62 protein-coding genes (1 of these 62 running past the window's edge) are annotated in these 57,671 nt (G+C 37.4%); 53 read left to right on the forward strand and 9 right to left on the reverse strand.

From position 1 onward, the window contains the following. The coding region (locus WQ54_RS30360; protein ID WP_046590522.1) for a group II intron maturase-specific domain-containing protein at window positions 1–397 on the forward strand (397 nt) is incomplete at its 5' end. Between the two features lie 55 nt (window positions 398–452). Here WQ54_RS30360 and WQ54_RS30365 read toward each other — a convergent pair. Both WQ54_RS30365 and WQ54_RS30370 read right to left on the reverse strand, forming a co-directional pair. Beyond that, a complete protein-coding gene (locus WQ54_RS30365; RefSeq protein WP_046590523.1) occupies window positions 453–1,070 on the reverse strand; it encodes a hypothetical protein in 618 nt (205 codons plus the stop codon). Between the two features lie 387 nt (window positions 1,071–1,457). Next, window positions 1,458–2,708: a replication-associated recombination protein A gene (locus WQ54_RS30370; protein WP_046590771.1), complete on the reverse strand. Its 1,251-nt coding sequence runs from the start codon at window positions 2,706–2,708 to the stop codon at window positions 1,458–1,460. Between the two features lie 350 nt (window positions 2,709–3,058). Here WQ54_RS30370 and WQ54_RS30375 point away from each other — a divergent pair, with 350 nt between their 5' ends. The 5 genes from WQ54_RS30375 to WQ54_RS30395 all read left to right on the forward strand — a co-directional run bounded on the left by WQ54_RS30375 (window position 3,059) and on the right by WQ54_RS30395 (window position 9,326). Then, window positions 3,059–3,481 carry a cysteine metabolism transcriptional regulator CymR gene (locus tag WQ54_RS30375; RefSeq protein WP_046590525.1) on the forward strand — a complete coding sequence of 141 codons (423 nt, stop codon included), beginning with the start codon at window positions 3,059–3,061 and terminating at the stop codon, window positions 3,479–3,481. Between the two features lie 418 nt (window positions 3,482–3,899). Further along, entirely contained in the window at window positions 3,900–5,039 is a 1,140-nt protein-coding gene (locus WQ54_RS30380) for a cysteine desulfurase family protein (RefSeq protein ID WP_046590527.1), read from the forward strand. 22 nt (window positions 5,040–5,061) lie between these two features. Then, the gene (mnmA, locus tag WQ54_RS30385; RefSeq protein WP_046590529.1) at window positions 5,062–6,174 is read left to right on the forward strand and encodes a tRNA 2-thiouridine(34) synthase MnmA; all 1,113 of its coding nucleotides are present in this window, start codon (window positions 5,062–5,064) and stop codon (window positions 6,172–6,174) included. 100 nt (window positions 6,175–6,274) lie between these two features. After that, on the forward strand, window positions 6,275–6,931 hold the full coding sequence (locus WQ54_RS30390; RefSeq protein WP_046590530.1) for a tetratricopeptide repeat protein: 657 nt from the start codon (window positions 6,275–6,277) through the stop codon (window positions 6,929–6,931). Between the two features lie 34 nt (window positions 6,932–6,965). Beyond that, complete coding sequence (locus WQ54_RS30395) at window positions 6,966–9,326, forward strand: ATP-dependent RecD-like DNA helicase (protein ID WP_046590532.1); 2,361 nt, start codon at window positions 6,966–6,968, stop codon at window positions 9,324–9,326. Window positions 9,327–9,512: 186 nt separating this feature from the next. On the opposite strand, the gene WQ54_RS30400 is transcribed toward WQ54_RS30395, so the two are convergent. Next, window positions 9,513–10,010: a hypothetical protein gene (locus WQ54_RS30400; RefSeq protein ID WP_052738050.1), complete on the reverse strand. Its 498-nt coding sequence runs from the start codon at window positions 10,008–10,010 to the stop codon at window positions 9,513–9,515. A gap of 321 nt (window positions 10,011–10,331) precedes the next feature. On the opposite strand from WQ54_RS30400, the gene WQ54_RS30405 reads away from it, so the two are divergent. The 19 genes from WQ54_RS30405 (at window position 10,332) to WQ54_RS30490 (ending at window position 27,352) form a co-directional block, all read left to right on the forward strand. After that, on the forward strand, window positions 10,332–10,805 hold the full coding sequence (locus tag WQ54_RS30405; RefSeq protein WP_046590533.1) for a PRC-barrel domain-containing protein: 474 nt from the start codon (window positions 10,332–10,334) through the stop codon (window positions 10,803–10,805). A gap of 21 nt (window positions 10,806–10,826) precedes the next feature. Then, the gene (locus WQ54_RS30410) at window positions 10,827–11,018 is read left to right on the forward strand and encodes a hypothetical protein (protein ID WP_046590535.1); all 192 of its coding nucleotides are present in this window, start codon (window positions 10,827–10,829) and stop codon (window positions 11,016–11,018) included. A 14-nt stretch (window positions 11,019–11,032) separates the two neighbouring features. Beyond that, window positions 11,033–11,164, forward strand: coding sequence for a YrzQ family protein (locus WQ54_RS33205; protein WP_084822391.1), 132 nt, complete (start codon window positions 11,033–11,035; stop codon window positions 11,162–11,164). Between the two features lie 109 nt (window positions 11,165–11,273). Further along, window positions 11,274–12,335 carry an AI-2E family transporter gene (locus tag WQ54_RS30415; RefSeq protein WP_046590538.1) on the forward strand — a complete coding sequence of 354 codons (1,062 nt, stop codon included), beginning with the start codon at window positions 11,274–11,276 and terminating at the stop codon, window positions 12,333–12,335. 567 nt (window positions 12,336–12,902) lie between these two features. Further along, complete coding sequence (gene alaS / locus WQ54_RS30420) at window positions 12,903–15,542, forward strand: alanine--tRNA ligase (protein WP_046590539.1); 2,640 nt, start codon at window positions 12,903–12,905, stop codon at window positions 15,540–15,542. Window positions 15,543–15,619: 77 nt separating this feature from the next. Continuing rightward, window positions 15,620–15,880, forward strand: a complete 261-nt coding sequence (locus tag WQ54_RS30425; RefSeq protein ID WP_046590541.1) for an IreB family regulatory phosphoprotein — start codon at window positions 15,620–15,622, stop codon at window positions 15,878–15,880. Window positions 15,881–15,981: 101 nt separating this feature from the next. Next, complete coding sequence (gene ruvX, locus WQ54_RS30430; protein ID WP_046590542.1) at window positions 15,982–16,398, forward strand: Holliday junction resolvase RuvX; 417 nt, start codon at window positions 15,982–15,984, stop codon at window positions 16,396–16,398. A 29-nt stretch (window positions 16,399–16,427) separates the two neighbouring features. Continuing rightward, entirely contained in the window at window positions 16,428–16,715 is a 288-nt protein-coding gene (locus WQ54_RS30435) for a DUF1292 domain-containing protein (protein WP_046590544.1), read from the forward strand. Between the two features lie 289 nt (window positions 16,716–17,004). Further along, complete coding sequence (mltG, locus tag WQ54_RS30440; RefSeq protein WP_046590547.1) at window positions 17,005–18,138, forward strand: endolytic transglycosylase MltG; 1,134 nt, start codon at window positions 17,005–17,007, stop codon at window positions 18,136–18,138. A 425-nt stretch (window positions 18,139–18,563) separates the two neighbouring features. Beyond that, the gene (locus WQ54_RS30445) at window positions 18,564–19,208 is read left to right on the forward strand and encodes an O-methyltransferase (protein ID WP_046590549.1); all 645 of its coding nucleotides are present in this window, start codon (window positions 18,564–18,566) and stop codon (window positions 19,206–19,208) included. A 10-nt stretch (window positions 19,209–19,218) separates the two neighbouring features. Continuing rightward, window positions 19,219–20,148: a peptidase U32 family protein gene (locus WQ54_RS30450; RefSeq protein WP_046590551.1), complete on the forward strand. Its 930-nt coding sequence runs from the start codon at window positions 19,219–19,221 to the stop codon at window positions 20,146–20,148. A gap of 48 nt (window positions 20,149–20,196) precedes the next feature. After that, window positions 20,197–21,465 carry a U32 family peptidase gene (locus WQ54_RS30455; RefSeq protein ID WP_046590552.1) on the forward strand — a complete coding sequence of 423 codons (1,269 nt, stop codon included), beginning with the start codon at window positions 20,197–20,199 and terminating at the stop codon, window positions 21,463–21,465. Window positions 21,466–21,469: 4 nt separating this feature from the next. Further along, the gene (gene udk / locus WQ54_RS30460) at window positions 21,470–22,105 is read left to right on the forward strand and encodes a uridine kinase (RefSeq protein ID WP_046590554.1); all 636 of its coding nucleotides are present in this window, start codon (window positions 21,470–21,472) and stop codon (window positions 22,103–22,105) included. A gap of 324 nt (window positions 22,106–22,429) precedes the next feature. Next, a complete protein-coding gene (greA, locus tag WQ54_RS30465; protein WP_046590556.1) occupies window positions 22,430–22,903 on the forward strand; it encodes a transcription elongation factor GreA in 474 nt (157 codons plus the stop codon). Window positions 22,904–23,264: 361 nt separating this feature from the next. Beyond that, window positions 23,265–25,013: a penicillin-binding protein 2 gene (locus WQ54_RS30470; protein WP_046590557.1), complete on the forward strand. Its 1,749-nt coding sequence runs from the start codon at window positions 23,265–23,267 to the stop codon at window positions 25,011–25,013. A 192-nt stretch (window positions 25,014–25,205) separates the two neighbouring features. Beyond that, window positions 25,206–25,895, forward strand: coding sequence for a YrrS family protein (locus WQ54_RS30475; protein WP_046590559.1), 690 nt, complete (start codon window positions 25,206–25,208; stop codon window positions 25,893–25,895). 65 nt (window positions 25,896–25,960) lie between these two features. Beyond that, window positions 25,961–26,527: a helix-turn-helix domain-containing protein gene (locus WQ54_RS30480; protein WP_046590561.1), complete on the forward strand. Its 567-nt coding sequence runs from the start codon at window positions 25,961–25,963 to the stop codon at window positions 26,525–26,527. A 59-nt stretch (window positions 26,528–26,586) separates the two neighbouring features. Further along, the gene (locus tag WQ54_RS30485; RefSeq protein WP_046590563.1) at window positions 26,587–26,949 is read left to right on the forward strand and encodes an IS3 family transposase; all 363 of its coding nucleotides are present in this window, start codon (window positions 26,587–26,589) and stop codon (window positions 26,947–26,949) included. Between the two features lie 22 nt (window positions 26,950–26,971). Further along, a complete protein-coding gene (locus WQ54_RS30490) occupies window positions 26,972–27,352 on the forward strand; it encodes an IS3 family transposase (RefSeq protein WP_197089622.1) in 381 nt (126 codons plus the stop codon). Window positions 27,353–27,612: 260 nt separating this feature from the next. Here the strand turns inward: WQ54_RS30490 and WQ54_RS30495 are convergent, their stop codons facing one another. Then, a complete protein-coding gene (locus tag WQ54_RS30495; RefSeq protein ID WP_046590566.1) occupies window positions 27,613–27,819 on the reverse strand; it encodes a YrzA family protein in 207 nt (68 codons plus the stop codon). Window positions 27,820–28,047: 228 nt separating this feature from the next. On the opposite strand from WQ54_RS30495, the gene mtnN reads away from it, so the two are divergent. The 3 genes from mtnN (at window position 28,048) to WQ54_RS33210 (ending at window position 30,031) form a co-directional block, all read left to right on the forward strand. Further along, a complete protein-coding gene (gene mtnN, locus WQ54_RS30500) occupies window positions 28,048–28,740 on the forward strand; it encodes a 5'-methylthioadenosine/S-adenosylhomocysteine nucleosidase (RefSeq protein ID WP_046590568.1) in 693 nt (230 codons plus the stop codon). Window positions 28,741–28,948: 208 nt separating this feature from the next. Then, on the forward strand, window positions 28,949–29,179 hold the full coding sequence (locus tag WQ54_RS30505) for a YrhC family protein (protein WP_046590571.1): 231 nt from the start codon (window positions 28,949–28,951) through the stop codon (window positions 29,177–29,179). A gap of 708 nt (window positions 29,180–29,887) precedes the next feature. Further along, window positions 29,888–30,031, forward strand: a complete 144-nt coding sequence (locus tag WQ54_RS33210) for a YrzI family small protein (RefSeq protein ID WP_084822392.1) — start codon at window positions 29,888–29,890, stop codon at window positions 30,029–30,031. 184 nt (window positions 30,032–30,215) lie between these two features. Here the strand turns inward: WQ54_RS33210 and sigK are convergent, their stop codons facing one another. Together sigK and WQ54_RS30515 are read right to left on the reverse strand one after the other, a co-directional pair. Continuing rightward, window positions 30,216–30,938: an RNA polymerase sporulation sigma factor SigK gene (sigK, locus tag WQ54_RS30510; RefSeq protein ID WP_046590572.1), complete on the reverse strand. Its 723-nt coding sequence runs from the start codon at window positions 30,936–30,938 to the stop codon at window positions 30,216–30,218. Window positions 30,939–31,516: 578 nt separating this feature from the next. Beyond that, the gene (locus WQ54_RS30515) at window positions 31,517–31,657 is read right to left on the reverse strand and encodes a sporulation histidine kinase inhibitor Sda (protein WP_046590574.1); all 141 of its coding nucleotides are present in this window, start codon (window positions 31,655–31,657) and stop codon (window positions 31,517–31,519) included. Between the two features lie 351 nt (window positions 31,658–32,008). Here WQ54_RS30515 and WQ54_RS30520 point away from each other — a divergent pair, with 351 nt between their 5' ends. The 8 genes from WQ54_RS30520 to WQ54_RS30555 are packed head-to-tail and all read left to right on the forward strand — an operon-like array spanning window position 32,009 to window position 37,063. Beyond that, entirely contained in the window at window positions 32,009–32,548 is a 540-nt protein-coding gene (locus WQ54_RS30520) for a YqeG family HAD IIIA-type phosphatase (protein WP_046590576.1), read from the forward strand. Between the two features lie 4 nt (window positions 32,549–32,552). Next, the gene (gene yqeH, locus WQ54_RS30525) at window positions 32,553–33,659 is read left to right on the forward strand and encodes a ribosome biogenesis GTPase YqeH (RefSeq protein ID WP_046590578.1); all 1,107 of its coding nucleotides are present in this window, start codon (window positions 32,553–32,555) and stop codon (window positions 33,657–33,659) included. A 17-nt stretch (window positions 33,660–33,676) separates the two neighbouring features. Continuing rightward, entirely contained in the window at window positions 33,677–34,519 is an 843-nt protein-coding gene (gene aroE / locus WQ54_RS30530) for a shikimate dehydrogenase (protein ID WP_046590580.1), read from the forward strand. Further along, window positions 34,513–34,806 (forward strand): ribosome assembly RNA-binding protein YhbY, encoded by a 294-nt coding sequence (gene yhbY, locus WQ54_RS30535; protein WP_046590583.1) that lies wholly within the window; start codon window positions 34,513–34,515, stop codon window positions 34,804–34,806. Before aroE ends, yhbY begins: the two co-directional genes overlap by 7 nt. Window positions 34,807–34,826: 20 nt before the next feature. After that, window positions 34,827–35,399, forward strand: coding sequence for a nicotinate-nucleotide adenylyltransferase (locus tag WQ54_RS30540; protein WP_046590585.1), 573 nt, complete (start codon window positions 34,827–34,829; stop codon window positions 35,397–35,399). Further along, window positions 35,389–35,961, forward strand: coding sequence for a bis(5'-nucleosyl)-tetraphosphatase (symmetrical) YqeK (gene yqeK / locus WQ54_RS30545; protein ID WP_046590586.1), 573 nt, complete (start codon window positions 35,389–35,391; stop codon window positions 35,959–35,961). The genes WQ54_RS30540 and yqeK overlap by 11 nt, the downstream gene beginning before the upstream one ends. Further along, complete coding sequence (gene rsfS, locus WQ54_RS30550; protein WP_046590588.1) at window positions 35,961–36,317, forward strand: ribosome silencing factor; 357 nt, start codon at window positions 35,961–35,963, stop codon at window positions 36,315–36,317. Before yqeK ends, rsfS begins: the two co-directional genes overlap by 1 nt. Then, a complete protein-coding gene (locus WQ54_RS30555; RefSeq protein WP_046590590.1) occupies window positions 36,314–37,063 on the forward strand; it encodes a class I SAM-dependent methyltransferase in 750 nt (249 codons plus the stop codon). Before rsfS ends, WQ54_RS30555 begins: the two co-directional genes overlap by 4 nt. Before the next feature lie 390 nt (window positions 37,064–37,453). Here the strand turns inward: WQ54_RS30555 and comER are convergent, their stop codons facing one another. Continuing rightward, a complete protein-coding gene (gene comER / locus WQ54_RS30560) occupies window positions 37,454–38,287 on the reverse strand; it encodes a late competence protein ComER (protein ID WP_046590592.1) in 834 nt (277 codons plus the stop codon). A gap of 87 nt (window positions 38,288–38,374) precedes the next feature. On the opposite strand from comER, the gene WQ54_RS30565 reads away from it, so the two are divergent. From WQ54_RS30565 to WQ54_RS30580, 4 genes are all read left to right on the forward strand, one after another. Then, on the forward strand, window positions 38,375–39,001 hold the full coding sequence (locus WQ54_RS30565) for a helix-hairpin-helix domain-containing protein (protein WP_046590594.1): 627 nt from the start codon (window positions 38,375–38,377) through the stop codon (window positions 38,999–39,001). 95 nt (window positions 39,002–39,096) lie between these two features. After that, entirely contained in the window at window positions 39,097–39,657 is a 561-nt protein-coding gene (locus WQ54_RS30570) for a ComE operon protein 2 (RefSeq protein ID WP_046590596.1), read from the forward strand. A gap of 60 nt (window positions 39,658–39,717) precedes the next feature. Then, window positions 39,718–40,152 (forward strand): hypothetical protein, encoded by a 435-nt coding sequence (locus WQ54_RS30575; RefSeq protein ID WP_156178274.1) that lies wholly within the window; start codon window positions 39,718–39,720, stop codon window positions 40,150–40,152. Between the two features lie 211 nt (window positions 40,153–40,363). Then, on the forward strand, window positions 40,364–40,981 hold the full coding sequence (locus WQ54_RS30580; RefSeq protein ID WP_052738051.1) for a ComEC/Rec2 family competence protein: 618 nt from the start codon (window positions 40,364–40,366) through the stop codon (window positions 40,979–40,981). 248 nt (window positions 40,982–41,229) lie between these two features. Here the strand turns inward: WQ54_RS30580 and WQ54_RS33215 are convergent, their stop codons facing one another. Then, window positions 41,230–41,364 (reverse strand): YqzM family protein, encoded by a 135-nt coding sequence (locus tag WQ54_RS33215; protein WP_046590599.1) that lies wholly within the window; start codon window positions 41,362–41,364, stop codon window positions 41,230–41,232. A 356-nt stretch (window positions 41,365–41,720) separates the two neighbouring features. Between WQ54_RS33215 and holA the strand changes: the two genes are divergently transcribed. Continuing rightward, window positions 41,721–42,743: a DNA polymerase III subunit delta gene (gene holA / locus WQ54_RS30590; protein WP_046590600.1), complete on the forward strand. Its 1,023-nt coding sequence runs from the start codon at window positions 41,721–41,723 to the stop codon at window positions 42,741–42,743. Window positions 42,744–42,790: 47 nt separating this feature from the next. Here the strand turns inward: holA and rpsT are convergent, their stop codons facing one another. Further along, entirely contained in the window at window positions 42,791–43,057 is a 267-nt protein-coding gene (gene rpsT / locus WQ54_RS30595; RefSeq protein WP_046590603.1) for a 30S ribosomal protein S20, read from the reverse strand. A 524-nt stretch (window positions 43,058–43,581) separates the two neighbouring features. On the opposite strand from rpsT, the gene gpr reads away from it, so the two are divergent. The 12 genes from gpr to mtaB form a co-directional block, all read left to right on the forward strand. After that, window positions 43,582–44,700, forward strand: a complete 1,119-nt coding sequence (gene gpr / locus WQ54_RS30600) for a GPR endopeptidase (protein WP_046590605.1) — start codon at window positions 43,582–43,584, stop codon at window positions 44,698–44,700. 99 nt (window positions 44,701–44,799) lie between these two features. Continuing rightward, window positions 44,800–46,002: a stage II sporulation protein P gene (spoIIP, locus tag WQ54_RS30605; RefSeq protein ID WP_046590607.1), complete on the forward strand. Its 1,203-nt coding sequence runs from the start codon at window positions 44,800–44,802 to the stop codon at window positions 46,000–46,002. A gap of 33 nt (window positions 46,003–46,035) precedes the next feature. After that, window positions 46,036–46,374 (forward strand): YqxA family protein, encoded by a 339-nt coding sequence (locus WQ54_RS30610; RefSeq protein ID WP_331435295.1) that lies wholly within the window; start codon window positions 46,036–46,038, stop codon window positions 46,372–46,374. A 508-nt stretch (window positions 46,375–46,882) separates the two neighbouring features. After that, complete coding sequence (gene lepA / locus WQ54_RS30615) at window positions 46,883–48,706, forward strand: translation elongation factor 4 (protein WP_046590611.1); 1,824 nt, start codon at window positions 46,883–46,885, stop codon at window positions 48,704–48,706. Window positions 48,707–48,817: 111 nt separating this feature from the next. After that, window positions 48,818–49,954, forward strand: coding sequence for a radical SAM family heme chaperone HemW (gene hemW / locus WQ54_RS30620; RefSeq protein ID WP_046590774.1), 1,137 nt, complete (start codon window positions 48,818–48,820; stop codon window positions 49,952–49,954). Window positions 49,955–50,086: 132 nt separating this feature from the next. After that, window positions 50,087–51,118: a heat-inducible transcriptional repressor HrcA gene (hrcA, locus tag WQ54_RS30625; protein WP_046590613.1), complete on the forward strand. Its 1,032-nt coding sequence runs from the start codon at window positions 50,087–50,089 to the stop codon at window positions 51,116–51,118. Window positions 51,119–51,240: 122 nt separating this feature from the next. After that, on the forward strand, window positions 51,241–51,828 hold the full coding sequence (gene grpE / locus WQ54_RS30630) for a nucleotide exchange factor GrpE (RefSeq protein ID WP_046590615.1): 588 nt from the start codon (window positions 51,241–51,243) through the stop codon (window positions 51,826–51,828). A gap of 33 nt (window positions 51,829–51,861) precedes the next feature. Further along, window positions 51,862–53,691 carry a molecular chaperone DnaK gene (dnaK, locus tag WQ54_RS30635; protein WP_046590617.1) on the forward strand — a complete coding sequence of 610 codons (1,830 nt, stop codon included), beginning with the start codon at window positions 51,862–51,864 and terminating at the stop codon, window positions 53,689–53,691. 216 nt (window positions 53,692–53,907) lie between these two features. Beyond that, on the forward strand, window positions 53,908–55,029 hold the full coding sequence (gene dnaJ, locus WQ54_RS30640; protein WP_046590619.1) for a molecular chaperone DnaJ: 1,122 nt from the start codon (window positions 53,908–53,910) through the stop codon (window positions 55,027–55,029). A 51-nt stretch (window positions 55,030–55,080) separates the two neighbouring features. Then, window positions 55,081–56,067 carry a 50S ribosomal protein L11 methyltransferase gene (gene prmA, locus WQ54_RS30645; RefSeq protein WP_046590776.1) on the forward strand — a complete coding sequence of 329 codons (987 nt, stop codon included), beginning with the start codon at window positions 55,081–55,083 and terminating at the stop codon, window positions 56,065–56,067. A gap of 11 nt (window positions 56,068–56,078) precedes the next feature. Further along, window positions 56,079–56,834, forward strand: coding sequence for a 16S rRNA (uracil(1498)-N(3))-methyltransferase (locus tag WQ54_RS30650; protein WP_046590620.1), 756 nt, complete (start codon window positions 56,079–56,081; stop codon window positions 56,832–56,834). Between the two features lie 6 nt (window positions 56,835–56,840). Next, a protein-coding gene (gene mtaB / locus WQ54_RS30655) for a tRNA (N(6)-L-threonylcarbamoyladenosine(37)-C(2))-methylthiotransferase MtaB (protein WP_046590622.1) crosses the window boundary here: on the forward strand, window positions 56,841–57,671 show its 5' portion. The gene runs 531 nt beyond the window's last position; only the first 831 of its 1,362 coding nucleotides appear in the window; the start codon lies at window positions 56,841–56,843; its stop codon lies beyond the right edge, outside the window.

Raw genomic sequence — 57,671 nt, forward strand, 5'->3', positions numbered from 1 at the left:
CAAAAGACTAAAGTCTAGGATACGACAGATCACATCTCGTTCAAAACCTAGTCCTATGGAAGTTAGAATTGGAAAACTAAACCAATATCTAACAGGGTGGTGCGGATACTTCGCTTTAGCTGATACTCCAAGTAAGTTCAAAGAATTTGAAGAGTGGATAAGAAGAAGACTTCGTATGGTTGAATGGAAACAATGGAAAACACCTAAAACAAGAGTTAGAAAACTAAAAGGTTTAGGTGTTCCTGATAACAAGGCATACGAATGGGGAAACTCAAGAAAGAAATATTGGAGAATCGCCTGTAGTCCAATTCTACACAAAACCCTTGATAACTCCTATTGGAGTTCCCGTGGGCTTAAAAGTTTATATCAAAGATATGAATTTCTACGTCAAACTTAATTGAACCGCCGTATACCGAACGGTACGTACGGTGGTGTGAGAGGTCGGGGGTTAGTCACCCCCTCCTACTCGATTGATAAACATGATTTTGAACAGACATTTCTTTGGCTGTCTTTTGAGCATTATGCAGTGCATGTAAGAGAAATTTATAATCATGCTCTATTTTTTCCTTATTCTTTATTAGTTGATCGAATTTTAATGAGAGTTCATGATAGGTCTTCTGGAGTTCTTGATTTTCTTTCAATAGCATTTTATTTTCTTCGCTTATTCCATGCGGGTTTTCTGGGAGAGTATTCCTTAAATAATCAATACAGTCATCTAATGTTAAAGAAGGAACCTCAGATTTAGTAGTGTTGGTTTCTTCATTTACTTCAAACGTTTTATTCTTGTATTCCATTGGTTCAGCCAGCTTATTTAATTGTAGATCCTTCTTTTTATCATGCATTTTCTTTACATTTTTTTTCTGATTTTTGGCCATTTCTACAGCTTCAACATTTTGGTTTCGTACGACAGCATTCCAACGGTATCCGCATGCCGCAGGCGTACGGTTCAATTTGCCTCCAACTTCATGAAAAGCTGCAACCTGTGTACTTCCTTCTCGTATATGCCTTAGAACAGATTCAGCAAGCAACGTATCGTCATTAAGGGTCCATGCGTCATGCCTAGCTTTCACAATGACCTCCTTTAATGTGTATAGCCACATTAAATAATTTTATTCCATCATTCTTAACAACAGTAAAACCTCCGCTAAATGATTTAAGAGAAGCTAAAAAGATAAGCGGAAGATCACTGTTACATAAAAGATCCGCCAAGTCTCGCTTTACCCGGTTATAGCGGGCAGTAACCTCATTCCAAGATCAAGCAAGCTAAAGGGAGAAATGAACGTAAAGATTAAATAAGTCTCGCTAACAATAAGGGAGGATGAAAAAAACCCCCTCTGATTGAAACTCGCTTTATCTCACTCTTAATGGGCTGCATTACTCTATATCATCCTTTATCCTTACCTAATTCAAGTTTATTATGCAACTTAGTAGTTTCATATCCGTTCTTAAAGCTCAAATTACTTCCTTTGTTGATTTAATAGCTTTTCATATACCTGGCTTAATGCTAATTCAAATTTTCCCGTTCTTTTCGGTTGATAATAAACTTTGTTTTTTAGCCGGTCTGGCAAATATTGCTGCTTTACCCAGCCGTTTTCATAATCGTGAGGGTATAAATAGTCAACCCCTCTTCCTAAAGCCTTTGCACCTTTATAGTGAGCATCCTTTAAATGGATAGGAACATCGCCGGATTTACCTGCTCTAATATCGGCTATGGCGCTGTCCAATGCTTGATAAGCACTATTTGATTTTGGGGATAAGCATAATTCAATAACTGCATTTGCAAGGGGAATCCTGGCTTCTGGAAACCCTAAACGTTCAGACGCTTCAATGGCCGACAATGTACGACCCCCTGCTTGTGGATTGGCTAGTCCAATATCCTCATAGGCGATTACTAGCAGTCTTCTATTAATACTGACGAGATCACCTGCTTCAATGAGTCTCCCTAAATAATGTAAGGCTGCATTTACATCAGATCCTCTAATGGATTTTTGAAAGGCTGAGAGAACGTCATAATGAGCATCTCCATCTTTATCATGAACAAAACTTTTCTTTTGAAGGCATTCTTCAGCTATATTTACCGTTATTTCAATGGTTCCCTCTTGATTTGGTTCAGTAGAAAGTACGGCTAAATCAAGTGCGTTTAGCGCCGAGCGAACATCTCCACCGCAGCTTCCTGCAAAATGATGTAAGGCATCTTCTTTTACGTCAATTAGTTGCCTGCCTAATCCGTTCTCTTTATCGTGAATCGCTCGAACTAAAGCTTGTTCAATCTCTTTTTCATTAAGAGAGTGTAGTTCGAAAATTTGGCAGCGGCTGCGAATTGCCGGATTAATTGCATGGTAAGGATTGCTTGTTGTCGCTCCAATTAAGATAATCTTCCCATTTTCAAGATATGGCAACAAAAAATCTTGCTTTGCTTTGTCTAAGCGATGGACTTCATCTAAAATTAAGATAACTTTCCCTGACATTTTAGCTTCTTCAGCAACAATCTCCATATCCTTTTTATTATTTACAACTGCGTTAAGCATACGAAAGGCTGTACCAGTACTGCCTGCAATTGCAGTAGCAATTGAGGTCTTTCCAATTCCAGGAGGGCCGTAAAGAATCATTGAGGACAAATGCTTCGCTTTTACCATGCGATAAATTATTTTTCCTTCTGCGACTAAATGTGTTTGTCCAATAATATCCTCTAGTCTTTTTGGGCGCATTCTATATGCAAGTGGCTGCTTCAAATTAAACACTCCAAACGTTTCGTTAAAAAATAGGTTATCCTATTAGAAAAACATATTATTTGAATAGCAGAATGTCCAACCTGTATAGTTGGAGATAGTGCCTAATAATATTATAATATGCTATAATGGCTAATGTTCAAAGTAAGAAGCTAAGATAATGTAACTGGGTTGCATCTGAATTTTTATTTTTGACATTTATTAATGCTTGTGATAAGAATTATTATTTCAGGCAATTGGATGAATGATAATACCTAGAATGATTCTTTATTAATGATCAGATTGTTGTCAAGGAATTGGCTTAAATAGAATTTAGTAGGGGTGGTAGGATGAAAATATCAACTAAAGGCCGTTATGGTTTAACAATTATGATTGAATTAGCAAGAAAGCATGGGGAAGGACCTACTTCTTTAAAAAGCATCGCACAAACACATGATTTATCTGAGCATTATTTAGAGCAGCTGATCGCACCGCTTAGAAATGCTCGACTTGTAAAAAGTATCCGCGGGGCTTACGGCGGTTATATTTTAGGTGATGAACCCTCAAAGATTACATCAGGCGATATTATTCGTGTTCTTGAAGGTCCCATCAGCCCTGTAGAAGTTCTAGAAGATGAAGAGCCGGCTAAGAGACAGTTATGGATAAAAATCCGTGATGCTGTAGCAGATGTGTTAGATAATACCACACTCGAAGATCTTGCGAGTTATACAGATAATGATGGCAATCAAGAGCCATATATGTTCTATATTTAATTGCCGAAGTGCCTTGCTTTAGCGACACGTAAAAAAAGCACTGTAATCTAGTTGCAGCTCCTAGCTCCGCTGGTTTAGCCAATCAGAATTAGAAGGGAAAACCCGCATTTTATTCCTGATCGTCTTATGCTTTATTACAGCTGTACACTGCAAGGTCATTTAAAACAATTTTACTAACCAACTAACTCTCTTTAATACCCGTTAAGGTACCGCAAAGGAAACACGAAGAGCGTAAACGATTCGATGTAGACTTTGCTATTAGGAGGGTGAGGTTTATTTGTCGGGAGAAGCTGGTAGTATAAAAGGCCCAACGTCAATCGTTATGACTGCATACCTTTGCTTCGCCGCTTGATCGAAGCAGATAATTTAAACAAGCCAGCCTATTAATTTATAGACATAAGAAACGGAGGGTTGCCATATGAAACGTATTTATTTAGATCATGCCGCTACATCTCCATTGCACCCAGAGGTTGCTGAAAAAATGTTGCCGATAATGACGGAAAACTTCGGTAACCCTTCAAGCATTCATTCATTTGGTAGAGAAGCGCGGCGTATTCTTGATGAATCGAGAAGAAATCTAGCTAATCATATAGGAGCGGCGCCGTCGGAAATCATTTTTACAAGCGGCGGTACCGAGGCTGATAATCTAGCTATTATAGGTACAGCGTTGGCAAATGCACATGCTGGAAAACATATTATTACAACGGAAATAGAGCACCATGCCGTGCTGCATGCATGTAAGCATCTTGAACGCGCGGGGTTTAACATTACTTATTTGCCAGTTAATCAACAAGGTGTGATATCTCTTGAAGAATTAAAGAAACATCTGACGGAAGAAACAATTCTTGTATCAATCATGTACGGTAATAATGAGGTGGGATCCATACAGCCGATTCCAGAGATATCAAGGCTGTTAAAAGAACATAAAGCTTTATTTCATACAGATGCTGTACAAGCTTTTGGGATCGAAGAAATAAATGTGAAAGATTTAGGTGTTGATCTTTTAACCGTTTCGGCCCATAAAATAAATGGACCTAAAGGTGTAGGATTTCTTTATGTAAAATCAGGTATCAAGCTTCAGCCTTCCTTATATGGGGGAGAACAGGAACTAAAGCGCAGGGCGGGAACAGAAAATGTTCCAGGGATATTTGGGTTAAGTTGTGCAGCTGATCTTGCCTTAACTGAACGCCTTGAAAAAAGAGAAAAGTATAAGTCATATAAACAGGAAATGATCGCGATCTTTAATGATCATCATGTTGAATTTGATATTAATGGTTCAGAAAGCGGACTTCCACATGTTTTTAATGTGTATTTTCCTAAAACGCAAATTGAATCACTATTAGTTAACTTAGATTTAGCTGAAATTGCTGCTTCAAGCGGATCAGCATGTACGGCAGGATCTGTTGATCCATCCCATGTTTTAGTGGCTATGTTTGGAAAAGATTCCGAAAGGATCGTATCATCCATTCGCTTTAGCTTCGGTTATGGAACTAATTTAGAAGATATACAACTTGCTGCAGAGAAAATCTCAAAAATCGTAAAAAGAGTAACAGCATAGAGCAATTATGGAGGTGAAACGGATGAAAAAAGATCCAAAAGATACAAGAGTAGTCGTTGGCATGTCAGGCGGGGTGGATTCATCTGTTGCAGCGCTTCGTCTAAAAGAACAGGGCTACGATGTTATCGGTATTTTTATGAAAAACTGGGATGACACGGATGAGAATGGTGTGTGTACAGCAACAGAGGATTATAATGATGTCATTGAGGTATGTAATCAAATAGGCATTCCATATTATGCAGTCAATTTTGAAAAGCAATATTGGGATAAGGTTTTTACGTATTTCTTAGACGAATACAAGGCGGGAAGAACCCCTAATCCTGATGTTATGTGTAATAAAGAGATTAAATTTAAGGCGTTTTTAGACCATGCCATGTCACTTGGAGCAGACTATTTAGCTACAGGACATTATGCTCGTGTTGAATTCCGTGATGGTGAATATAAAATGCTGCGGGGAATTGATGAAAACAAAGACCAAACCTATTTCCTTAACCAATTGGGTCAAGAGCAGCTTTCAAAAGTCATGTTTCCTCTTGGGGACCTGGAGAAACCAATGGTTCGTGAAATGGCGAAAAAAGCAAATCTTGCTACAGCAACTAAAAAGGATAGTACAGGTATTTGCTTCATCGGGGAACGGAATTTTAAAGAATTTTTGAGCGGCTATCTGCCAGCCCAACCTGGTATTATGCAAACGTTAGATGGTGAAGTAAAAGGTAAGCACGATGGGTTGATGTATTATACAATCGGTCAACGACATGGCCTTGGTATCGGGGGCAGCGGTGAACCATGGTTTGCGATTGGTAAGGATTTGAAAAAAAATGTATTATACGTTGATCAAGGATTCCACAACGAGCTTTTATATTCTGATTCAATTATCGCAACCAATGTAAATTGGGTGTCAGAAAAACCTTCTACTGAATTGAACTGTACTGCAAAATTCCGTTATCGTCAGGCAGACAATGAAGTAACAGTTAACATGCTTGATGAAACAACTGCCAAGGTAACGTTCAAACAACCGATACGTGCTGTTACACCAGGTCAAGCTGTCGTTTTTTATGATGGTGAAGTATGTCTTGGCGGCGGTACTATCGATGATGTGTTTAAAAATCGTGAAAAGCTATGGTACCTTGGGTAAGGATACGCTAATATTAAAAATGGGGGTTGACGGATTTTTTCTATGTCATCCCCTTTTCATTGTAAGTTATATTATGCTTTTGTAGAAAGAAGGTATGACAATGGATGCAAATCAACGTGGAATTAAAGCAATGCAGCAGGGAAAGTTTGAGGAAGCAGCAACTAGTTTCTCTGAAGCAATTGAAGCGAACCCAAAAGATCCAATTAGCTATATCAATTTTGGGAATTTGCTTTCAGCGGTAAATGAGCTTGAAAAGGCATTGAAATTTTATGAAAAGGCATTTGAAATAGATCATGAGGCAGCAACTGCTTATTATGGAGCAGGAAATGTATATTTTAATCAAGAAAATTATCATGAAGCCAAAAAAATGTATGAAAAGGCACTGAAAAAGGGATTGGATCAAGGTGACGTGCACTTCATGCTTGGAATGTGTTTGCTTAATATTGGTCAAAACCGCCTTGCACTTCCCTATTTTCAACGTGCTGTTGAATTAAATGAACATGATAGTGATGCAAGATTCCAATATGGATTATGTCTGGCACAGCAGGATTTAGTGGAAGAAGCAATGAAGCAATTTCAGCAAGTTGTTGAACTTGATAAGGAACATGCTGACGCTTTCTACAATCTAGGTGTTGCATATGCATTTAAAGAAGATACAGAAAAAGCTATTGAAATGCTGGAAAAAGCATTAAGTATCCAGCCAGATCACTTATTAGCAGGACATGCACTAAAAATTATGAATGCAAATAAAGAATAAAGCTGCATTTTAGGTAGAAGGGAGAACAGGATTCATGCAGGAAAGTGCTGATTTATTCGGTGAAAAAGAACGTTATGTAAAGGGGCTTGTGAAGGTCGTTATTTTTCACAATGAGCAAAACTTATATTCCGTGTTAAAGGTAAGAGTTCATGAAACAAGCGAAAAGATCGAAGATAAAGAGATAACCGTAACAGGTTACTTTCCTCTCCTGCATGAAGATGATACATATACTTTTTTTGGATCTTTTACAAATCACCCAAAGTTTGGCCTGCAGTTTCAGACAGAGCACTTTCGAAAAGAGATTCCGCAAACAAAAGAAGGAATTATCCAATATTTATCTAGTGATCTGTTCAAAGGGATCGGCAAAAAGACCGCAGAAACGATTGTAGAAAAATTAGGAGAGTCAGCGATATCTAAAATCCTGCAAAACCCTTCGATTTTAGATGATATTCCTAAAATTAATAAAGAAAAAGCGAAGCAGCTGGTTGAATCGCTGGTATCTCATCAAGGTCTAGAGCAAATTATGATTGCCTTGAATCAATTTGGTTTTGGCCCCCAGCTTGCCATGAAAATATATCAAGCCTATCAAGATGAAACATTGTCCATTATTCAGGAAAATCCGTATCAATTGGTACATGATGTAGAAGGAATCGGTTTTGTACGTGCAGATGAACTTGGAAAACAATTAGGTATGCCAGGAAAAAGCCCTGAGCGAATCAAAGCGGCATGCCTTTATCTTATTGAAAATTTATCCTTGCAGGATGGACATGTATATTTAACTGTAGACCAGCTTATTTCAAAGACTTTGGAGCTCCTAAATCACTCAAAACAAGAAACCATTCTGGAAATGGATATTGCCTCTGAGATTGATGCTTTAGCAGAAATGAAAAAACTGATTGTAGAAGATGAAAGAGTGTACCTGCCAAGCCTTTACTTCGCTGAACAAGGGTTGGTCAAAAATATTAAAGAGGTGTTGGGACAAACTGTATATGAAGAGCTATTTCCTGAGTCTGAATTTTTACTCTCACTCGGAAAGCTAGAGGAGAGAATGAATGTTCAATATGCCCCAACGCAAAAGGATGCTATTCAAAAGGCATTAATGTCGCCTATGCTGCTATTAACAGGTGGCCCAGGAACTGGGAAAACGACTGTCATTAAAGGAATAGTAGAGTTATATGCAGATTTACATGGCTGCTCACTTGATCCCGCAGATTATAAAAGAGACGAACCATTTCCAATCTTGCTAGTTGCTCCTACAGGGCGTGCTGCAAAGCGAATGAGTGAAGCAACCGGCATGCCCGCTGTAACGATTCATCGCTTATTAAAGTGGAATGGCGCTGATGGCTTTGAACATGATGAAGAAAATCCAATTGCCGGAAAACTCCTAATTGTAGACGAGGTGTCAATGGTCGATATATGGATTGCCAATCAATTGTTTAAAGCACTTCCAAAACATATACAAGTGATCATGGTAGGGGATGAGGATCAGTTACCATCTGTTGGACCTGGCCAGGTGCTTCGTGATTTATTGGCTTCAAAGCAGATTCCTACCGTTCGTCTAACTGATATTTACCGTCAAGCAGAAGGTTCTTCTATCATTGAGCTTGCACACGATATTAAACAGGGAAGATTGCCTCAAAATATAACTGCTCCAACTTCAGATCGGTCATTTATCCAATGCTCACAGTCACAAATGAAAGAGGTTGTTGAAAAGGTAATAAAAAGTGCGATTAAAAAGGGATATACATCAAAGGATATTCAAATATTGGCACCTATGTATAAAGGGCCGGCAGGAATTGATCAATTAAACAAATTGCTTCAGGAGCTTTTTAACCCTAAGACACCTGGAAAAAGAGAGATGAATTTTGGTGATATTGTTTACCGGACTGGTGATAAGGTTCTTCAGCTTGTCAACCAACCGGAAAGCAATGTTTTCAATGGTGATATAGGTGAAATCGTAGCAGTCTTTTACGCAAAGGAAAATACCGAAAAGGAAGACATGGTGGTCATTTCCTTTGATGGCAATGAGGTAACATATACAAAACAGGACTTTAACCAGTTTACCCATGCATTTTGCTGCTCAATCCATAAATCACAGGGAAGTGAATTTCCGATTGTTGTCTTGCCGGTGGTAAAGGGCTATTATCGGATGTTAAGGCGCAATCTAATCTATACAGCTATAACGAGAAGTAAACGATCACTAGTGTTATGCGGTGAAAGAGAAGCTTTGCAGTGGAGTATTTCGAATAACGAGAGTTCTGAAAGACAAACTACACTCAAAATTAAACTAAACGGTTCTAATGAACTCGATGAATTACAAAAAGAACTTCCATTTCCAATTGAAGATGCAAATATCGGAATGGAACACATTACACCTTATGATTTTATGGATTAACGCCTTCTATGTTGTTCTTATAGATTAAACCTTATTCTTAAAAAAAGTGAGGAAATATTTACAAACTAAATAATAAAATAAAAAATATTTTTTAGGGAATAGTAAAACTAATTTATACTCGTGCAAACATATAAAATGCGTAGTTGATCTACACGAATAGATCAACTACACATATTTAAAAATGACTTACTGGTAAATGCTTTGGTTTCCTGATTGACTTTGATTTTGCTGTTGCTGGTTTTGTTGTTGGTTTTGTTGTTGGTTTTGCAGTTGTTGTTGTGATTGGTTAATTTGCTGTGAAATTTGGTTTAACATATTGACTGATTGCAGTGATTGTTCTACATTATTTAACATTTGAGCTGCCTGGTGTATAGATTGTTGTAATTGTTGAAATGTTTTCTGTTGTTGTTGTTGAGCTTGTGCGCTAAATTGTTGCATCTGACTTAATAGCTCATTTGATTGTTGTTGACTTTGCCCAACTGATGACATCGAAGATTGCTGTCCACTTACATTTAATTGATTCAAGGCATGTTGTATAGTTTGTAATTGGCTTTTTAACGGTGCAAGCTCTTCGCCGATTTCTTCTTCTACCATAGCAGACGCAACTTTTTCAATTTTAACCTTTTCTGCATCTTTTGATTTAATATTCTTTTTAATAACTTCTAATTCTGTTTCTTTTACCATAATTAAATTCCTCCTTAAAATAGATTGTCAAGGTCAATTAGTATTGGCAGCTACTAGTGAATCACCAGTAGACAAATATATTGTCTTCTTTCTAAGAATGATTTATTTGTGGTATGAATTTCCACATTTCCTAAGAATGTGTTTCTATTTGTGTTTATTAAGAATAATTAAATTAGAAAATACAAAAAAGACCGAATAAGTCCTTTTAATGTAATTTGGCTTTATACAATTAAGTGGAGATATTGATTGGAAAACGTTACAGAGTATGACTTTAAGGAGTAGGGCATAATCTAAAAATGTTCGGAAAGGTGGAGGATTTCTTTGCGGACATTTTCAAATCTTAAAGGGCTTCCGGTATATAGTAATAAGAACGCTAACTTATTAGGTCATGTGACCGATTTATGTTTATCCCATGAGGGCTTTATTATCGGACTGATTATGGAAGGCAAAGGGTTGTTCAATCGTGACCGCTTCGTTCCAATTTCTTCAATTGATGCGCTTGGCGAAAATGGCGTTATGGTTGAAAATGAAAACAAGCTGCTTTCGATCCAAGATATGAAGACGAATTACACATACAATACCTATGATGATCTTCGCTATAAATCGGTGCTTACAAAAGAAGGAGAGCGACTTGGTTTATTAGAGGACGTTTATTTTTCTGAAAAAATGGGCACAATTGAGGCATACGAATTGACGGACGGATTCTTTGCTGACATCACTGAAGGTAAGAAAGTAGTTAGAGCATCTGGTGAACCACTTACGATCAGCAAAGATGCTATCGTCATCGATTTTTAATGTAAAAAGAGGTGTGCCCAGTTGTTTTCATGTCCGAATTGTAAAAGTAAAGACCTTGGGAAGATAGGCGTAAATCAATATTACTGCTGGAACTGCTTTATTGAACTATCTGTTTCAAAGGGTAAAATATTAACTCATCAAGTTGAAGAGGATGGAACGTTAAGCTCACTTGATGATTTATTTTCTGAGGATGAACGATCAATAAGCATGTAAAGGGGGGATAGGTCTTGAAGCGTACCGTAACCTCACTAGTTTCATTAGGACTTGGTGCTGCAGCATACTATGTTGCACGAAATTCTAATATGACATCTAATCGTTCGATGAGAAAAATGCGTAAACGTGTTATGAAAATGTTTTAAGGGCAGGAGCTGGCAAGCCAGCTCCTTTATTATTTTTGACAATGAATCCCTTAGCATGAATAATTTTCTAACTTCCTTCCACAATATGAAAGAGAGGGAAGGTGAAGAAATGAGAGACCGTCAAATAAAATGGTTACTCCGTATTACTATTTTATTGTTAGGACTCCTTACAATTTATGTGTTTTTTCAGCTTCATAACCTGTGGGATCCCTTTTTTCTCATGTTTAAAGCGATTTTTATTCCTTTTTTAATTAGCGGATTTATTACGTATTTGCTTCATCCAGTAATTGAGAAACTTCACAAGACAGGGGTTCCTAGATCAATTTCCATTCTCGTTATTTATTTTTTATTTTTTGGTTTAATCGGATATGGTTTCTATCGGGGAATTCCCGTTTTAGTTACCCAGCTCAGGGACCTTTCTGAAAATTTCCCGCAGTTTTCAACAACCTATAAAAGTTGGATTGATTCAATTCATGTACAAACAAATCGTTGGCCTGATGGAATTCATGATCGTATCGATTTAATGTTTCAGGAAACAGAAGAATGGCTTGCTTCTATGATTGAAAATATCATAAATAGTTTAAAAAGTATTTTCGACTATCTCCTTTTACTCGCGATTATTCCATTTCTCGTCTTTTATATGCTAAAGGACTATGAGCAGCTTAAAAAGGCAGCATGGTATTTGACCCCGCGAAAATGGAGAAAGGATGCAATCCGGTTTTTAAAGGAAATAGACCATTCACTGGGAAGTTATATAAGGGGCCAATTATTTGTTTGCTTCATAATTGGCAGTTTAGCTTTTTTGCTATTATGGTTTTTTAACGTGAGATACCCGCTGATCTTAGGGCTGTTAATTGGAATAACAAATATTATTCCTTATTTCGGCCCGGTCATTGGAGCGGTTCCTGCCTTAATTATTGCCGCAACCATGTCAACGGAAACGGTGTTATTTGTAATTGCAATCATACTCTCCTTGCAGTTTTTGGAAGGAAATATTTTAGGTCCATTTATTGTAGGAAAAAGTCTTCATATGCACCCGATAATAATTATGCTAGCACTACTAGCAGGCGGAGAAATTGCTGGAGTATTTGGTTTAATGCTCGCAGTACCTATAGTTGTGATTTTACGCGTCATCCTTGTACATATTGTACAACTTAGAAGGCAGCATTGACATTTACATGCACCTTGTCTATAATTCACGATAGAATATTGCTAAATCATTGATGGAACGAAGTATGTTGAAACCGCTTTTTAGAGAGGAATTTCCTTGGCTGAAAGAAATTCTAAAGTACGGACAACAGAAGGCTAATCCTAAGTGCAGAAAAACCTGCCGTTAAAACCACGTTACGGTTTAATGAAGAGATGGACTATTTCTTTGGTTATAAATGTTTAGTTTTGGAACTTAGCATTTTTAACAGCTTCAGGCGCCATCGGCGAAGTAAGGACGTTCATGTGCCGTAAATCAGGCAGTCGCGATTTGACTATGAGCTCATACTCAATCGTCCAGAAGGTTAAAAACACCCTTCGTGACGGCTTGTCCTATGCTTATTGCCAGAAGTTTAACGCTTGCCGCGTTTAAATGTCCATAATCAGGGTGGTACCGCGAGTTAACTCTCGTCCCTGTGGAAAGAGGGATTCTTTACACAGAGGCTGAGGGTTTTTTTGATTTTAATTTTATTTCTGTCTTTATTCATGGCAGTAAAGCATTATTCAAAAAGTTAAATTAAGGAGGATTCCAATGAAAAACTTGAAATCAGCTGAAGTGCGTCAAATGTTTCTAGATTTTTTCAAAGAGAAAGGACATGCTGTTGAACCAAGTGCATCATTAGTTCCACATGAAGATCCAACTCTTTTATGGATCAATAGCGGTGTTGCAACATTAAAAAAATATTTTGATGGACGGGTCATACCTGCAAATCCAAGAATTTGTAATGCGCAAAAATCAATTCGTACCAATGATATTGAAAATGTTGGGAAAACAGCAAGACACCACACGTTTTTTGAAATGCTTGGTAATTTTTCTATCGGTGATTATTTTAAAGTGGAAGCAATTGAGTGGGCTTGGGAATTTTTAACGAGCGAAAAATGGATTGGCTTTGAACCAGAAAAACTTTCGGTAACGATTCATCCGGAAGATCAAGAAGCTTTTGATATTTGGACAAATAAAATTGGTATCCCTGAAGAGCGAATTATCCGTTTAGAAGGAAACTTTTGGGATATAGGGGAAGGACCAAGCGGACCTAATACAGAAATATTTTATGATCGTGGTGAGGATTATGGCAACAATCCTAATGACCCAGAACTATATCCAGGCGGTGAAAATGAACGTTATTTAGAGGTTTGGAATTTAGTGTTTTCACAATTTAATCATAATCCGGATGGTACATATACACCGTTGCCAAAGAAAAACATTGATACAGGCATGGGGCTTGAGCGAATGGTTTCGGTCATTCAAAATGTTGAAACAAATTTTGATACTGATTTATTCCTGCCAATCATTCGGGCAACTGAAGAAATTTCAAATGAAGCTTATCATCAAAATAAAGAAAAGGATGTTGCTTTTAAGGTGATTGCTGACCATGTTCGGACGGTAAGCTTTGCTATTAGTGATGGAGCGCTTCCTTCAAATGAGGGCAGAGGTTATGTGCTTCGCCGCCTATTAAGAAGGGCAGTTCGCTATGCAAAACAAATAAACATTAACCGCCCGTTCATGTATGAGCTTGTACCTGTTGTAGCGGAAATAATGGTAGATTTTTATCCGGAAGTGAAAGCAAAAACAGAATTTATTCAAAAGGTCATTAAAAATGAAGAAGAACGTTTCCACGAAACATTAAATGAGGGCTTAGCAATTCTGAGCGAAGTTATCAAAGCTCAAAAATCGAATGGCAGTGACATTATACCAGGTGAGGATGTATTCCGTTTATATGATACTTATGGCTTCCCGGTTGAATTAACGGAGGAATATGCAGAAGAGGAAGGCATGAAGGTTGATCATAATGGGTTTGAACAAGAAATGGAAAGACAGCGTGACCGTGCACGTTCTGCCATGCAAAAGGTTGACTCGATGCAAGTTCAAGGCGGTGTGCTAGGTGACATCAAGGTTGACAGTGAGTTTGTTGGTTATAACCAATTAACAGTAGAGTCGGCTTCAGTTGCTGTGATGGTGAAAGCGGGAGAATTGATTAAAGAGGCTCACGAAGGTGACGAGGTACAGCTAATTCTTGATAAAACTCCATTCTATGCTGAGAGCGGCGGACAAATTGCTGATGAAGGTTTTCTGACTAGTGAAAAGGTCCGCGTTAAAATAAAGGACGTTCAAAAGGCACCAAACGGACAAAATCTCCATAATGTTGTTATCGAAAGCGGCAGCATACAGCCAGGGGACGTTGTAACAGCTATGGTATCTGAAAACAATCGCAGTGCTATTGTGAAAAATCATACTGCTACACATTTATTACATCAAGCATTAAAAGATGTTTTAGGATCTCATGTAAATCAAGCTGGATCTTTAGTTACATCAGAACGACTTCGCTTTGACTTCTCACATTTCGGTCAAGTAAGCGGGGATGAGCTAACCCGTATTGAACAAGCTGTAAATGAGCAAATTTGGAAGAGCATCGATGTAAATATTGATTATAAATCACTTAAAGAAGCCAAGGAAATGGGGGCAATGGCGCTCTTCGGTGAAAAATACGGAGAGATTGTCCGTGTTGTACAAGTTGGAGATTACAGTTTGGAGCTATGTGGTGGCTGTCATGTCGACAATACAGCCTCAATTGGTTTATTAAAAATCGTGACTGAAACTGGTATTGGTGCTGGAACAAGACGTATTGAAGCAGTCACAGGACAAGCAGCTTACCAATTAATTAATGATCAGCTGGAAAAGCTACAAGAAGCTGCTGCACTTTTAAAAGCAAATCCTAAGGATTTAGTATCAAGAATAGAAGGTTTATTACATGATTATCGTACTCTTCAGCGTGAAAATGAATCATTAACTGCTAAGCTTGGCAATCTTGAAGCGAGCAGTATTGTGGATCAAGCAGTCACTGTAAATGGTGTAAAGGTGCTTGCTGCACAAGTTAATGCGAAAGATATGAATAGCTTGAGAGGCATGATGGATGACTTGAAAAACAAATTAGGATCGGCTATTGTTGTTCTCGGAGCTGCAGAAGCTGGAAAGGTTAACCTTGTAGCAGGAGTAACGAAGGATTTAGTCGAAAAAGGTTATCATGCAGGGAAACTAATTAAGGAAGTTGCAGAACGCTGTGGCGGAAAAGGCGGCGGTCGTCCGGATATGGCACAAGCAGGTGGGAAAAGCCCTGAAAACTTGACAGCTGCACTAAAATATGTCGAGGAATGGCTTGAATCCGTTTTATAATTAGGAAAAGTAGTGTAAAATGTAGGTAAGATTGGATAAACAGATTTTGTCAAGGATCTGAGAAAGAGGTGCGAATCGTGAGTTCATTTGATAAAACAATGAAATTTAATTTCTCTGATGAATCGGTTGAAACAAATGTGAATGAAGTTCTTTATACCGTATACGATGCATTGCAAGAAAAGGGTTATAATCCGATTAATCAAATTGTCGGTTATTTGCTTTCAGGTGACCCTGCCTATATTCCACGTCATCGTGACGCTAGGAATTTAATTCGCAAGCTTGAACGTGATGAATTGATTGAGGAGCTAGTAAAATCTTACTTACACAAACGAGCATGATATCGCATTAGAAATGTAAGAAACGATCGGGATGGATTCGGCAGACTAACGATAATGCTTGCCCCATCCCTTTTCCTTCAAAAAAAATTGAGAGGGACTTTATGAAAATATTAGGATTGGACTTAGGCTCTAAAACCCTTGGGGTTGCTGTTAGTGATGAGCTGGGCTGGACAGCCCAAGGAATTGAAACGATTAAAATAAATGAAGAAAGCCGAGACTATAACTTGAGAAGGCTTTCTGAAATCATGGAAGAGCATCGGGTTGAGAAAATTGTTCTTGGAATGCCCAAAAACATGAATGGTACCATTGGCCCAAGAGCAGAAGCAAGCCTGAGTTTTGCAGAGATCTTAAAAAAGAAGTTTAATGTTCCTGTCGTACTCTGGGATGAACGTTTAACAACGATGGCCGCAGAACGAATGCTGATTTCAGCAGATGTAAGCAGGAAAAAGCGTAAACAAGTAATTGATAAGATGGCTGCTGTCATGATTTTACAAGGGTATTTGGATAGTTTGAATTAAGGTTTAAATAATATAATGAGGTGAATCACATGGAACATGGCGAAAAACAAATTACTGTTATAGATGAAGCTGGAAATGAACAACTTTGTGAGGTACTATTTACATTTGAATCAGAAGAGTTTAACAAATCATATGTACTTTACTACCCAGTAGGTGCTGATGAAGATGACAGTGAAGAAATCGAAATCCATGCATCAAGTTTTAATCCGCACGCTAATGGAGAAGATGGAGAACTAGAGCCAATTGAAACAGAAGAAGAGTGGGATTTAATCGAAGAAATGTTAAATACATTCCTAGATGAAGAAGAACAAGCGTAAGCCTGATTTGGCTGACAAAAGGATACAAACAAAGGGTCAGACCCCTCCTGCAAACACAAATATTTGGAATGTAGCTATTTAATTCCAATAATTGTATCTAAGGGTAGGGGTCAGACCCTGTTTTTTTATACATATTGTATTCCCCCTTAACTCTTAAAGAGAATTCTAAAGCCTTCAATGATGCAGTTATATTTCTCTGCTCTTCATACTCATTCCCTACTTTTCTGAAAAAATTGCCGAAACACATAGAACATTGTAGTATAATAATTGGGATGAGAGGAGGATATGAATGTCAGAAGGAGATTCAAAAAAGGATTTATTCCGTAAAAAGCTTCTAGAAAAGCAAAATGAAGCAAAAGTTGTTAGAAAAATTGTTCTAACAGTTTTTATCATTTTAATTATTGCGTTCTCAGGTATTATCGGAGGCGGATATCTATATATTAAATCTTCTTTAGAACCTGTTGATCCAAATGATCAAAGAAAAATTAAGGTAACTGTACCGATTGGGTCATCAGTATCAAACATTTCGAAAATTTTAGAAGAAAAAGAGATTATAAAAAATGCCCGTGTTTTTAAATATTATATTAAATTTAAGAACGAATCAGGCTTCCAAGCCGGTAATTACACATTTACAAAAGCAATGACATTTGAAGAAATAATTGAAAGCTTAAAGCAAGGAAAGCTTATGAATGAAGTTGCCTTTAAAATTACCATACCTGAAGGAAGACAATTAACAGAAATTGCTTCCATAATCGCCAATAATACAGCATTTTCGGAACAAGAAGTAATAGCAAAACTAACAGATAAAACATTTATTGAGTCAATGAAAGCGAAATATCCAGACTTACTTACTAATGATATTTTTGGCAAAGATGTTAAGTACGCGCTTGAAGGCTATTTGTATCCGGCAACCTATCCTTATTATAAAAAGGAAGCGACAATTGAAGAAGTAGTAGAGCCGATGATTAAGAAAATGAATCAAGTTGTTGTTAAATATATTCCGCAGCTGCAAGAGAAAAAGATGAGTGTTCATCGTTTTATCACGATGGCATCGTTAATTGAGGAAGAAGCAACGGAAAAGGCGGATCGTGAAAAGATATCAAGTGTCTTTTATAATCGTATTGAAAAGGATATGCCTCTTCAAACAGACCCAACCGTATTATATGCCCTAGGCGAACACAAGGATCGTGTATTATATAAGGATCTTGAAGTGGAATCACCTTATAACACGTACCGTAACCAAGGATTACCCCCGGGCCCAATTGCGAATGCGGGTGAAGTATCGTTTGCAGCAGCATTATCACCTGAAGATACGGATTTCCTCTATTTCTTAGCTACAAAAGAGGGGAACGTCATTTTTACAAAAACACTTGAAGAACATAATATAGAAAAAAATAAACATATTACAAATGTAAACAAATAGGTAGCTACTAAAAGGGAATGAAGCAGTAAATCCAATGATTTATTATTGCTATTCCTTAAAACGAAAGGGAACGTGAATAATTATTCGCATTCCCTTTCTTATTGTGGTAAAATATATCGAGTTATTACGGAGAGTGTAAAATTTGTCCGAAATTTAACGGGCACTAATACTCTGTTTTTTAAATTCTAGAGAAACTAAGAAGATTAGAGAAAGATACTGCCCGTAAAGTTCTGCCGAGCGATTGATGTCCAAATCAGGCGGTGTCACAGGGATTGTGTGAAAAGCTTCCTAACCAACAGTAGGTTGAGGAACTTCACCACTGAGGAAGTCTCACTTTATTATTATCAGTCTAAGAGTTCCATTGTGGGGCTCTTATTTTTAGGTTTATATGTAGTTTTACTATAGTTTTTTGCAGGAGGACAATGATGATAAACGAGGAAGTGTTGGCATATATAGAAAATTTGATACCTGATCGGCCTCAACATGTTGAGCGGATGGAGGATTTCGCAGAGCAAAATGGCGTACCGATCATGGAGAAAACAGGTATTGAAGTATTACTGCTCCTTCTCTCTATGCAACAGCCAAAGAGAATATTAGAGATTGGTACAGCAATTGGTTATTCCGCAATTCGAATGGCACTTAAATTGCCAAATACCGAAATTATTACTATAGAGCTTGATGAAGAGCGTTTTCAGCAAGCAAATCAGCATATTAAAGAGATGGGCTTAGAGAACCGAATCCACACTGTGTGTGGGGATGCTCTTACCTTATCAGAAAACATAGGCAATTTTGCTCCGTTTGATGCACTCTTTATTGATGCAACGAAAGCAAAGTATTCAAAGTTTTTTCAAACGTATGAACCAATGCTTTCTGAAAATGGAATTATTTATACAGACAATGTTCTGTTTAAAGGAACAGTTGCTCGGGATCGGTCAGAGTTAACGACAAGGAGACAACGAACTCTTGTTAGAAAGCTTGATGAGTTTAATCATTGGCTGTATACATTAAATTCTTATGAAACGACAATTATTCCTGTTGGCGACGGGATTGCAGTGACAAAACGAAAATGAGGTGTTGAATATGCAAAAACCTGAATTATTAGTTACACCAAAAAAAGTAGAGGACATAGTGCCTCTCATTGAAGCAGGTGCTGATGCTTTTATTATTGGTGAGCAAAAATTCGGTCTCCGTCTCGCTGGAGAGTTTTCAAGGGACCAAGTAATGGAGGCTATTTCCATTGCCCATCAGCATCAAAAGAAAGTATATGTGGCCATGAATGGAATCTTTCATAATGAAATGGTTAATGAGTTAGGCGACTATTTAGCATTTCTTAAAGAGGCTAAGGCAGATGCCGTTGTGTTTGGGGATCCTGCTGTGCTGATGTCAGCTAGAGAAGTTGCTCCTGAGCTTAAGCTTCATTGGAATACTGAAACAACTGCGACAAACTGGTATACGTGCAACTATTGGGGACGAAAAGGTGCTAAGCGCGCAGTACTTGCCCGTGAGCTAAGTATGGAAGCCATAGTGGAGATAAAGGAGCATGCTGAATTAGAAATTGAAGTTCAGGTCCATGGTATGACATGTATGTTCCAATCAAAACGGAAATTACTTGGAAATTATTTTGAATATCAAGGAAAAGTATTAAAAGTAGAAAATCGCAATGAAGAAGAAATGATGTTTTTATTTGATCCTGAAAGGGATAATAAATACCCAATTTTTGAAGATGTTAATGGAACACATATTATGAGTCCGAATGATATTTGTATTATTGATGAACTTGGAGAAATGATTGAGGCTGGCATAGATTCATTTAAAATTGATGGGGTTCTCCAAACATCAGAGTATATTCTTGAGGTAACAAAAAAATACCGTAAAGCGATCGATCTTTACATTTCTGACATTGAAGAGTATGAAGACATTAAAGATATGTTATTAGAAGAAATTGAAGGGCTGCAAGCAAAAAACCGTCCTTTAGATACAGGCTTTTTCTTTAAAGAAACAGTTTATTAAAAAATTAAACAATGATTAACATAAGTCTCGAAAGAAGGAGTGAAAATCATGACTGAAGTAATTGATAAAATCTCAGAGCTTATTGATGGAAAGCGCGTTATTACAAAAAAACCTGAGTTGCTTGCTCCGGCTGGAAATTTAGAAAAGCTAAAAATTGCCGTCCATTATGGAGCAGATGCAGTTTTTATTGGTGGACAAGAATATGGCCTCCGCTCCAATGCAGGTAACTTCTCACTGGAGGAAATGGCAGAAGGGGTGCGTTTTGCCAATAAATACGGAGCGAAAATTTATGTGACAACAAATATTTTCGCACATAATGAAAACATGGACGGACTTGATGAATATTTAATGGGGATCCAGAATGCGGGAGTAGCTGGTATCATCGTTGCAGACCCTCTAATCATTGAAACATGCAGACGTGTTGCTCCAAAGCTTGAGGTGCATTTAAGCACACAGCAATCACTTTCAAACTGGAAGGCAGTGCAATTTTGGAAGGAAGAGGGCCTAGAACGCGTCGTACTGGCACGTGAAACGAGTGCTGAAGAGATAAAGGAAATGAAAGAAAAAGTTGATATCGAAATTGAAGCCTTTATCCATGGTGCAATGTGTATTGCTTATTCAGGACGCTGTACATTAAGTAACCATATGACAGCACGGGATTCAAATCGTGGCGGATGCTGTCAGTCATGCCGCTGGGACTATGGTTTATTTAAGCTCGATAATGACGAAGAGGTTGCCCTTTTTAACGAAAAAGATGCACCATTTGCTATGAGTCCAAAGGATTTGAATTTAATTGAATCCATTCCTAAAATGATTGAGCTGGGGATCGATAGTTTGAAGATTGAAGGCAGAATGAAATCTATTCATTATATCGCAACTGTTGTTAGTGTGTATCGCAAAGTGATTGATACTTATTGTGCTGATCCTGAACATTTCAAGATCGACCTTGAATGGTTAAAAGAATTGGACAAATGTGCAAACCGTGAAACGGCTTCAGCATTTTTTGAAGGTGTTCCAGGCTATAAACAGCAAATGTTTGGCAGCCATTCAATAAAAACACCTTATGATTTTGCAGGCCTTGTACTAGAATATGACGAAGAAACACAAATGGTAACAATGCAGCAGCGAAATTATTTTCAACCTGGTGATACAGTTGAATTCTTTGGTCCCGAAATTGATAACTTTACTCAAACAATTGAAAAGATATGGGATGAAAAAGGAAAAGAGCTCGATGCAGCCCGCCACCCGCTCCAAATCGTAAGATTCAAAGTGGAGAAACCAGTCTTTAGTAACAACATGATGCGAAAGGGGTTCTAAATATATGGGAAAGAAGCCCGTTGTAATCGGAGTGGCCGGAGGCTCTGGTTCAGGTAAGACAAGTGTAACGAAATCGATTTATGAGCATTTTAAAGGTCATTCAATTTTAATGCTTGAGCAAGATTTTTATTATAAAGATCAAAGTCATTTACCATTTGAGCAAAGACTAAATACAAATTATGATCATCCTTTGGCTTTTGATAATGATTTGTTAATCGATCATTTAAAATTATTGCTCAATCATCAATCAATCGAAAAACCGATATACGATTACAAATTGCATACAAGATCGAAAGATGTTATTGTTGTTGAACCGAAAGATGTTATAATTTTAGAAGGCATTTTAATTTTAGAAGATGAGCGTCTTCGTGACCTTATGGATATTAAACTGTTTGTAGATACAGATGCAGATATCAGGATCATCAGACGTATCCAGCGGGATATTAAAGAACGCGGCCGTTCAATTGATTCTGTCATTGAGCAATACATCTCTGTTGTCAGACCAATGCATAATCAATTTATTGAACCGACAAAACGCTATGCTGATATCATTATCCCTGAGGGCGGCCAAAATCATGTTGCCATTGATTTAATGGTAACAAAAATTCAAACAATTCTTGAACTAAATGCAATTTTGTAATAACATAGCATAGATAAAGAGTACTGTGATCATATTATGTATAAGATTAAATTTCTTAGGGCATGTCTAAAGTCAAAGCTAAGGGCAAACTGTTGCCCTTGCTTTTTTCATACAATCTGCTTGATCCCTAAGCAAATCAACTACTTTCTTATCAATGGTCACATATGAGAATAAAAGTATGTTTTATTACTGCATACATTTTTCGATATGAGGCAAAAAGCTTCATGTATACATACTTATAAAGAAATCTCTTATCAAGAAAAAGTACAAAGCTACAGATTAAAAAACGACGGGGAACAGTCTACTAGAAGGAGTGGAACAAACATGGCACAAGAAAAAGTTTTTCCTATGACAAAGGAAGGGAAAGAAAAGCTCGAGCAGGAGCTTGAATATTTGAAAACGGTTAAACGTAAAGAAGTGGTTGAAAGAATTAAAATTGCCCGTAGCTTTGGTGATCTCTCAGAGAACTCTGAGTACGATTCAGCTAAAGAAGAGCAAGCATTTGTTGAAGGTCGTATTACGACAATTGAAAATATGATTCGCAATGCAAAAATTATTGAAGGTGAAGCAGATACAAGCTCAGTATCACTTGGAAGAACTGTTACATTTACAGAACTTCCAGATGGTGATGAAGAAACCTATACAATTGTAGGAAGTGCTGAAGCAGATCCATTTGAAGGCAAAATTTCAAACGACTCTCCAATTGCCAAAAGCTTACTTGGCCGTAAAGTAGGAGAAGAAGTTACTGTACAAACTCCTGGTGGAGAAATGCTAGTGAAAATTGTGAAAATTAGCTAAAAGCAGGTTTATATAGGAAACACCTCGTCGAAACTGATGGCGAGGTGTTTTTTTATCTAGGCTCTTTTCTAAGCGCTTTGTTTTAAATAGGTTTTTGGTTTGTTTGGAGTTTGTTGCATGACTGCTGCATGTACAGCGGTATAGGGACTTATGCAGGTACTTATGCCGAGGAGATTTACCAACCGAGAAATAGTTTTCGCTTGCTGCAATCAACCACTCCGCAATATTAGGCCAGCAGCAACCAAATTTTGCGAGAATAGCCTTCATTAATAAAAAAGAGTGCGATCAAGAGTTGCCCTCACCTCAAGAATTATTCAAACCAAAAAAGATGTTGGCTTGTGTCATTCTATAGGAGGTTTCCATGAATTTCAAAAAAAGATTTTTATTTGTCGGAACTTTTTTTCTTTTAGTCCTCTTTTTCATTCTTTTTCGATTAGCAGACCTTCAATTAATTCATACAGAATCATACTCTAAAAAAGGGGTAAATCTGATCCAGGAAAGTGTTAATCAACGGACTCAAGAGGTTGTTATTGATGATGGACGCGGGCGCTTCGTAGATCGTAACGGGGATTCATTACGTAATCAAGCTGAGCCTTCCCTGGTTTTGTTCCCCTTTTTAAAAGATATTACATGGCCTGCAGATAAGATTGCAGAGATCGTGAATATTTCAAGCGATGAGTTGAAAAATCGTTTACAACATGCAAAAGAACCGCTTGTTCTTTCAAGTAAGGATAGATTATCCTTATCAAGCTCAGAGCTAGATGAAATAAATGATTTTAAGATACCAGGAGTTTTTGGGATATACAAGCAATCACCTATGGAGGAGACGATAGGAGAGCATATTTTAGGGATAACAGGTGAGAATGCAGAAGCATTGAGAAGAAAATATCCTGAACGCAAGGATTTATCCTATAAAACCAAGATTGGATTAACAGGCCTGGAGGAAGCATTTGATGAGTTTCTTTTGCCTGATGAAGCAACGAAGCTTTTATATCATGTTGACGGAGATGGACATCCTCTCTTTGGTGTCAATGTAAAATACATTGCAGACTCGAATCCATTTTATCCTGTTACAGTAAAGACGACATTAAACAAGAATATACAGGAAATGGCTGAAGATGTATTAGCCAAACAAAAGGTTGAAACCGGAGGACTTGTACTATTGGATGTGAAGACAAATGAAGTATTGGCAATGGTGAGCAAGCCTGATCTCAACCGATCAAATAGTAATACCTTAATCAATCATATGCTCCAGCCGCTTTTTCCTGGATCAGTATTCAAAACTGTCATTTCTGCAGCTGCAATTGAATATGGTTTAGATGATGTCACAAGAGAGTTTAACTGTAACCTTAATTTATATGGGGAAAAGGATGGAGAACAGGATGATGGAATGCTGACCTTTGCAAGGAGCTTTGCAAAAAGCTGCAATTACACGTTTACAACTCTTGCTGAAGAACTAATGGAAAAGGATGAGATGGTGATCGAGGATACGGCTGAGAAGCTAGGATTACTTGGACCTGTTGGTTGGAGGGGAACAGTGTTTCATTATCAAAATTTTAAGCAATTTCCTGATGAAAAGGCTGGGCGTGTTTGGGTCGATGAAAAGGATAAAAAAGTTGAGCGAGCGATCGATCAGACTGCAATTGGTCAGAAAGATGTAAAGGTGACACCGCTTGGGGTTGCCAATATGATGGCCACAATCGCAAGAGGCGGTCAAAAAGACCAAGTGAAAATCGTAGAAAATATATTATATAAAAATGGAACCAATATGTTCTCTTTTACGTCTAATTCTTTAGAAGGGGAAAAGATATCACCACTAACAGTTTCTAAGCTGCAAGAGATGCTTCGTTTAGTTGTAACAGATCCTGAAGGAACAGGAAGAAGGTTTCAAACTTCTCCTTTGGAGGTATCAGGTAAATCAGGAACAGCTCAGACAGGTAAGAAAAATGAAAAGGGTGAAACACTTTACAACAAATGGTTTGCAGGCTATTTTCCATCAAGTAATCCTAATTATGCTCTTGTTGTCGTAGAGATGGACACGACAAGTTCTCAAGCTGGAACAAATGCTGCCTTTTACGATATAGTAAATGAATTAGCAAAGATGGACTAAATGGCAGGTGATCTTAGGGGGAAATTAACGGGAAGGAAAATAAAAATAGTTAACAAAATTGGGGATATTTTTTCATTTGTAATATTAACATTCTGTAATAAAAGAGTAACAAATAGATAAAACAACTAGATAGAATGGCATTCTAATGCTAGAATAAGACAGAAGGTATGAGGGACAAAGGAGTGTAGGACATTGAGTTATAATCATGTAAACTCTCGTTATGAAAAAAGAGATAAGCGTAGAAAGACCAACATCGTCTTGAATACATTAATAGGAATTGTTGCAGTTCTTATTCTTGTAATTGGATCTCAGCTCATCTTTGGCGGAAGTGATGCTGACAAAACTGCCAAATATAATGAACCGCCTGACATAAAATTAGCAAACCAAGAAAACAGTAACGAAGAAGCAACTGCAGATAAAGAGAAAGAACAGGAAGAAAGCGATCAATCAGCTGATGAGAAAGATAAAAAAACCGAAGATGAGGAAAATGCAGAAGAATCAACAGAGGATCCTGCTGCAGAAGAAACTACACCAGAAGATCCATTTGAACAGGCAACCATTACACAAGGAGAGCCTGGCTCAGGTGTAGAAGAAACAATTGAAAATCCAGGCTGGAATCCGGTAGGTACGTCTCAAGCTGAGCCGCATTCAGCTAATTATGATAAAAACTCTCAAGATTGGGCTGAAATGACTAAGGCTCTTAGCTATGCGACAGGAATTCCTGAATCAGAGATGATCATTTGGTTCCTTGGAAATAATGGGGGACCAAACGATGCAGTAGGTACAATCTCGCCAAAGGATAAATCTGCGAAATATAAAGTATATATCACATGGGTTGAAAACAAAGGCTGGAAGCCAACAAAAATTGAAAAAGTAAACTAAAAGCAGCGGCAATGGACTGCACCCCAAAAGTTAGAGTGAAATCTAATTATTGGGGTGTTTTTTAGTTGGCTAAATATAGTGAAGAATTTAAGTTGAAGCTTGTAAAAGAGTATTTAGAAGGTAAATTGGGATATAGATTATTAGCACAAAAGTATAATATGAAAGACTCTACACGTATTTTGAGATGGGTAAAAGCTTACGAAAAATTTGGGGAGAAAGGGTTAATGAGAAAGAAGAACAAGGAAACTTATTCTGTTCAATTTAAGCTAGATGTATTAAGCTTTATGAAAAGAACAGGTTCTTCAGAGACTGATACAGCCCTTCAATTTGGACTAACCAACCCTTCTATGATAGCTTCTTGGAAGAAAGTTTTTTTGGAGGGTGGTCCTGAGGCCCTGGATAGACCGAAAGGACGGCCATCCATGTCTGATTTTAATAAGAACAAAAGCAATAAAAAAGTTGCAGAAGAAAAGGAAATGACGTACGAACAAAAATTGGAGAGAGAAAACGAACTTCTGCGTTTAGAGGTAGAATACCTAAAAAAGTTGCGAGCTTTTCAGATGGATCCGGAAGGCTATCTCGAAAAGCACAAGCAGCGTTATCATTCGAACTCAAAGAAATCTTCAAATTAAAGGATGTTTTACGAATAGTCGGTATTCTGGAGTCTTCCTATCATTAACATATAAAAGTAATGAAGAAAAAAAATCCAGATCACGTACTTGAGGAAACTGTTCAATCTATTATTGATGAAAATAATGGCAATTATGGTTATCGTCGTATCAAGCTAGAATTGAAAAATCGCGGTTCTAAAGTGAATCATAAAAAGGTGCAACGCATCATGAATAAACTCGGACTCAAAGGAGATAAGTTCAAAAGAAAATCACGGAAGTACAGTTCTTACAGAGGGACTATTGGAACTGTTGCCAAGAACCGTATTAATCGCCGTTTCCACACAAATAGGTGTCATCAAAAATTAGCAACAGATATCACAGAATTTAAGTGTTCTGACGGTGTAAAACTGTATTTCAATCCCATTATGTATGTTCAACGGTGAAATTCTTTCGTATGGGATAGGTATGCGTCCAACCTTAGAATTAGCCCTTAAACCTCTAGAGGAAGCCCTTGAAATAGTAAAAGTTTCAAAGTACAGGACTACTGTACATTCTGATCAAGGATGGCAATATCAACATAATAAATGGGTAAAAACACTTAAGGAATATAGGGTATACCAGAGTATGTCGCGAAAAGGAAACTGTTTAGATAACTCCCCGATGGAGAATTTTTTCGCGTTAGTCAAACAAGAAATGTATTATGGAGAAGCACTGTGCTCATTTGAGGAATTAAAAAAGAGAATTGAAGAATATATCGATTATTATAATAACAAGCGTATAAAGCAAAAATTGGCAGGTATGAGTCCGGTTCAATACCGCATCCATACCAGCCAATCAGCTGCTTAATACAAAACTCTAACTTTTGGGGATCACATCACAATTGCCGCTGCTTTTTGCATATTTCCCTGTACAGTGGATTAGTGATTGGGTGTCAGCTCTGTAGAATAGGACGTGCACGTGCATCGAAAGTCGTGCTTTTGACTGCAAGCGCCTAGCTCCATTAAGGTCTTGCCAAATTGAAATTAAAGGCAATAGATGCCGTTTTACCCCAAATTGGCATATTTGTCCCATTGGCTTGGATCAAGGCGTACCTGAGCTTTAGTATTTCACGTTTGAGCTTTAAAGTGAACGACAGCACTATAAAATCGATTGCCTTCTTCTGTAACATGCATTTGATGGGAAACAGAATGAACAGTTAATAGGATGGCTTGGTTATGAGTGATTTGCTCGGTTATTTTTTTCTCGAGTTCTTTAATCGATGGTGCTTCGAAAAATTCAATTTTGTCCTTAATAAGATCAAGTTGGAAACTCATTATTTACACCTCTTAATATCCTTAATCGTCATGAGAAAATAGTAACAAAAAATGGTCGAGAAGAACAATCTAAAAATCAGAATAAAAAATAGTGGTCTTGCGAATAAACGGTGAAATAGGTAAACTTCTAATGAGGAATGATGATGGCAAGGAAAATGAAATAACCGTTTTAAAAGAAAGTCAACTTGTTGTCGAAGAGCTGATACATAATGGAAAGGGAATGAAAAAATGAAAATCGCAATAATTGGGGCAATGGAAGAAGAAGTAACAATCCTAAGAGAGAAGCTTGAAAATCGTGAACAAGAGGATATTGCGGGAAGCGAATTTACAAAAGGATTCTATAAAGGGGTTGAGGTTGTATTATTAAAGTCTGGTATTGGAAAAGTGAATGCAGCTATGAGTACAACGCTGCTTTTAGATCGTTTTAAGCCTGATTATGTTATTAACACTGGATCTGCCGGTGGATTTCATCCATCTTTAAATGTAGGTGATATCGTTATTTCTACAGAAGTTCGCCATAATGATGTGGATGTTACAGCATTTGGATATGAATATGGACAAGTTCCAGGTTTGCCGGCAGCTTACACGCCAAATGAAAAACTTGTTGAAGTGGCAGTTAAAAAAGCTGAAGAAATCTCAACCATCCAAGTGGCAAAAGGATTAATTGTCACAGGCGATTCGTTCTTAAATGATCCTGTAAAAGTAGAATTTATCCGAAGCAAGTTTAATGATCTGCACGCAGGGGAAATGGAAGCTGCTGCTATAGCTCAGGTTTGTCACCAATTTAATATTCCATTTGTTGTGATAAGAGCTTTATCTGATATTGCCGGAAAAGAATCAAATATTTCCTTTGAGCAATTTTTAGATCAAGCTGCAAAACATTCAGCAGATTTAGTCCTAAAAATCGTAGAAGCTATATAGAATGGTTAACTCAAGAAGGAACGGTTATAAATCGATTCCTTTTTTTGTTGTCCCATTTTTAACGAAAGTAATACCTAACTGATGGAAGTCAAATTTTGAATGTATTGTTTGTTTTAGTCCTAGCCTATTTGGAGAAATTTACTTGGTTAATAGTTTATTAGACTATGTTATTGTGTTACTATAACACATCAAATAGGTGGGAGATAAAATGAATAAAAAGGATATTCAGTCGCTAATGGTTGATTTTAAGCAGTATGCATTTATCCTGCTGGCTGTAAGTGTCTTTCTCTATATTGGCGTAGTCTTACCTGATCATGGCAAACCGGAAATATACGATATTGCGCTGATGATCACAACGGTTTTATTTTTACTAGGAGCCTTTGTTTGCTTTAAAGCTTCCTTAAAATATAAAAAACAATTGGATAAGCTAGAGGATTAAAATAAGGATTAATGAAAAAACGCCTACTTTTTAGGCGTTTTTTTTTTGACTTTCACTTAGTTACTGGGGCACATAAACACTAAACACATTTAATAACACAGGCAGAGAAAACGTAGTTAGTCAATATGATTAAAAGGATTTAAATGGTAGCGTATTCAATTATCTGAAAATAAAAACATTACAAGAATGATGAGAAAAACTATTTACAGATTTGGAAATCATGGATATAATTACCAAGGAATAGCAAATAAAAACTAAGGAGGTCGAAGAAGATGATGAAGTGTTCAACATTAAAAACTGCAAAACAAAACTTAAAATTAAACCATCTATTCGACCATATTGGTGTATCATCCCTTTCCTTCTAAGAGGATCTGAAGACTGATTAATGAAATGACGCCATGGGTCAATTAGAACTGCATGTGGCGTTCTCTATATATAAGGATAACGTCACAGGCTGCCCTGTGGCGTTTTTTTATTGATAGGAAATTCATAATCCTACTATGAATTAGCGCTCATATAACAGCTACAGCGCCTAGCTCCGCAAGTCTAGCCACTCAGGAAGTGAAGACAAAGAGCCTCTTCTATACCTGTGCGTCTTATTTGCGCTAGGATGAGCAATGCGCTTTCGCTTTTGTTCTACCTTTTAAGCTCGGCAGCCTGTATACACTCATCAATGAGGTGCGAATTGCTTTAAAGGAGGTGATACACATGACAATCAATCTATTTTTTATTACATTGACTTTTTCAGTATCAAAAAGAAAACATTCAAAAGAAGAAATTGAAACAAATCAAGAAGTGCAAAAAAGAATGGAACAGTCAAAAGTAAAAGTGTTAAACGAGTTTCACATGTAATTTAAAACGAAAATAATAATTGGAGGCGATGACAATGATGAAAATCAAACTGCTTGTACATTTAACTGTAAAGAAGGATTCCACTTAGCTTAGATCAAGGTAGAAATTATTCAAAAGCCGTTTATAACTCATAAGATTGGCAAATAAAAAAGAGAAGAGGAAAAATTTCTCTTCTCTTTTGTCTTTATTCCTTTTTGCGGTTTCTTTTTTCTTTTTCCGCTCGATAAAATTCATGGAACATTTTCATAAGAGCACGTTTTTCAATTCTAGAAACGTAGCTTCTGGATATGCCTAACTCCTTTGCAATTTCACGCTGAGTCTTTTCTTTTTTTAAATCCAAGCCGAATCTTCCGATAATAACTTCTTTTTCTCTTCCGTCCAATATATCAATATATTCCTTAACTTTCTCAAGCTCCATATTCAATTGGATTGTATCGATGACATCCTCGTTTTCGGATTTTAATACATCAATTAGGCTAATTTCATTTCCCTCTTTATCTTGACCAATTGGATCGTGTAAGGAAACATCTTTTTTTGTCTTCTTTAAAGCACGTAAATGCATAAGTATTTCATTTTCTATACATCGTGCCGCATAGGTTGCCAATTTTGTTCCTTTCCCTTGTGAATAGCTTTCAATCGCTTTAATCAATCCAATTGTTCCAATTGAAATGAGATCTTCAGAGTCTTCCCCAGTGTTTTCAAACTTTTTTACGATATGAGCAACAAGCCGCAAGTTGTGTTCGATTAAAAGATTTCTTGCATACTCATCACCCTCTGCCATGAGTCGCAAATATTTCTTCTCGTCTGTTGCAGACAAAGGCTGTGGGAAGGCATTATTTTTTACATAAGATACTAAGAACACTAATTCTTTTACGAAGAAACCTAGTGCTGTTATGAGCCCTGTCATACCTCCACCTCCACTAATACTTTATGTAGGCAAATGCCTATAGTCATGTTTATGTTCGTGGCAGGTAGTTCGTGCATGTACAATGAAATAAGATAAAAAACGATAAAATATTTACTACGTATGATATTTGTACATCAATAGGAAAAAGCCTAAAACCTAAGTGGGGAATTATCCATAGTTATGTAGTACAAGATGTAAAAGGAAGTGGGGAGACAGTGATGTATGGCTATGAAACTTATGGTCTTGGACCGTATCCATATTACCGGCATATACAGGAATCAGTTGTGGCTACTGGTATGCGTTTATTGTTATCCTGTTACTATTATTGGTTATTGGCTGCGGTTACTATTATTATCATTCTTTTCGTTAAGTCAATTTTGAAGGGTCTTAACAAACATAAAAGGACCATTCCCTTTTTTTGTTTTGTACCATAGATAGATTATAATAGTTGTAATGACAAACAAATGTTATAATTACTTCACTTATTACATGATACATAAGGGCGTTTACGGAAATACTAAATCAATAAAGAATCATTTTAAGGATAAAAAAAAGAGCCGTTTACCGGCGTGAAATGATTATGAAGAAGCTTTTAGAACATGTCCTAAGGAACGGCGTTTTATTTCATTTGCGATTAATTCGATAAAATCATCATGTAGTTTCATTTCAGTTGCTTTAAAATAGGATTCAATTAACAATTCGTCAGAAAGTTTACGCATGCATAGTGGCCAACTGAGTGGCTCTACACCTCCTAACCTTGCTTATTTTTAATAAGGAATTACCTAATCTGTTATATTTTGTTATTGATTTAAATCTAACATGAATAAAAAAATGGAACAACCGTTCTCTTATCCACAGATATTGGTGGATAAACTGTGGGTATGTTGTTTATAAAAGGTAAAAAGTGAGGTATTACAGAGGGGATAATGTGTATAATATTATCCACAAGTGTTGAAGAGAATCGGAATTTGTCGAAAAGTTTTTATGATATTGTTAAGCTTTTTCTCATAAACTATAAGTTTCTTTTGAAAGTATACGCTAAATTGGTTATGATGTAATATGGCAAAAAAATGAATAATGAGGTGTTTAAACTCATGCTACGATTATTCTTACCAGGTGACTATGTGAAAAGTGTTTTTCATATTTCACCGCAAAAATTAAAAGAAAGCGGAATTAAAGGAATCATTACTGATTTAGATAATACGCTTGTCGAATGGGATCGGCCAACTGCAACACCGCAATTGCAGGATTGGTTTAGGGAAGTAAAAGAGCATGGAATTGATATTACAATTGTTTCCAATAATAACGAAAAACGGGTAAAGGCATTTTCAGAGCCTCTTAATATTAAATTTATTCCTAAGGCAAGAAAGCCGATGGGGAAGGCATTTTTAAAAGCAGTAAAAACAATGAAACTGAAAAAAGAAGAAGTGGTTGTCATTGGTGATCAATTATTAACAGATGTTCTAGGTGGCAATCGCAACGGATTTCAGACGATATTAGTCGTCCCTGTTGCATCTACAGATGGTTTCTTTACAAGGTTTAATCGGAAAATTGAGCGGAGAATTATGGATAACTTAAAACGAAAAGGGATGATTCAGTGGGAGGAATAGAAACGTGACAGAACAGCATTTTTCATGTATAGGGTGTGGAGTAGCCATTCAAACAGAAGATCCGAATAAACTAGGTTTTGCTCCGGAAAGTGCCCTTGCAAAGGACGATATCATTTGCCAGCGCTGCTTTCGCTTAAAAAATTACAATGAAATACAGGATGTTTCATTAACAGATGATGATTTCCTGAAAATCCTCCATGGTATCGGGGAGTCCAAAGGATTAATTGTTAAAATTGTCGATATTTTTGATTTTAATGGAAGCTGGCTGCAGGGAATTCAACGATTTGTTGGAGGCAACCCAATTCTGCTAATAGGAAACAAAAGCGATATTCTGCCGAAATCAGTTAAGCATCAAAAGCTGATCAATTGGATGAAACGAGAAGCGAAGGAATTAGGCTTAAAACCTATAGATGTTTGCTTAGTTAGCTCTGCGAGAGGCCATGGTATTAGAGAAGCTGCTGAGCTAATTGATTCCTATCGTAACGGACAAGATGTTTACGTTGTAGGAGTGACAAATGTTGGGAAATCAACATTTATTAATCGTCTGATAAAAGAGGTAGCTGGTGTTAATGATGTGATAACAACCTCACATTATCCGGGGACAACATTGGATTTAATTGAGATCCCGCTTGAAAATGGGGCTGCACTTTATGATACTCCTGGTATAATAAACCATCACCAAATGGCTCACTTTGTTGATAAACAGGATTTAAAGCTATTAAGTCCTAAAAAAGAAATTAAGCCGAAGGTATTTCAATTAAATGAGGGTCAAACTCTGTATTTTGGCGGACTTGCTCGGATGGATTACGTGTCAGGCGGAAGAGAGTCATTTGTTTGCTATATCCCGAATGAATTAAAGATCCATCGTACAAAAAGAGAAAATGCCGATGCTTTATATGAAAAGCATGTCGGTGAGCTTTTAACACCGCCAAGAAAAGAGGATGCAGGATCATTTCCTAAGCTTGTACCACATGAATTTATGATAAAAGAAGGCAAAACAGATATCGTATTTTCAGGCTTAGGCTGGTTAACAATCAATAATCCGGGGAAAAAGGTTATAGCTTATGCTCCTCAAGGTGTAAATGTATCAATAAGAAAATCGCTAATTTAATCAGGGAGAGGAAAAATATGGGGAACTTATATGGCGTAATTGGATGTCCTATTAAACATTCAATGTCTCCTGACATCCATAATGATGCCTTTAAGGAAAAAAGCCTAGATGGCTATTATCATGCTTTTCATGTTGAGCCAGAAAAGCTGGGAGAATCCGTTCATGCACTTAAGGTTTTAGGGGTAAAAGGGTATAATGTAACAATCCCGCATAAGCTCTCAATTATTCCTTATTTAGATGAGCTTGATGAAACAGCAAGGATTGCTGGTGCCGTTAATACTGTAATCAATGAAGAGGGACGGCTAATTGGTCACAATACAGATGGAAATGGTTATGTAAGATCTTTATCAAAGGTTTTACAAAAACCGATTCAGGAGCAAAAAGTTCTTATCATAGGTGCAGGCGGTGCAGCAAGAGGCATTTATTTTACTTTGGCTCATCAAGGATGCCGTGAGATTGATCTTTGTAATCGAACTGTATCAAAGGCAGAGGAATTAATTAATGAATGCCCATTTGAACAGACGAGTAGGGCATTATCCTTGGAACAAGCTGAACAACAATTAGAAAACTATGATGTCATTATTCATACAACAGCTGTTGGGATGCATCCGAATATTGAGCAAAAACCCCTTTCTATTAAACATGCTAAAAGGACAGCAGTTGTGAGTGATATTGTTTATAATCCAATTAAAACGGCATTACTGCAAGAAGCGGAAGAACGAGGTTTAACGATTCATAATGGCGTGGGTATGTTTGTTCATCAGGCAGCACTAGCCTTCACATTATGGACAGGCACAGAGCCATCAATTGAGAGAATGACAGAAATTGTATATGACAAGCTAGGAGGAACATCATGTTAACAGGCAAACAAAAACGTTTTTTGCGTGGAGAAGCACATCACTTGAATCCCATTTTTCAAGTTGGAAAAGGCGGAGTAAACGAGAATATGATTATGCAGATTACAGATGCATTAGAAGCTCGGGAGCTTTTGAAGGTATCTGTTTTGCAAAATTGTGAAGAGGATAAAGATTTAGTTGCTGAAGCATTAGTGAAGGGATCAGGTGCAGAACTTGTTCAAGTTATTGGCAACACTATTGTCTTATATAAAGAATCGAAGGAAAATAAACAACTTCGTTTACCTAATTAATTGATTGGGAGGGGGATGAAATGTCAATAAAAATAGGGCTATTAGGAGGTACATTTGATCCGCCTCATTTTGGCCATTTATTAATTGCGAGTGAGGTATTACATTCGTTGCAATTAGATGAAATATGGTTTATACCCAATCAAATACCTCCCCATAAGCAAACAGAAGAATTTACTAATAGCAAGCACCGTGTTAATATGCTGAAATTGGCGCTTACTAAAAAAGATCAATTTAAGATTGATACAATTGAATTAGAACGAGAAGGACCTTCCTATACATATGATACGCTTTGTCTTTTACGTGAACAATATCCTGCTTATGCCTTTTATTTTATAGTTGGTGCAGATATGATCGAATATTTACCGCACTGGTATAAGATTGAAGAGGTAGTCAAGCTTGTGACATTTGTTGGAGTCAAACGGCCGGGCTACACAACGAGTACGAACTATCCGGTAAAAGAGGTTGAAATACCGCAATTTGATGTTTCCTCAACCATGCTGCGAGAACGGATAAAAGCTGGAGAAAATACTGCTTATCTTTTACCTGATGATGTGAAAAGATATATAGAGGAGAATCGTTTATATGGAACGTGAAGCTGCATTAAAGATTGTCGCAGAACAAATAACAGAACATCGCTACAATCATACAATAGGAGTTATGGAAACGGCTATTCAATTGTCCTATCAATACGGTGCAGATGTTAAAAAAGCAGAAACAGCAGCAATTTTTCATGATTATGCAAAATTTCGTCCAAAAGAGGAAATGAAACAAATCATCGTCGAACAGAAAATGCCAAAGCAATTATTAGAACATAATAGTGAGCTGTGGCATGCACCTGTAGGAGCTTTCCTTGTAGAAAAGGAAGTAGGAATCACTGACCTAGAAATATTGAGTGCAATAAAATATCATACAGCGGGCCGCCCTGACATGACGTTATTAGAAAAAATTATTTACGTTGCGGATTATATTGAACCAGGAAGGCATTTTCCTGGGGTGGACGAGGTAAGAGATCTGGCAAAAACAAATCTTGATCAAGCTTTACTTAAATCGTTGCAAAATACGATCATGTTTTTATTAAAAAAAAATCAAGCGATTTATCCTGATACAATTCAAACCTATAACTTTTTGGTGCTAAAAGGAGGAAGATCTAATTAATGAACGGAAGAGACATCTTAACAATAGTTGCAAAAGCAGCAGATAGTAAACGAGCTGAGGATATTATTGCTCTTAATATGAAGGGTATTTCCTTAATATCAGATTATTTTCTCATTTGTCATGGTAACTCAGACAAGCAAGTTCAGGCAATAGCAAGAGAGATAAAAGAAAAAGCTTTAGAAATGGAAATTCAGGTAACACGTCTTGAAGGTTTTGATGAAGCTCGCTGGGTATTAATTGACCTCGGAGATGTTGTTGTACATGTGTTCCATAAAGATGAAAGAAGTTATTACAATCTTGAACGCTTATGGGGAGACGCACCAGTAGAGGATTTAACAAGCGAGTTAAACCAATGATCTATCAAGGCTTTGCTTATATATATGACCAGCTAATGAAGGACGCTCCGTATGATGAGTGGATTACCTTTATTAACAAGGCCATTTCGGCTTACTATCCTGAGGCTAATAGGTTAATCGATGTAGGCTGTGGAACGGGTGAAATTGCAATCCGCTTGGCAAAACAACAGCTTAATATAACTGGTGTGGATTTAAGCGAGGATATGTTATCAGTCGCTCAGTCAAAGCTTGCTCAAAATAACGTTAATATTTTATTTCTGCAACAAGATATGAGGGACCTTGCAGGGTTCGAGGAAAAATTTGATGTCGTTACTATTTGCTGTGATTCGCTTAATTACCTAGAAACAGAGGATGATATCCAGGCAACATTCCGAGCCGTTAATCAATTGCTTGGACGCGGAGGATTACTACTATTTGATGTTCATTCATTATATAAAATCCATCATATTTTTGCCGGTGCAACATTTGCAGATCAAGACGAGGATATTAGCTTTATTTGGAGTTCATATGCTGCAGAAGAACCAAACAGTGTAGAACATGATATGACATTTTTTGTTAAGCGTAATGAAGGGTATGAGCGTTTTGATGAGGTGCATTATCAACGCACCTATCCAATTGAAACCTATACTTCCTGGCTTGAGGATGCCTCTTTTGAAATCATAAAGGTTTGCGGCGATTTTCATTTTGAAACCCCGCCAATCTCAACAAGTGAACGAATTTTTTTTGTTGCCAGAAAAAAGGACTGAATAACCAACAATTTTCAAAATGCAATTTAGAAAAAGAGTGTTTTTAATGTGTTTCTCGTCTGTTTATCACAACATACAGGTATTCTTACATTAAATGAATTTTATCTTTTGTAGAAGATAGGTGTGGAAAAAGCAGCCTGGAGTATCTCGGCTTGCTGAGGTGAACTTTTTTTAAGTTCACCTTTTTATTAATAGCTTAGCCTCCCTTTAAAGCTCCGAGGCTGTCTGCTAAAAACGGACATTTGGAGCAGCATCAAGAGACAGATTTACAAGATCAAAAAATAAAAAACAGACGGAAAACCGTCTGTAAATGAGAAATGTTTTATAAATTGGAAGAATGAATTTAAAAAAGTGCCTCATTTTGCAGGATCATCACTTATCTTTGTCGAACTATTTATGCGGGATTTTATTAAATTGAACAGATACCTCTTCAATATCTTCGTAATACTTCTCATGTGTAACATGGTATACCTTTTCAAACATATCGCCTATTTCTTCCTCAAGTACCTTGATACCCAGCCCTGTCACTCCGCCCTTCACACAAACCTTTTCTTGTAATGTCGGCAAGGTGTATAACTTTGTCTCAAGTAATTTTCCCATGCCAATAATCATTTCGCTTGCTAGCTGAACAGCTTGCTCCTTTGAAATGGTTGTTTCGGCAACAGCCCCATCTACAAACTTTTGCAGTAAATAGCTAAAAAAGGCTGGTCCGCAGCTTACAATATCTGAAGAAACCCTTGTAATATCATCATCAATTTGCACAGGAGTTGAAATTCGCTTGAACATTTTATCGATTTTTTTCCTTGTGACCTTATGGCACGAGTTTCCATAGGTAAGCAGAGATACTCCTGCAAAAGCACGATTTGTAATGCTTGGTATCGCTCTAACAGCCTGGCATTGAACAAGTGACTCCAGCTGTTCAACACTTATAGGGCTTGTAATGGACACGATGCATTGATTTGGTAATAAAACATGGTCAAGACTTTTTAAAAGGGGGTGTATGTCTAATGGTTTAACACAAATAAATAGGATTTCCGAGCGTTTCGCCACTTCTTCTGCTGAATCCATCAAATTTGTTTCAGGATAACAATTTTTTATGTCTTCAGCCTTAGACTTCGTTCGATTTGTCATATAAATGAATGAGGGTCTGATTGCACCCGATTCAATAAACGATTCAATTAAAATTCTTCCCATATTTCCTGTTCCAATAAAACCTACATTCAAAGTATATCCCCTCCTTAGAATGCATATCTCTCATACACAATATGTTATTAATCAAGTAATTATGAATAGGAAAAAGGAGTGCAGTTAATGAGTTATCTTCAAAGATATAAAAATTGGATAATAATGGTTTCTATTATATTCGGGATGACCGCATTTTATTATCTGTTTATAAAAGACTCATCCTCTGTCTTAGAATCGAATGAGCAAGTAGAGATAGATCCTCTTACTATAGCAGAGCAAGAAACAGTAAAATCAGATCCGCCTGAAAAGGTAGAAGAACCAACTGTCATAGTAGTGGATATAAAAGGAGCAATAAAGCTTCCGGGAGTTTATGAATTGCCCGCTGAAACGAGAGTGCATCATCTAATTGATAAAGCTGGTGGACTGACAGAGGAAGCTGAAGAGCTCGCGGTAAATCTTACCGCACCTTTGGAGGATGGAATGGTACTATATATCCCTAAAAAGGGAGAGGTAAAGGAAAATCAATTAACTGCACCTGCAGGTTCAAGCGATGTAAAAGATAAGGTTAATATCAATTTGGCAACAAGTGAAGAACTCCAAACATTGACAGGCATTGGACCGGCAAAGGCTGAAACTATTATTGCCTATCGTGAAGAAAATGGATCATTTACAGCACCAGAGGACCTCCTAAAGGTATCGGGCATTGGAGAAAAGTCATTTGAAAAGCTGAGAGAAGAGATTACTGTCAAGTAAGTGTATAATTTAGAAAATCCAAAAATAATAAATTGACGATTATTCAGTATTCTGGATACACTTAAGGTAGTAAATTGTCGAGTGGAGGAGTTTTTGTGAGCCGTATTTCGTGGGATCAATATTTTATGTCACAAAGCCATTTGTTGGCTTTAAGGAGTACTTGTACAAGATTAGCAGTAGGAGCGACTATCGTTCGAGATAAGCGAATTATTGCAGGGGGATATAATGGTTCAATAGCAGGTGGAGTTCATTGTTCTGATGAAGGCTGCTATGTAATTGATAATCATTGTGTGAGAACAATTCATGCTGAAATGAATGCCTTGCTTCAATGTGCAAAATTTGGTGTCCCGACTGATGGAGCTGAAATCTATGTGACACACTATCCGTGTCTTCAATGCTGTAAGGCACTTATTCAAGCCGGGATCAAGACAGTGTATTATGCTATTGACTATAAGAACCATCCTTATGCAATTGAGCTATTTAAGCAAGCAAATGTTAAGGTAGAGCAAGTCGTACTCGAAAAATCATTGTTGAATGACAAAGATGATGAAAAACGTGAATTTGTTACAAGCTTATTAGACAAGCTTGCAAAAACAGAAATGGAAGAAAGTGAACTGAAAGCACTCTACAAGAAAGTTGATTTACTATTTTCCTAAACATGCTTAGGAGGCTGACTTACAGCCTCCTGTCATTTTCTAAGGCAGGTGTTTATTTTTTTGAAAGGTAGGCTTTATTACTTAGCTGTTTCAGCTAGCTTGTCACTTATGATCTGTCGTTTTCAATTCCACCCTGCAGCAATCGCTGCTACAATTCTTTTCCTCTTTTTTCTTTACTATAGAAGACAGCATTTCCTTCTTTTTCTTTCATTTCTTACAGTCATTTTCTTCATTTTTGTCTTTTTTTTCACAGAAAACCAGAATAAAACCGGGTTATCAGAAGGTCCTTTTTCGGGAAAGGGGATTTTTTCTTCAATACCATATAGTGATGGAAATCAATTGAGAGGTTATTCTGAAACGAGTCATGGCGAGAAACTTGTCTTCACTTATACGATAAAATCCCTAAAAGAAAAACAGGCTCTTAACAGGATCAATCCTGGAATGGTATGCTCCTTTACCGCTGCTCTTCCTGCAAGTTATCCTTCCTTATTGTAACCCATATGGAAAAGTCGTCATAATAGATGTTGGACAAGGGGATTCGATATTTGTTCAGCTTCCTTTTAAGAAAGGGACCTTTTTGATAGACACTGGTGGAAGAATGACTTTTCCAAAAGAAAAATGGGAGGAAACAAGTGATCCATTCTCAATTGCCGAGGAGGTAACGATCCCTTATTTAAAATAAATTGGTATTACTAAGCTTGGTGCATTGTTTTTAACCCATGGCGATACCGATCATATCGGAGAGGCTTTACCTTTAATTGATGGACTAAAGATAGAAGAACTAATCATACCAGATGGCTTCGTAAGAGAAGAGATTGAACAAAAGGTCATTAAAGCAGCAGAAAGGAAAAAGATAGAAGTGAGAACTGTTCAGGCAGGGGACAAGATATCATTTCAAGATTTTTCTTTTTATGTTGTTGCACCAATCACCCTGACAAATAGTAAAAACGATGATTCATTAGTGTTATGGACAGAGTTGGGAGGATTAAAATGGCTTTTCACAGGTGATGCAGAAATGGGGAGTGAAGAGAGAATCATCAGTATGTTTCCATCATTACGTGCAGATGTCTTAAAAGTTGGACATCATGGCAGTAAAGGTTCATCATCGGAACCCTTCCTTGATTCCATCATGCCTTCGATCGCTCTAGTCTCAGCAGGCTATAAAAACCAATACCGGCATCCCCATTCAGAAGTAGTTGAAAAACTATCGAGTCGCGGGATTACATTGTTACGAACAGACTTGCATGGAGCAATTTTATATAATTTTAAAGGAAAGTCTGGAACCTTTTCCATACATCCTCCATACGATAAATTAAAAGAATAAAGAACAAAAGCGCAGAACAGCCTAGGGCAATTAAGACGATTTGGGGTATAAGGCATTCCTTTACCTTCAAAAGCAAATTGTCTAGACCCTGGCAGTCAGCAGCATATTCCAGTAGCGCTGACTGCAATAGCTCGTCCTTTTCTTCGGAGCTGGTAATGTAAGCTATCCATAATGTAAACCATAAATTCTAAGCAACGAAAAAGAGACTGCTTTTAGCAGCAGTCTCTATGTAAGTATTTACTGGTTTATTATGCGCTTACTAATTTAATAACAGTTGCAATAATGAAAATTACCGCGAAAAACCCAAATGAAGCAACGAATCCAACTCCTGAATCTACTGCATCATTACGCTTGCTTTGTACACTCTTTTCAAATTCGTTCACTGTTACCCCTCCTATATCATACTTAGTATAAGCGATTACCATAAAAAAATCTACATCATCATTCTATTGTTTTTTACAACCAAGGCTGTTATTCCCAGCTTTGCTAGAAATGACATCAAATAATCAGTCTGTCATTGGCTAAACTAAAAATCAAATCGCTGTATCGTTTCCAATTAGGTTCCTAGGTCCTAAAACGAAACGTTCATATAGATGCGAGGGAACTAAATGGCTATACCGTTTAGTTCCCTTTTACATTGCGTTAGCCTTTGCTTCAAAATAAGTATTCTCACTTGCCAAACCTCTTTTTTCATTTTACGATAATATGAAGTGAAATGAACGAATGGAGAACAATAAAAATGATTTTTGATGTATGGAAAGATATTAAAAAAGGAAAGCTACAACCGATTTATTTATTGATTGGAAAAGAAGCATTTCTTATGCAAGAAACTGTACAGTTAATCGTGAATGCAGCATTAATGGAAGAGGAAAAAGACTTCAATTTTTCCGTTTATGATATGGAGGAAACAGCAATCGACATTGCGATAGAAGATGCTGAAACGCTTCCGTTTATGGGGGAAAAGCGGGTTGTCATTGTGAAGAATCCAGTTTTTTTAACAAGTGAAAAGAAGAGGGAAAAGATAGAACAGCGAATAGACCAGCTTGAAAAATATTTACAAACACCAGCACCTTATACTGTTCTTGTTATACAAGCTCCATATGAAAAGCTTGATGAACGTAAAAAAATAACGAAGCAATTGAAAAAACAATCTCTTGTAATTGAGATGAAGCCTTTATCAGACCAAGAAACAATAAAATGGACCTTAGGTATAGCTGAGCAAGAAGGAGTTGATTTATCAGAAGAAGCATTAAATGAGCTCATGGTCTTAACGGCCGGAGATTTAATGATCATGCATCAAGAAATGAAAAAGCTTAGTACATATGTTGGGGAAGGTGGATCAATCACACCTGATATAGTAAAGCGTCTTGTCTCTAGATCTTTGGAACAAAATATTTTTGATTTGATCGATCATGTCATCCATAGAAGAAGTAAAGAGGCTTTACAGATTTTTTATGATTTGTTGAAAAATAATGAAGAACCACTTAAAATTCTGTCCTTATTGGTAAATCAATTCAGGCTGATTTTACAAGTGAAAGAACTGTCAAATACTGGTTACGGGCAGCAGCAAATATCTACAATTGTAAAAGTCCATCCCTTTCGGGTGAAATTAGCTCTGCAGCAAGCACGATTGTTTAAAGCAGAAGAATTAGCTCATATTTTAATGGAGCTGGCTGAGGCAGATTATGAAATGAAAACAGGGAGAAAGGATAAACAGCTAGTATTAGAGCTGTTTTTACTAAAATTGTTTAAAACAAATTAAATCTAAGGGCAAAATAAAAAACGATCCGATAAGGGATCGTTTTTTCATTACGCAGATAATCCGTTAACACTTTTCGCTAAACGAGATTTATAACGTGCAGCAGCGTTCTTGTGAACTAAACCGCTTTGTGCAGCTTTATCAATTCGTTTGTTAGCTTCTGTAAGTGCAGCTTTTGCATTTTCAGCATCATTGTTTAAAACGAAAGCATCTACTTTTTTAATAGCAGTACGCATTGCAGACTTAATTGTTGCGTTATGTGCGTTACGCTCATTGCTTGTTTTTACGCGTTTAATTGCAGATTTAATATTTGGCATATCTTTCACCTCCTAAGAAGTAAATCGAGATCTATTCAACTCGATATATCCTTTACATGAACAAAAGATATTCTATCAAACGGCTGAGATTATTGCAATACTAATGTAAAGGAAAATACATTGAAACCCCTAAAATCCTATAATTATTTTTTTATCCAACTTAAAAGACAGTAATACCCCACTTCAGCTACAAGTTAAGCGATTGAAAAAGTTCCAGATAACTGCCGTAAAGTTACGGCGAAGGACAGGACGTCCAAATCATACAAGACAAAAGGATGAGGAATCTTAAGCGTAATAAGTCTTAGGATAACAGCAGGGGAAAATGGCCGACAAACTTTGCTGACTATGCAAAGCCGCTGCTTGTATCATTTTGTCCTTCGAGAAACCCCACAAAAAAAGTCTTACCTTTTTTTATTTAATTTGACCCTTGTTTTTTAAACGCTCCCTTCTTTTTAACATCTTAAAGAATGTTTCAATCTAATAATGGCAAATATAGTGATAGGAACGATTTGGGAGGTATCTTAATGGAAAAGCCATTAGACTTAAGTCAATATTCCGTACGTACAGATTTAGCAGTTGAAGCAAGAGCGATGGCACTTGAACAAACTGGTATACAAACTGCTGTAGATTCTAGCAATATTGCTGGCGTTATTATCAAGGAATGGGAAGAAGAGGGGATTAATCTCTCATTTTTAGAAATTAAAGAAGAAGGATCGAAAGCAGTTGGCAAAAAACCGGGAAAGTATTTAACCATGCAAATGGATGGAATTCGTCAAAAAGATTCTGAACTGCAAGAAAAGGTTGTTGACGTTTTCGCAAAGCAATTCAGCCAATTCTTATCTGACTTGAACATTTCTAAGGATGCAAGCTGTTTAGTTGTAGGATTGGGCAATTGGAATGTAACACCAGATGCGTTGGGGCCACTAACGGTAGAAAATCTATTAATAACAAGACATCTATTTAAACTTCAACCAGAAAATGTAGAAGAGGGATTTCGTCCGGTTAGTGCAATTGCTCCTGGAGTCATGGGGTTAACAGGTATTGAAACAAGTGACATTATTTCGGGAGTGATTGAACAATCAAAGCCAGATTTTGTCATTGCAATTGATGCATTAGCTGCAAGATCGATTGAACGCGTAAATACAACTATCCAAATATCTGATACAGGAATCCATCCAGGCTCTGGTGTTGGGAATAAAAGAAAGGCACTCAGCCAAGAAACATTTGGTATTCCTGTAATAGCGATAGGCATTCCAACAGTAGTTGATGCTGTTTCGATTACAAGCGATACAATTGACTATATTTTAAAGCATTTTGGCAGAGAGATAAAAGAAGGGGAGAAACCTTCAAGGGCTCTTACACCTGCCGGAATGAATTTTGGCGAGAAACGGGTATTGACTGATGAAGACATGCCTGGTGAAGAACACCGTAAGCAATTTTTAGGCATTGTCGGCGGACTTGAAGATGAAGAAAAACGCAAACTCATTCACGAAGTTCTAGCGCCGCTTGGGCATAACTTAATGGTTACCCCAAAAGAAGTGGATATGTTTATTGATGATATGGCTAATGTGATTGCGAGCGGATTAAACACTGCCCTGCATCAACAAGTAGATCAAGGGAATTCGGGTGCTTATACTCACTAGTAAATAATCAAGTATCTCTCTTAACCTTTTTGGTAAAGTTCTACTTCCTTATACTTGTTCATACAAATTAGTAGACAAGTATAAGGAGGATTCAAATAAATGAAGCGAAATCACACCAACCGTAATATGATCGTTACTTTTGATGGGACAAGCATAAAAAAAGGGATCGTCATAAGCTTCATTATTCTATTAATGACATTTTTACTTTCGGGTGTATTAACGTCTCTTAAACCGGAATATCGATTGACTTCTTCATCAATCAATGATTTGACAAAAAATATTGATAGTGAAGCATTTTTGCAATTATTAGGAGCGGAGAATAGATTTTTTATATCTGCTCTGCCGCAGGAAGCCGAACCTATTAAGTTGTCATCGATTATGTTTAAAGTGTTGACTAGCATTAACCCGGATGACCCCAGAAGTTTGCTGGGGCGTGAGTTACCTGGTTTTTCGCTATATGATAGTGAAATTGTTGTTGCAGGTGATGGGACAAACTATACGAATATGCCTTATGAATCACCACCGCCAACAGAGGTATTAGAGCAGGAGCGGGAAGCATCAATTAGCAAAAATGATGTGGTGAATAACTCTGAAGAAGGGGATCCAAAAGACCCGCCAACTTTAACAACTGGTGATAAAAAAGTAGTTTATATTTACAATACCCATAATACGGAATCATATTTACCGCTATTAGACGGGGAAACGGATATGAATCGGGCATTCCATTCGAAAGCAAATATAACAATTGTCAGCGAACTCCTTGGAAAAGCGCTCCAAGGTGAAGGGATTGGCAGTCAAATAGAACAAGCCAGTGTCCAGGACAATCTTAAGCAAAAGGGCTGGAACTATTCAAAATCTTATTCTGCTTCACGTACACTTGTTGAAAGTGCGATGGCAAACAACCGAAATCTAAATTACATTATCGATATTCATCGTGATACACAAAGAAAAGGGGTAACCACGATAAATATCAATAATAAATCGTATGCAAAGGTTGCTTTTATCATTGGGGGAGAAAATCCTACTGCTGAGAAAAATGAAAAGCTTGCAACAGAATTTCATACACTATTGCAAAAAAAATATCCTGGTTTAAGCCGCGGAATCTTTGAACAAGGCGGAAAAGGCTTCAATGGTGTATACAATCAAGATTTATCAAATAATGCTATGTTAATTGAACTTGGCGGTGTCGACAATAATTTAACTGAACTTAAAAACACGGTTAATGCAATTGCTGATGTATTCAGTGAATACTATTGGCAAGCCGAAAAAGTAGATGGAACGACAGAAGCTCAAGAACAGTAATCTAATTGTGAGGGAAGCAAGATGATAAAATTCATGTTTAAATGTTTTGTTCTATGCTCCGTCTTGTTATTTGGGGTCCTTATTGGAATGCAGCAAGCAAACCAAGGAATGATAAAAATGAAAGGATATAATGATCCTGAACTGCAAAGTGCCTTTCAAATCAATAATGAACAAACAGGCGATATTGAAGCATCAATTCTTGGAAATAAAGTAACCAGTCAGGACCTGCAAGAAAAACAGGAACAGCTGGAAAAAATTGAAGCATTTAACTTCTTCTCTCAAATCGGAAAACAATTTGCAACTGCAGTAAGTAACGGTGTATCAGCTCTTATCGAAACCTTTGCTGAATGGATGAACAATTTATTAAAATAAATGCTGATAGATCCATGATCTTGCTCTATAAGTAGAGTGGGTGGATCTATCAGCATTTTTTATCAGGCTCTTTTTTAAGAGATTGTGTTTAAATAGGTTCTTTGACCATAAAAGGTTTGTTGGATGAGCAACTGTATAGGGAGAGGGAGATCTCACAGGAGTTGCGCTGAGGAGACTCACCTCCTGCCCCGCGGAAAGCAAGCATCTCTCTGCAATTAACCACTCCTCACTATTTGGTAAATAGCAACAAGCACCGCATAAACGGCCTTTTATTTTGTTAAGTGGGAAAATAACGATTGTACGTAGTCTTGGAGTCAAGTTCCAGAGCCTAGCCCTCGTAACAAAATCCATTCGGAATTGTAGGTGAAAAGCACCTTCTATCCTGGAACGTCTATACTTTTCCAAGCTGATAAAAACACTTCCGCTTTTATATTATTGAATGTTGAAATATCAATTGATATAATGAAGAATAGTGTACTTGTAAGCTATGTAGGAGTGAAAACATAATATGAATAGAGAAGAAAAGTTAAAAAGACAGTCGAGAATCAGGAACTTCTCGATTATTGCACATATTGATCACGGAAAATCAACGTTAGCAGACAGGATTTTAGAAAAGACGTCTGCACTAACACAGCGTGAAATGAAAGATCAGTTATTAGATTCAATGGATTTAGAAAGGGAACGTGGGATTACCATTAAGCTCAATGCCGTTCAATTAAAATATAAAGCAAAAGACGGGGAAGAATACACGTTTCATTTAATTGATACTCCTGGGCATGTCGACTTTACCTATGAAGTTTCCCGAAGCCTTGCAGCTTGTGAAGGGGCTGTGTTAGTCGTTGATGCTGCTCAAGGGATTGAAGCGCAAACACTAGCAAACGTCTATTTAGCACTTGATAATGATTTGGAAATTTTACCTGTTATTAATAAAATTGATTTGCCAAGTGCTGATCCTGAGCGGGTTCGAAATGAAATCGAAGAAGTAATCGGCCTGGATGCTTCTGAAGCCGTTTTAGCTTCCGCTAAAGCAGGGATCGGGATAGAAGAAATCCTTGAACAAGTTGTTGAAAAAGTACCTGCTCCTGAAGGTGATCCGGAAGGTCCATTAAAAGCTCTAATATTTGACTCCTTATATGATGCTTACCGCGGTGTTGTTGCATATATCCGTGTTACGGAAGGAACGGTTAAGGTCGGTCAAAAAATTAAGATGATGGCAACGGGAAAAGAATTTGAAGTAACAGAAGTAGGAGTATTCAATCCTAAGCCCGTTCAACTAAAGGAATTAAATGTGGGGGATGTTGGCTTCCTTACAGCTTCTATTAAAAACGTAGGAGATACTCGTGTTGGTGATACGATTACAGATGCGAAAAACGGTGCAACAGAACCTCTCCCAGGTTACCGTAAATTAAATCCAATGGTCTTCTGCGGTCTTTATCCGATCGATACGGCCAAATATAATGATTTACGAGAAGCATTGGAGAAGCTTGAGTTAAATGATTCATCCTTGCAATTCGAACCTGAAACCTCACAAGCTTTAGGTTTTGGCTTCCGTTGCGGATTTTTAGGATTACTGCATATGGAAATCATTCAGGAGCGTATTGAGCGAGAGTTTAAAATTGATCTCATTACAACGGCCCCTAGCGTAATTTATGATGTGTATTTAACAGATGGAGAATCACTAAAAGTAGATAATCCTTCAAATATGCCTGATCCGCAAAAGATTGATCATATAGAAGAGCCATATGTAAAAGCAGCCATCATGGTACCAAATGATTATGTAGGTGCTGTCATGGAGCTCTGCCAGAAAAAACGCGGTATTTTCATTGATATGCAATACTTGGATGAAACGAGAGTAAGCATCAATTATGAAATCCCATTATCTGAAATTGTTTATGATTTCTTTGATCAACTAAAGTCGAATACAAAAGGCTATGCTTCCTTTGATTATGAATTAATTGGTTATAAAACATCGACATTAGTAAAAATGGATATCTTATTAAATGCCGAGAAAATAGATGCTCTATCCTTTATTGTACATCGCGATTCTGCTTATGATCGCGGTAAGGTGATTGTTGAAAAATTAAAGGAACTGATCCCTCGCCAACAGTTCGAAGTGCCGATTCAAGCGGCAATTGGTCAAAAAATCATTGCGAGATCGACCATTAAAGCAATGCGGAAAAATGTTCTAGCGAAATGTTATGGCGGAGATATCTCCCGTAAACGTAAGCTGTTGGAAAAACAAAAAGAAGGTAAGAAAAGAATGAAGCAGGTTGGCTCTGTAGAAGTGCCGCAGGAAGCATTCATGGCTGTATTGCGTATGGATGAAAGCTGATTTTTTTTCCCCTTTCCACTAGCATGGTATACTGAAGGTGCCATTTATTAAACAATTTTTAAACAATGCCGCAGCTATGCTGCGGCTTCTTAATTAGAAGGTGAATTCATGATTCAATCAGCATACATTCATATCCCATTTTGCCATCATATTTGTCATTATTGCGATTTTAATAAAGTCTTTTTTAAACAGCAGCCGGTTGACGAATATATTGAAATGCTTATAAAAGAAATGCATCATGCTGCCCAAAAAAACGAACACCAATTAAAAACAATCTTTATTGGCGGAGGGACACCCACTGCCTTATCCGCTAGTCAGCTTAATCGATTAATGGAAGGAATCAGGCTAGAGCTATTACCGGTAAATGAACTTGTTGAGTTTGCTATTGAAGCAAATCCGGGGGAGCTGACATCAGAAAAGCTGGAAGTATTAAAAAACGCTGGTGTAAATCGCTTAAGCATTGGCGTGCAAAGTTTTAATGATGAGCTTTTGCATCGGATTGGCCGCGTCCACCGAAAAGTAGATGTATTCCGAACAATCGAGCAGGCGCAGAAAATCGGCTTTGATAATATCAGTATTGACCTTATGTACGGATTGCCAGGTCAAACGGTAGATGACTTTCAAGAATCTTTAGAAACGGCATTTACTTTAAATGTAAATCATTTTTCAGCCTATTCATTAATTGTTGAACCAAAAACTGTGTTTTATAATTTAATGCAAAAAGGCAAATTAACACTCCCGCCTCAAGATGAAGAAGCGCAAATGTATGAGCTGGCGATGGAGGAAATGGAAAAACACGGATTCCATCAATATGAGATAAGTAATTATGCAAAACCAGGCAATGAAAGTAAACATAATCTCACTTATTGGAATAACGATTATTATTTTGGCTTTGGAGCAGGAGCTCATGGGTATATTAATGGTGTACGGACATCCAATACTGGTCCAATAAAAAAATATATCGAGCAAATTAAGCAAAAAAGCGAAGCGTTTCAAAGTGAAATTGCCGTTAGCAAGGAAGAAGCGATGGAAGAAGAAATGTTCCTCGGTCTCCGAAAAATAGAAGGGGTAAGCAAAGCAACGTTCCTTAAAAAGTTTGGTGTTCAAGTCGATCACATATTTTCCAGCCAAATAGACAAGCTTGCAGACCTTGATTTAATCATATGCGATGAAAAAGGGATAAGATTAACCCATAAAGGGAAACTTCTTGGCAATGAGGTGTTTCAGGAATTTATCGGTCTTTCCTAATTTATACAGAAAGAAGCGTGAATTTCCTAAATTTAAGTGTGATTTATCAATTGACAATTTATTTTGGTTTTGATAACTTTTTATATATATTTAGCACTCGCAATCTTAGAGTGCTAACAGAGGTGATAATAGTTGCTTACAGATCGCCAATTGTTGATTCTACAAGTAATTATTGATGATTTTATTCATTCTGCTCAGCCTGTTGGTTCGAGAACATTAGCGAAAAAAAGTGACATTACGTTTAGTTCAGCCACGATTAGAAATGATATGGCTGACTTAGAGGACCTAGGATTTATTGAGAAAACACACAGTTCATCAGGGCGTGTCCCATCTGAAAAGGGATATCGTTATTATGTAGACCATCTTCTGTCTCCACAGCGTTTAACGAAGACAGAAGTAGGTCAAATAAAATCTATTTACGCAGAAAAGATCTTTGAATTAGAAAAGGTTGTTCAAAAATCTGCGCAAATTTTATCTGAATTAACAAATTACACATCAATTGTTCTTGGTCCGAAAGTGACTGAAAACCGCTTAAAGAGAATTCAAATTGTGCCGATTAATAAGGATGCAGCTGTTGCGATTATTGTGACTAACACTGGTCATGTCGAAAATCGAACCATTACGTTCCCGGAATCTATTGATCCAAGCGATATTGAGAAAATGGTGAATATCCTGAACGAGAGACTTGCTGGTGTACCGATAGTGGAACTGCAGGATAGCATTTTCAAGGAAGTTGCGATGGTTCTTAAGGATCATATTCAAAATTATGATATGCTGTTGAAGGTAATGTCTGGAACGTTAAAGCTAAATGAAAATGAAAAGATTTACTTCGGCGGGAAAACAAATATGCTAAGCCAACCAGAGTTCGCTGATGTGGGAAGAATTAAATCGTTGCTTACAATGATTGAGCAAGAAAAAGAATTATATGGGTTATTACAAACTAACCATTCAGGAATTACTATTAAAATTGGTAAAGAAAATGATAATATAGCAATGGAAAATTGCAGCTTAATTACGGCAACCTATTCATTAGGCGAAAAACAGTTAGGGACAATTGCTGTTTTAGGACCTACTAGAATGGAGTACTCACGTGTTGTTAGTCTAGTAAACAGAATGACCCGTGATTTATCCAAAACTCTTACTAATTTGTATTATGGTTCCTAAGCTTGGTTATATTGGAAATGGGATGGAATAAGATATATTCCATCCGATTCCCATGTTTTTAACTACTGACATTTATCAATATTGATACCTTTATAACATTCCTTTTAAGGAGGTGAAACAGTGTGTCAAACGAAAAAAACGTTGCTGAACAAGAGGAAACAGTAGATACTGTACAAAATGAAAATGCTGATGCAGATGTTGAGGTTGTTAATGCTGACGAAGTCATCGTTGAAGATGGATCTGAAGCAAGTGATGTATCTGAGCAAAAACTAGCAGAGCTTCAAGCAAAGCTTGACGAAACAGAAAACAAATTGCTTCGTTCTCAAGCAGACTTTGATAACTACAGAAGACGCAGCCGCTTAGATTTGGAGGCAGCTCAAAAATATCGTGCACAAAGCTTAGTATCTGAAATTATACCTGCTCTTGATAATTTTGAAAGAGCGTTACAAATAGAAGCAGATAATGATCAAACAAAATCATTGCTACAAGGTATGAACATGGTTTATAACCAATTAGTCCAAGCGTTAAAAAATGAAGGCGTTGAAGCAATCAAAGCAGTTGGTGAACAATTCGATCCACATATTCATCAGGCGGTTATGCAGGTGGAGGATGAAAATTATGAATCCAATACTGTTGTTGAAGAGCTGCAAAAGGGCTATAAATTGAAGGATCGAGTTATTCGACCTGCAATGGTAAAAGTAAATCAATAACATTCATTCTTACATATTAGGAGGTTCTAATTAATGAGTAAAATTATCGGTATCGACTTAGGTACAACAAACTCATGTGTCGCAGTTTTAGAAGGCGGAGAACCAAAAGTGATCCCAAATCCAGAAGGTAACCGTACAACTCCTTCTGTTGTTGCTTTCAAAAACGGTGAACGACAAGTTGGTGAAGTTGCAAAGCGTCAAGCAATCACAAACCCAAATACAATCATTTCAATTAAACGCCATATGGGTACTGACTATAAGGTTGAAGCTGAAGGCAAAAACTATACACCGCAGGAGATTTCTGCGATAATCCTTCAACACTTAAAATCTTATGCAGAAGAATATTTAGGCGAACCTGTTACAAAAGCAGTTATTACTGTACCAGCATACTTCAATGATGCTGAACGTCAAGCTACAAAGGATGCTGGTAAGATTGCCGGTCTAGAAGTAGAGCGTATCATAAATGAGCCTACTGCTGCTGCATTAGCATATGGTTTAGACAAAACGGATGAAGATCAAACGATCCTTGTTTATGACTTAGGCGGCGGTACATTTGACGTATCTGTTCTTGAGCTTGGTGACGGTGTATTCGAAGTTCGCTCAACTGCCGGTGACAACCGTCTAGGCGGAGACGACTTCGACCAAGTAATCATTGACTATTTAGTTGCAGAATTCAAAAAAGATAACGGCATTGACCTGTCCAAAGATAAAATGGCGTTACAACGCTTAAAAGATGCTGCTGAAAAGGCGAAAAAAGATCTTTCAGGTGTAACATCAACACAAATTTCATTACCATTTATCACTGCTGGAGAAGCTGGTCCGCTTCACTTAGAAGTTAGCTTAACACGTGCTAAATTTGATGAGCTATCAGCTGATTTAGTGGAAAGAACAATGGGACCTGTTCGCCAAGCATTAAGCGATGCCGGCCTTTCTGCAAGTGAGATCGATAAAGTAATCCTTGTTGGCGGTTCAACTCGTATTCCTGCCGTACAAGAAGCAATTAAAAAAGCCCTTGGCAAAGAACCTCATAAAGGCGTAAACCCTGACGAGGTTGTTGCACTTGGTGCGTCCATCCAAGGTGGCGTTATCACTGGAGATGTTAAGGACGTTGTTCTTCTTGACGTAACTCCGCTTTCATTAGGTATCGAAACAATGGGCGGTGTATTTACGAAGCTTATTGATCGTAATACAACGATTCCAACAAGTAAGTCACAAGTGTTCTCAACTGCAGCTGATAATCAAACAGCAGTAGATATTCACGTGCTGCAAGGTGAACGTCCGATGGCGGCTGACAATAAAACATTAGGTCGTTTCCAATTAACAGACATTCCGCCAGCACCGCGCGGCGTTCCGCAAATTGAAGTATCTTTTGACATCGACAAAAACGGTATCGTAAATGTTCGAGCAAAAGATCTTGGTACAAATAAAGAGCAAACTATTACTATTAAATCTTCTACAGGTTTATCAGATGAAGAGATCGATCGCATGGTAAGAGAAGCGGAAGAAAATGCGGATGCTGATAAAAAACGTAAAGAAGAAGTTGAGCTTCGCAATGAAGCAGATCAATTAGTGTTTACAACTGAAAAAACATTAAAAGATCTAGAAGGTAAAGTTGATGAGGCAGAAGTAGCGAAAGCAAACGAAGCAAAAGACGCTTTAAAAGCAGCGATTGAGAAAAATGATTTAGAAGAAATCAAAGCGAAAAAAGACGCGCTTCAAAACATCGTTCAAGAGCTTTCTGTAAAACTTTATGAAGAGGCAGCAAAGCAAGCTCAAGCTCAGCAAGGCGGAGAAGCAGCAAGTGGTAAAGCAGATGACGTTGTAGATGCTGAATTTGAAGAAGTTAAAGACGACGATAAATAATACCCCTTTGGTGAAAAGTCAAAGTCAGGCTTGTCTTGACTTTGGCTTTTTTTGGGGTAAAAGGCTTATTATAAACCTTCTGCTTTAACCGAACAATCATTCATCATGACAGCAAGAGCATACGACGAGGCAACAAACTGGAGAACTATTTGTTGCTTTTCCTCTCTTTTGAGTGATACAATTTACCTTATGTGAGAAAATCGGGAGTGAGAAATTATGAGCAAGCGTGATTACTATGAAGTACTTGGGTTAGGTAAGAACGCGACTAAAGATGATATTAAAAAAGCTTATCGAAAGCTTTCTAAGCAATACCATCCTGATATTAATAAAGAAGCAGACGCAGCAGATAAATTTAAAGAAATCAAAGAAGCCTATGAAACCTTAAGTGATGATCAAAAGAAAGCACACTATGATCAGTTTGGTCATACAGATCCAAATCAAGGTTTTGGCGGCGGTGCTGGCTTCGGCGGAGATGGTTTTGGCTTTGAGGACATTTTTAGTTCAATCTTTGGCGGCGGAACAAGAAGACGTGATCCAAATGCACCAAGACAGGGTGCTGACCTGCAATACACAATGACATTAGAATTTGAAGAAGCTGTGTTCGGGAAAGAAACAACAATTGAGATCCCAAGAGATGAAACATGTGAAACATGTAATGGTTCAGGTGCACAAAAAGGGACAAAGCCCGAAACTTGTTCACATTGTGGCGGCAGCGGTCAATTAAATGTGGAGCAAAATACTCCATTTGGCAGAATCGTAAACCGTCGTGTTTGCCATCATTGTGAAGGAACAGGTAAGATCATTAAACATAAATGCGGAACATGCCGCGGAACTGGTACAGTGAAGAAACGCAAAAAGATTCAAGTGAAAATTCCTGCCGGTGTTGATGATGGTCAGCAATTGCGTGTGTCAGGGCAGGGTGAACCAGGAGTTAATGGAGGACCTCCTGGCGATTTATATGTCGTTTTCCATGTAAGAGATCATGAGTTCTTTGAAAGAGATGGCGATGACATCTATTGTGAAATGCCGTTAACTTTTGCTCAAGCAGCATTAGGAGACGAGATAGAGGTTCCAACGCTTCATGGCAAAATAAAGCTAAAGGTTCCAGCAGGGACACAAACAGGTAAAAAATTCCGCTTGACTGGAAAAGGGGTTCCAAATGTTAGAGGTTATGGCCAAGGTGACCAATATGTCATCTTACGTGTATTAACCCCAACAAACTTAACTGAAAAACAAAAGGAATTAATACGTGAATTCGCGGAAATTAGCGGCTCAAAGCCCGATGAACATGAAGAAAGCTTTTTTGATAAGGTAAAGCGAGCGTTCAAAGGGGATTAAGATAGAAATATTAAGGAAAGAACAATGTTAGAAGGATTGGAGTTGGTAGATATGAAGTGGTCAGAATTTAGTATTCATACAACACAAGAAGCGGTTGAACCCATTTCAAATATCCTGCATGAGGCTGGAGCAAGTGGAGTAGTTATTGAGGATATTGCTGATTTTGTTAAGGAAAGAAGTACAGCTTTAGGAGAAATCTACCAACTTGATCCGACAGATTACCCTGAAGAAGGGGTTGTTGTAAAAGCGTATTTACCAATTAATAGCTTTCTCGGTGAAACAGTTGACGGAATAAAAGCTGCCATCAACAATTTGCTTGTATATGATATTGATCTCGGGAAAAATCAGATCACGATTAGTGAAGTAAATGAAGAAGAATGGGCAACAGCTTGGAAAAAATATTATCATCCAGTGAAAATCTCTGAAAAGTTTACAATTGTTCCAACATGGGAGATCTATGAGCCTGTCAGTTCAGATGAATTAATTATTGAGCTTGATCCAGGCATGGCATTCGGAACTGGTACACATCCAACAACTGTACTTTGTATACAGGCTTTAGAACGTACTGTTCAAAAAGGTGATCGGGTGGTCGATGTGGGAACAGGATCTGGTGTGCTGTCGATTGCTGCTGCATTGCTTGGGGCTGAGAAAATTAATGCTCTTGATCTAGATCAAGTTGCAGTAGAAAGTGCACGGATCAACTGTAAGCTAAACAAAGTACAAAATGTTGTTTCTGTTTCGCAAAACAATCTTTTAGATGGAGTTAACGGTCCAGCGGATCTTATTGTATCAAATATACTGGCAGAAATTATTGTTCGTTTTATTGATAATGCCTATGATGTCTTAAAACAAGGCGGGACATTCATTACATCTGGTATTATTCAAAATAAAAAGCAAGAAGTGAAAGATGCACTTCAAAAAGCTGGTTTTATTATTGAAGAAACAATGGTTATGGAAGATTGGGTTGCGTTTATTGCTAAGAAGCGAAGCGATGAGGGGGTAAAAGCCCTGGATTCACAAAGTGTTAAACAAAATTAGGGGTGGCTGCTATGCAACGTTACTTTATAAAAGAAGTAAAAGCTAATCTTAAAACAGCAATCATTATTACCGGTGATGATGTCCATCATATTTCCCGTGTCTTACGGATGCAAGAAGGTAATCGGCTTGTTTGCTGTACAAAGGACGGATTTGAGGCACTTTGTGAAATTGCTGAAATTACCAATGACCAAGTAAACTGTTTTATAATAGAATGGATGACGGTAAACCATGAGCTTCCAATAGAAGTAGCCATTGCGAGCGGGCTGCCTAAAGGGGATAAACTCGAATGGATTATTCAAAAGGGCACCGAATTAGGTGCTTCTTCCTTTATCCCTTTTAATGCTGCTCGTTCAATCGTTAAACTCGAACCAAAGAAGGTCGGAAAGAAGTTAGATCGCTGGAGAAAAATTGCAAAAGAAGCCGCTGAGCAATCATATCGAAATAAAATTCCATCTGTTTTTGAGCCTTGTCTGTTCGTTGATTTATTAAAACAGGCTGCTGATTACGATGTTAAGATTATTGCATATGAGGAATCGGCTAAGCAAGGTGAGAAAAAGAACCTCGCAAAGGCTTTCGCAGAATTAACGGATGGCGGGTCGTTATTTGTCGTGTTTGGCCCTGAAGGTGGATTAACGGAGCAAGAAGTGGCAAAGCTCGAAGAAGAAGGTTTTCTTACTTGCAGCTTTGGTCCAAGAATTTTAAGAACTGAAACAGCACCCTTATATTTATTATCAGCTGTTTCGTATTATTTCGAATTATCGAGGTGATGATTAATGGCAACAGTTGCCTTTCATACATTAGGTTGTAAAGTGAATCATTATGAAACAGAAGCCATTTGGCAATTATTTAAAGAGAATGGCTATGAGCGTACCGAGTACGAGCAAATTGCAGATGTTTATGTGATAAATACATGTACAGTAACGAATACAGGTGATAAAAAAAGCCGTCAGGTAATTCGCCGTGCAATTCGTAAAAATCCTGATGCCGTTATTTGTGTAACAGGCTGCTATGCTCAAACCTCTCCAGCAGAGATTATGGCGATACCTGGTGTAGATATAGTTGTTGGAACACAGGATCGTGTGAAGATGCTGGACTATATTGAGCAATTTAAAAAAGAAAGACAACCGATTAATGGTGTGCGTAATATTATGAAAACCCGCGTATATGAAGAGCTCGATGTACCTTCATTTACGGATCGGACACGAGCTTCATTAAAAATTCAAGAAGGCTGTAACAATTTTTGTACGTTTTGTATTATCCCATGGGCGCGAGGGTTAATGCGATCACGTGACCCAAAAGAGGTTGTGGCCCAAGCACAGCAGCTGGTGAATGCTGGCTATAAGGAAATTGTTTTAACAGGTATTCATACAGGCGGATATGGTGAGGACTTAAAGGACTACAACCTCGCGATGCTTTTGCGTGACTTAGAGGAACAAGTAGAAGGCTTAAAACGCATTCGTATCTCTTCGATTGAAGCAAGCCAAATTTCAGATGAGGTTATTGAGGTTTTGAAAACATCGGAAAAGGTTGTTCGTCATCTGCACATTCCGATCCAATCTGGCTCAGATTCCGTGTTAAAGCGTATGCGCAGAAAATATACAATG

Origin of the sequence: Bacillus sp. SA1-12 (assembly GCF_000981385.1) — a bacterium.
Classification (GTDB): Bacteria; Bacillota; Bacilli; order Bacillales; family Bacillaceae; genus Metabacillus.

What these genes read in the sequence shown, in the direction of transcription:
- mtnN (WP_046590568.1), top strand. Translation starts at nt 28,048, where the DNA reads ATGAAAATCGCAATAATTGGGGCAATGGAAGAAGAAGTAACAATCCTA.
- yqeK (WP_046590586.1), top strand. Translation starts at nt 35,389, where the DNA reads ATGGAACGTGAAGCTGCATTAAAGATTGTCGCAGAACAAATAACAGAA.
- WQ54_RS30445 (WP_046590549.1), top strand. Translation starts at nt 18,564, where the DNA reads ATGATAAACGAGGAAGTGTTGGCATATATAGAAAATTTGATACCTGAT.
- spoIIP (WP_046590607.1), top strand. Translation starts at nt 44,800, where the DNA reads ATGAAGCGAAATCACACCAACCGTAATATGATCGTTACTTTTGATGGG.
- prmA (WP_046590776.1), top strand. Translation starts at nt 55,081, where the DNA reads ATGAAGTGGTCAGAATTTAGTATTCATACAACACAAGAAGCGGTTGAA.
- alaS (WP_046590539.1), top strand. Translation starts at nt 12,903, where the DNA reads ATGAAAAACTTGAAATCAGCTGAAGTGCGTCAAATGTTTCTAGATTTT.
- WQ54_RS30395 (WP_046590532.1), top strand. Translation starts at nt 6,966, where the DNA reads ATGCAGGAAAGTGCTGATTTATTCGGTGAAAAAGAACGTTATGTAAAG.
- gpr (WP_046590605.1), top strand. Translation starts at nt 43,582, where the DNA reads ATGGAAAAGCCATTAGACTTAAGTCAATATTCCGTACGTACAGATTTA.
- WQ54_RS30555 (WP_046590590.1), top strand. Translation starts at nt 36,314, where the DNA reads ATGATCTATCAAGGCTTTGCTTATATATATGACCAGCTAATGAAGGAC.
- WQ54_RS30435 (WP_046590544.1), top strand. Translation starts at nt 16,428, where the DNA reads ATGGAACATGGCGAAAAACAAATTACTGTTATAGATGAAGCTGGAAAT.
- WQ54_RS30610 (WP_331435295.1), top strand. Translation starts at nt 46,036, where the DNA reads ATGTTTAAATGTTTTGTTCTATGCTCCGTCTTGTTATTTGGGGTCCTT.
- WQ54_RS30380 (WP_046590527.1), top strand. Translation starts at nt 3,900, where the DNA reads ATGAAACGTATTTATTTAGATCATGCCGCTACATCTCCATTGCACCCA.
- mnmA (WP_046590529.1), top strand. Translation starts at nt 5,062, where the DNA reads ATGAAAAAAGATCCAAAAGATACAAGAGTAGTCGTTGGCATGTCAGGC.
- WQ54_RS30565 (WP_046590594.1), top strand. Translation starts at nt 38,375, where the DNA reads ATGAGTTATCTTCAAAGATATAAAAATTGGATAATAATGGTTTCTATT.
- lepA (WP_046590611.1), top strand. Translation starts at nt 46,883, where the DNA reads ATGAATAGAGAAGAAAAGTTAAAAAGACAGTCGAGAATCAGGAACTTC.
- greA (WP_046590556.1), top strand. Translation starts at nt 22,430, where the DNA reads ATGGCACAAGAAAAAGTTTTTCCTATGACAAAGGAAGGGAAAGAAAAG.
- WQ54_RS33210 (WP_084822392.1), top strand. Translation starts at nt 29,888, where the DNA reads ATGACAATCAATCTATTTTTTATTACATTGACTTTTTCAGTATCAAAA.
- sigK (WP_046590572.1), bottom strand. Translation starts at nt 30,938, where the DNA reads ATGACAGGGCTCATAACAGCACTAGGTTTCTTCGTAAAAGAATTAGTG.
- ruvX (WP_046590542.1), top strand. Translation starts at nt 15,982, where the DNA reads ATGAAAATATTAGGATTGGACTTAGGCTCTAAAACCCTTGGGGTTGCT.
- holA (WP_046590600.1), top strand. Translation starts at nt 41,721, where the DNA reads ATGATTTTTGATGTATGGAAAGATATTAAAAAAGGAAAGCTACAACCG.
- dnaK (WP_046590617.1), top strand. Translation starts at nt 51,862, where the DNA reads ATGAGTAAAATTATCGGTATCGACTTAGGTACAACAAACTCATGTGTC.
- WQ54_RS30370 (WP_046590771.1), bottom strand. Translation starts at nt 2,708, where the DNA reads ATGCGCCCAAAAAGACTAGAGGATATTATTGGACAAACACATTTAGTC.
- WQ54_RS30390 (WP_046590530.1), top strand. Translation starts at nt 6,275, where the DNA reads ATGGATGCAAATCAACGTGGAATTAAAGCAATGCAGCAGGGAAAGTTT.
- WQ54_RS30470 (WP_046590557.1), top strand. Translation starts at nt 23,265, where the DNA reads ATGAATTTCAAAAAAAGATTTTTATTTGTCGGAACTTTTTTTCTTTTA.
- WQ54_RS30520 (WP_046590576.1), top strand. Translation starts at nt 32,009, where the DNA reads ATGAATAATGAGGTGTTTAAACTCATGCTACGATTATTCTTACCAGGT.
- WQ54_RS30505 (WP_046590571.1), top strand. Translation starts at nt 28,949, where the DNA reads ATGAATAAAAAGGATATTCAGTCGCTAATGGTTGATTTTAAGCAGTAT.
- mltG (WP_046590547.1), top strand. Translation starts at nt 17,005, where the DNA reads ATGTCAGAAGGAGATTCAAAAAAGGATTTATTCCGTAAAAAGCTTCTA.
- WQ54_RS30540 (WP_046590585.1), top strand. Translation starts at nt 34,827, where the DNA reads ATGTCAATAAAAATAGGGCTATTAGGAGGTACATTTGATCCGCCTCAT.
- rpsT (WP_046590603.1), bottom strand. Translation starts at nt 43,057, where the DNA reads ATGCCAAATATTAAATCTGCAATTAAACGCGTAAAAACAAGCAATGAG.
- WQ54_RS30455 (WP_046590552.1), top strand. Translation starts at nt 20,197, where the DNA reads ATGACTGAAGTAATTGATAAAATCTCAGAGCTTATTGATGGAAAGCGC.
- WQ54_RS30650 (WP_046590620.1), top strand. Translation starts at nt 56,079, where the DNA reads ATGCAACGTTACTTTATAAAAGAAGTAAAAGCTAATCTTAAAACAGCA.
- rsfS (WP_046590588.1), top strand. Translation starts at nt 35,961, where the DNA reads ATGAACGGAAGAGACATCTTAACAATAGTTGCAAAAGCAGCAGATAGT.
- WQ54_RS30375 (WP_046590525.1), top strand. Translation starts at nt 3,059, where the DNA reads ATGAAAATATCAACTAAAGGCCGTTATGGTTTAACAATTATGATTGAA.
- dnaJ (WP_046590619.1), top strand. Translation starts at nt 53,908, where the DNA reads ATGAGCAAGCGTGATTACTATGAAGTACTTGGGTTAGGTAAGAACGCG.
- WQ54_RS30485 (WP_046590563.1), top strand. Translation starts at nt 26,587, where the DNA reads ATGAAGAAAAAAAATCCAGATCACGTACTTGAGGAAACTGTTCAATCT.
- WQ54_RS30400 (WP_052738050.1), bottom strand. Translation starts at nt 10,010, where the DNA reads ATGGTAAAAGAAACAGAATTAGAAGTTATTAAAAAGAATATTAAATCA.
- WQ54_RS30495 (WP_046590566.1), bottom strand. Translation starts at nt 27,819, where the DNA reads ATGAGTTTCCAACTTGATCTTATTAAGGACAAAATTGAATTTTTCGAA.
- WQ54_RS30490 (WP_197089622.1), top strand. Translation starts at nt 26,972, where the DNA reads ATGCGTCCAACCTTAGAATTAGCCCTTAAACCTCTAGAGGAAGCCCTT.
- WQ54_RS30450 (WP_046590551.1), top strand. Translation starts at nt 19,219, where the DNA reads ATGCAAAAACCTGAATTATTAGTTACACCAAAAAAAGTAGAGGACATA.
- udk (WP_046590554.1), top strand. Translation starts at nt 21,470, where the DNA reads ATGGGAAAGAAGCCCGTTGTAATCGGAGTGGCCGGAGGCTCTGGTTCA.
- WQ54_RS30515 (WP_046590574.1), bottom strand. Translation starts at nt 31,657, where the DNA reads ATGCGTAAACTTTCTGACGAATTGTTAATTGAATCCTATTTTAAAGCA.
- aroE (WP_046590580.1), top strand. Translation starts at nt 33,677, where the DNA reads ATGGGGAACTTATATGGCGTAATTGGATGTCCTATTAAACATTCAATG.
- WQ54_RS30415 (WP_046590538.1), top strand. Translation starts at nt 11,274, where the DNA reads ATGAGAGACCGTCAAATAAAATGGTTACTCCGTATTACTATTTTATTG.
- yhbY (WP_046590583.1), top strand. Translation starts at nt 34,513, where the DNA reads ATGTTAACAGGCAAACAAAAACGTTTTTTGCGTGGAGAAGCACATCAC.